The sequence below is a fragment of the Nocardioides secundeburneus genome, from assembly GCF_039939255.1.
Classification (GTDB): domain Bacteria; phylum Actinomycetota; class Actinomycetes; order Propionibacteriales; family Nocardioidaceae; genus Nocardioides.
In genome coordinates this window covers 283,985-341,655 of the sequence record NZ_JBDUUE010000007.1, presented here as the reverse complement: position 1 = coordinate 341,655, position 57,671 = coordinate 283,985, and the positions used below count along the sequence as shown (strand labels likewise).

Annotated in this window: 46 protein-coding genes and 1 riboswitch (2 of these 47 running past the window's edge); of the genes, 18 read left to right on the top strand and 28 right to left on the bottom strand. The window is 72.7% G+C overall.

Translation table 11 applies throughout. The annotated features are described in order from the left end of the window. A protein-coding gene (locus ABFT23_RS20270) for a GNAT family N-acetyltransferase (RefSeq protein ID WP_347898503.1) crosses the window boundary here: on the top strand, window positions 1-372 show its final stretch. It extends 735 nt beyond the left edge of the window; only the last 372 of its 1,107 coding nucleotides appear in the window; its start codon lies off the left edge, out of view; the stop codon is at window positions 370-372. On the opposite strand, the gene ABFT23_RS20265 is transcribed toward ABFT23_RS20270, so the two are convergent. From ABFT23_RS20265 to ABFT23_RS20240, 6 genes are all read right to left on the bottom strand, one after another. Next, a complete protein-coding gene (locus ABFT23_RS20265) occupies window positions 330-1,553 on the bottom strand; it encodes an MFS transporter (RefSeq protein WP_347898501.1) in 1,224 nt (407 codons plus the stop codon). The genes ABFT23_RS20270 and ABFT23_RS20265 overlap by 43 nt on opposite strands. A 102-nt stretch (window positions 1,554-1,655) precedes the next feature. After that, entirely contained in the window at window positions 1,656-2,120 is a 465-nt protein-coding gene (locus ABFT23_RS20260) for an SRPBCC family protein (protein WP_347898499.1), read from the bottom strand. A gap of 57 nt (window positions 2,121-2,177) precedes the next feature. Beyond that, window positions 2,178-2,636 (bottom strand): hypothetical protein, encoded by a 459-nt coding sequence (locus ABFT23_RS20255; RefSeq protein ID WP_347898497.1) that lies wholly within the window; start codon window positions 2,634-2,636, stop codon window positions 2,178-2,180. 80 nt (window positions 2,637-2,716) lie between these two features. Further along, on the bottom strand, window positions 2,717-6,265 hold the full coding sequence (locus ABFT23_RS20250; protein ID WP_347898495.1) for an ABC transporter ATP-binding protein: 3,549 nt from the start codon (window positions 6,263-6,265) through the stop codon (window positions 2,717-2,719). Window positions 6,266-6,379: 114 nt separating this feature from the next. Beyond that, window positions 6,380-8,404 (bottom strand): MSCRAMM family protein, encoded by a 2,025-nt coding sequence (locus ABFT23_RS20245; RefSeq protein ID WP_347898494.1) that lies wholly within the window; start codon window positions 8,402-8,404, stop codon window positions 6,380-6,382. Between the two features lie 152 nt (window positions 8,405-8,556). Then, a complete protein-coding gene (locus ABFT23_RS20240; RefSeq protein WP_347898492.1) occupies window positions 8,557-10,755 on the bottom strand; it encodes an NADP-dependent isocitrate dehydrogenase in 2,199 nt (732 codons plus the stop codon). A gap of 205 nt (window positions 10,756-10,960) precedes the next feature. Here ABFT23_RS20240 and ABFT23_RS20235 point away from each other — a divergent pair, with 205 nt between their 5' ends. Continuing rightward, complete coding sequence (locus ABFT23_RS20235) at window positions 10,961-11,998, top strand: MIP/aquaporin family protein (RefSeq protein ID WP_347898491.1); 1,038 nt, start codon at window positions 10,961-10,963, stop codon at window positions 11,996-11,998. A gap of 45 nt (window positions 11,999-12,043) precedes the next feature. Here the strand turns inward: ABFT23_RS20235 and ABFT23_RS20230 are convergent, their stop codons facing one another. Further along, window positions 12,044-12,631 (bottom strand): hypothetical protein, encoded by a 588-nt coding sequence (locus ABFT23_RS20230; RefSeq protein WP_347898489.1) that lies wholly within the window; start codon window positions 12,629-12,631, stop codon window positions 12,044-12,046. 77 nt (window positions 12,632-12,708) lie between these two features. On the opposite strand from ABFT23_RS20230, the gene ABFT23_RS20225 reads away from it, so the two are divergent. Then, window positions 12,709-13,695 (top strand): malate dehydrogenase, encoded by a 987-nt coding sequence (locus ABFT23_RS20225; RefSeq protein WP_347898488.1) that lies wholly within the window; start codon window positions 12,709-12,711, stop codon window positions 13,693-13,695. A gap of 219 nt (window positions 13,696-13,914) precedes the next feature. Here ABFT23_RS20225 and ABFT23_RS20220 read toward each other — a convergent pair whose 3' ends face one another. The 6 genes from ABFT23_RS20220 to ABFT23_RS20195 form a co-directional block, all read right to left on the bottom strand. Further along, window positions 13,915-14,298 carry a DUF3017 domain-containing protein gene (locus tag ABFT23_RS20220; protein ID WP_347898486.1) on the bottom strand — a complete coding sequence of 128 codons (384 nt, stop codon included), beginning with the start codon at window positions 14,296-14,298 and terminating at the stop codon, window positions 13,915-13,917. A 25-nt stretch (window positions 14,299-14,323) separates the two neighbouring features. Next, window positions 14,324-15,169 (bottom strand): bifunctional methylenetetrahydrofolate dehydrogenase/methenyltetrahydrofolate cyclohydrolase, encoded by an 846-nt coding sequence (locus ABFT23_RS20215; protein WP_347898485.1) that lies wholly within the window; start codon window positions 15,167-15,169, stop codon window positions 14,324-14,326. Window positions 15,170-15,197: 28 nt separating this feature from the next. Beyond that, window positions 15,198-16,436, bottom strand: a complete 1,239-nt coding sequence (locus ABFT23_RS20210) for an MFS transporter (protein ID WP_347898484.1) — start codon at window positions 16,434-16,436, stop codon at window positions 15,198-15,200. Between the two features lie 279 nt (window positions 16,437-16,715). Continuing rightward, window positions 16,716-18,287 carry a bifunctional phosphoribosylaminoimidazolecarboxamide formyltransferase/IMP cyclohydrolase gene (purH, locus tag ABFT23_RS20205; protein WP_347898482.1) on the bottom strand — a complete coding sequence of 524 codons (1,572 nt, stop codon included), beginning with the start codon at window positions 18,285-18,287 and terminating at the stop codon, window positions 16,716-16,718. Window positions 18,288-18,304: 17 nt separating this feature from the next. Continuing rightward, window positions 18,305-18,381: riboswitch (ZMP/ZTP riboswitch) on the bottom strand. Between the two features lie 5 nt (window positions 18,382-18,386). Next, complete coding sequence (gene purN / locus ABFT23_RS20200) at window positions 18,387-18,995, bottom strand: phosphoribosylglycinamide formyltransferase (RefSeq protein WP_347898480.1); 609 nt, start codon at window positions 18,993-18,995, stop codon at window positions 18,387-18,389. 34 nt (window positions 18,996-19,029) lie between these two features. After that, complete coding sequence (locus ABFT23_RS20195; protein WP_347898479.1) at window positions 19,030-20,298, bottom strand: cell division protein PerM; 1,269 nt, start codon at window positions 20,296-20,298, stop codon at window positions 19,030-19,032. 110 nt (window positions 20,299-20,408) lie between these two features. On the opposite strand from ABFT23_RS20195, the gene ABFT23_RS20190 reads away from it, so the two are divergent. Next, window positions 20,409-22,283 carry a hypothetical protein gene (locus tag ABFT23_RS20190; RefSeq protein ID WP_347898477.1) on the top strand — a complete coding sequence of 625 codons (1,875 nt, stop codon included), beginning with the start codon at window positions 20,409-20,411 and terminating at the stop codon, window positions 22,281-22,283. Between the two features lie 145 nt (window positions 22,284-22,428). Here ABFT23_RS20190 and sucD read toward each other — a convergent pair whose 3' ends face one another. Continuing rightward, on the bottom strand, window positions 22,429-23,322 hold the full coding sequence (sucD, locus tag ABFT23_RS20185) for a succinate--CoA ligase subunit alpha (RefSeq protein ID WP_347898476.1): 894 nt from the start codon (window positions 23,320-23,322) through the stop codon (window positions 22,429-22,431). A gap of 16 nt (window positions 23,323-23,338) precedes the next feature. Then, the gene (sucC, locus tag ABFT23_RS20180; RefSeq protein ID WP_347898474.1) at window positions 23,339-24,505 is read right to left on the bottom strand and encodes an ADP-forming succinate--CoA ligase subunit beta; all 1,167 of its coding nucleotides are present in this window, start codon (window positions 24,503-24,505) and stop codon (window positions 23,339-23,341) included. A 362-nt stretch (window positions 24,506-24,867) separates the two neighbouring features. On the opposite strand from sucC, the gene ABFT23_RS20175 reads away from it, so the two are divergent. After that, window positions 24,868-25,917, top strand: coding sequence for a M23 family metallopeptidase (locus ABFT23_RS20175; RefSeq protein WP_347898472.1), 1,050 nt, complete (start codon window positions 24,868-24,870; stop codon window positions 25,915-25,917). Window positions 25,918-26,213: 296 nt separating this feature from the next. On the opposite strand, the gene pcrA is transcribed toward ABFT23_RS20175, so the two are convergent. The 4 genes from pcrA to ABFT23_RS20155 all read right to left on the bottom strand — a co-directional run bounded on the left by pcrA (window position 26,214) and on the right by ABFT23_RS20155 (window position 31,536). Further along, window positions 26,214-28,640, bottom strand: coding sequence for a DNA helicase PcrA (gene pcrA / locus ABFT23_RS20170; RefSeq protein ID WP_347898470.1), 2,427 nt, complete (start codon window positions 28,638-28,640; stop codon window positions 26,214-26,216). Window positions 28,641-28,697: 57 nt separating this feature from the next. Further along, entirely contained in the window at window positions 28,698-29,447 is a 750-nt protein-coding gene (locus ABFT23_RS20165; RefSeq protein ID WP_347898468.1) for a M15 family metallopeptidase, read from the bottom strand. A 140-nt stretch (window positions 29,448-29,587) separates the two neighbouring features. Then, the gene (locus ABFT23_RS20160) at window positions 29,588-30,256 is read right to left on the bottom strand and encodes a response regulator transcription factor (protein WP_347898466.1); all 669 of its coding nucleotides are present in this window, start codon (window positions 30,254-30,256) and stop codon (window positions 29,588-29,590) included. Beyond that, the gene (locus ABFT23_RS20155; protein ID WP_347898465.1) at window positions 30,253-31,536 is read right to left on the bottom strand and encodes an ATP-binding protein; all 1,284 of its coding nucleotides are present in this window, start codon (window positions 31,534-31,536) and stop codon (window positions 30,253-30,255) included. Before ABFT23_RS20155 ends, ABFT23_RS20160 begins: the two co-directional genes overlap by 4 nt. 145 nt (window positions 31,537-31,681) lie before the next feature. On the opposite strand from ABFT23_RS20155, the gene ABFT23_RS20150 reads away from it, so the two are divergent. From ABFT23_RS20150 to ABFT23_RS20125, 6 genes are all read left to right on the top strand, one after another. After that, window positions 31,682-32,830 carry a PspC domain-containing protein gene (locus ABFT23_RS20150; protein WP_347898463.1) on the top strand — a complete coding sequence of 383 codons (1,149 nt, stop codon included), beginning with the start codon at window positions 31,682-31,684 and terminating at the stop codon, window positions 32,828-32,830. After that, a complete protein-coding gene (locus ABFT23_RS20145) occupies window positions 32,827-33,135 on the top strand; it encodes a hypothetical protein (protein WP_347898461.1) in 309 nt (102 codons plus the stop codon). Before ABFT23_RS20150 ends, ABFT23_RS20145 begins: the two co-directional genes overlap by 4 nt. A gap of 67 nt (window positions 33,136-33,202) precedes the next feature. After that, entirely contained in the window at window positions 33,203-33,745 is a 543-nt protein-coding gene (locus tag ABFT23_RS20140; RefSeq protein WP_347898460.1) for a YbaK/EbsC family protein, read from the top strand. 80 nt (window positions 33,746-33,825) lie between these two features. Next, on the top strand, window positions 33,826-35,544 hold the full coding sequence (locus ABFT23_RS20135; RefSeq protein WP_347898458.1) for an ABC transporter ATP-binding protein: 1,719 nt from the start codon (window positions 33,826-33,828) through the stop codon (window positions 35,542-35,544). Next, complete coding sequence (locus ABFT23_RS20130) at window positions 35,541-37,295, top strand: ABC transporter ATP-binding protein (protein ID WP_347898456.1); 1,755 nt, start codon at window positions 35,541-35,543, stop codon at window positions 37,293-37,295. Before ABFT23_RS20135 ends, ABFT23_RS20130 begins: the two co-directional genes overlap by 4 nt. A 75-nt stretch (window positions 37,296-37,370) precedes the next feature. Continuing rightward, the gene (locus tag ABFT23_RS20125) at window positions 37,371-39,653 is read left to right on the top strand and encodes an acyltransferase family protein (RefSeq protein WP_347898454.1); all 2,283 of its coding nucleotides are present in this window, start codon (window positions 37,371-37,373) and stop codon (window positions 39,651-39,653) included. Window positions 39,654-39,688: 35 nt separating this feature from the next. Here the strand turns inward: ABFT23_RS20125 and npdG are convergent, their stop codons facing one another. Further along, the gene (npdG, locus tag ABFT23_RS20120; protein WP_347898452.1) at window positions 39,689-40,378 is read right to left on the bottom strand and encodes an NADPH-dependent F420 reductase; all 690 of its coding nucleotides are present in this window, start codon (window positions 40,376-40,378) and stop codon (window positions 39,689-39,691) included. Window positions 40,379-40,488: 110 nt separating this feature from the next. On the opposite strand from npdG, the gene ABFT23_RS20115 reads away from it, so the two are divergent. Beyond that, window positions 40,489-41,517: an LLM class F420-dependent oxidoreductase gene (locus ABFT23_RS20115; protein WP_347898450.1), complete on the top strand. Its 1,029-nt coding sequence runs from the start codon at window positions 40,489-40,491 to the stop codon at window positions 41,515-41,517. Window positions 41,518-41,648: 131 nt separating this feature from the next. Here ABFT23_RS20115 and ABFT23_RS20110 read toward each other — a convergent pair whose 3' ends face one another. After that, window positions 41,649-42,695, bottom strand: coding sequence for a type IV toxin-antitoxin system AbiEi family antitoxin domain-containing protein (locus ABFT23_RS20110; RefSeq protein ID WP_347898448.1), 1,047 nt, complete (start codon window positions 42,693-42,695; stop codon window positions 41,649-41,651). Window positions 42,696-42,811: 116 nt separating this feature from the next. After that, a complete protein-coding gene (locus ABFT23_RS20105; RefSeq protein ID WP_347898447.1) occupies window positions 42,812-43,531 on the bottom strand; it encodes a MerR family transcriptional regulator in 720 nt (239 codons plus the stop codon). Window positions 43,532-43,603: 72 nt separating this feature from the next. On the opposite strand from ABFT23_RS20105, the gene ABFT23_RS20100 reads away from it, so the two are divergent. Beyond that, window positions 43,604-44,752: an acyl-CoA dehydrogenase family protein gene (locus tag ABFT23_RS20100; RefSeq protein WP_347898445.1), complete on the top strand. Its 1,149-nt coding sequence runs from the start codon at window positions 43,604-43,606 to the stop codon at window positions 44,750-44,752. 105 nt (window positions 44,753-44,857) lie between these two features. After that, on the top strand, window positions 44,858-46,717 hold the full coding sequence (locus ABFT23_RS20095; protein WP_347898443.1) for an AMP-dependent synthetase/ligase: 1,860 nt from the start codon (window positions 44,858-44,860) through the stop codon (window positions 46,715-46,717). Here the strand turns inward: ABFT23_RS20095 and ABFT23_RS20090 are convergent. Next, on the bottom strand, window positions 46,714-48,258 hold the full coding sequence (locus tag ABFT23_RS20090; protein ID WP_347898441.1) for an acyl-CoA synthetase: 1,545 nt from the start codon (window positions 48,256-48,258) through the stop codon (window positions 46,714-46,716). The genes ABFT23_RS20095 and ABFT23_RS20090 overlap by 4 nt on opposite strands. Window positions 48,259-48,352: 94 nt before the next feature. Between ABFT23_RS20090 and ABFT23_RS20085 the strand changes: the two genes are divergently transcribed. After that, window positions 48,353-50,893 carry a bifunctional FO biosynthesis protein CofGH gene (locus ABFT23_RS20085; protein ID WP_347898439.1) on the top strand — a complete coding sequence of 847 codons (2,541 nt, stop codon included), beginning with the start codon at window positions 48,353-48,355 and terminating at the stop codon, window positions 50,891-50,893. 6 nt (window positions 50,894-50,899) lie between these two features. On the opposite strand, the gene ABFT23_RS20080 is transcribed toward ABFT23_RS20085, so the two are convergent. After that, the gene (locus ABFT23_RS20080; RefSeq protein ID WP_347898437.1) at window positions 50,900-51,559 is read right to left on the bottom strand and encodes a UdgX family uracil-DNA binding protein; all 660 of its coding nucleotides are present in this window, start codon (window positions 51,557-51,559) and stop codon (window positions 50,900-50,902) included. A gap of 209 nt (window positions 51,560-51,768) precedes the next feature. Here ABFT23_RS20080 and ABFT23_RS20075 point away from each other — a divergent pair, with 209 nt between their 5' ends. Continuing rightward, window positions 51,769-51,927 carry a GPGG-motif small membrane protein gene (locus ABFT23_RS20075; protein ID WP_347898435.1) on the top strand — a complete coding sequence of 53 codons (159 nt, stop codon included), beginning with the start codon at window positions 51,769-51,771 and terminating at the stop codon, window positions 51,925-51,927. 130 nt (window positions 51,928-52,057) lie between these two features. Continuing rightward, the gene (locus tag ABFT23_RS20070; protein WP_347898434.1) at window positions 52,058-52,522 is read left to right on the top strand and encodes a DUF5709 domain-containing protein; all 465 of its coding nucleotides are present in this window, start codon (window positions 52,058-52,060) and stop codon (window positions 52,520-52,522) included. A gap of 25 nt (window positions 52,523-52,547) precedes the next feature. Here the strand turns inward: ABFT23_RS20070 and ABFT23_RS20065 are convergent, their stop codons facing one another. Together ABFT23_RS20065 and guaA are read right to left on the bottom strand one after the other, a co-directional pair. Next, window positions 52,548-53,438 (bottom strand): calcium-binding protein, encoded by an 891-nt coding sequence (locus tag ABFT23_RS20065; RefSeq protein ID WP_347898432.1) that lies wholly within the window; start codon window positions 53,436-53,438, stop codon window positions 52,548-52,550. 140 nt (window positions 53,439-53,578) lie between these two features. Beyond that, window positions 53,579-55,168: a glutamine-hydrolyzing GMP synthase gene (gene guaA / locus ABFT23_RS20060; protein WP_347898430.1), complete on the bottom strand. Its 1,590-nt coding sequence runs from the start codon at window positions 55,166-55,168 to the stop codon at window positions 53,579-53,581. Window positions 55,169-55,199: 31 nt separating this feature from the next. Between guaA and rraA the strand changes: the two genes are divergently transcribed. Then, window positions 55,200-55,676 carry a ribonuclease E activity regulator RraA gene (gene rraA / locus ABFT23_RS20055; protein ID WP_347898428.1) on the top strand — a complete coding sequence of 159 codons (477 nt, stop codon included), beginning with the start codon at window positions 55,200-55,202 and terminating at the stop codon, window positions 55,674-55,676. Between the two features lie 252 nt (window positions 55,677-55,928). Here the strand turns inward: rraA and ABFT23_RS20050 are convergent, their stop codons facing one another. Continuing rightward, a complete protein-coding gene (locus tag ABFT23_RS20050) occupies window positions 55,929-57,662 on the bottom strand; it encodes a GMC family oxidoreductase (protein ID WP_347898426.1) in 1,734 nt (577 codons plus the stop codon). Continuing rightward, window positions 57,662-57,671: the 3' portion of a succinic semialdehyde dehydrogenase gene (locus tag ABFT23_RS20045; protein WP_347898424.1), read on the bottom strand. The gene runs 1,616 nt beyond the window's last position; only the last 10 of its 1,626 coding nucleotides appear in the window; its start codon lies off the right edge, out of view; its stop codon occupies window positions 57,662-57,664. The genes ABFT23_RS20050 and ABFT23_RS20045 overlap by 1 nt, the downstream gene beginning before the upstream one ends.

Below are 57,671 nucleotides of genomic sequence, written 5' to 3'. Positions count from 1 at the left end.
CAGGCCAGCGGCAGCGGCACGGCCTGGGCGGTCACGGCCCGCGACGACGACCGGCTGGTCGCCTCGTTCGAGGTGTTCGACGTCTCCGCCCACGCGTGCGAGATCGGCTACTGGACCCACCCCGACGCCCGCGGTCGCGGGGTCATGACGACGGCCGCTCGACTGGCGACGTCGTACGCCTTCGACGAGCTCGGCGTGCGCCGGGTGCTGGCCCACACCGCGGTCGACAACACGGCGTCGCGCCACGTGCTCGAGGCCGCCGGGTTCCGCGACGCGGGCGTCGTCCGGCTCGGGACGACGACCCGCACCGGCCGCGCCGACGCGGCGGTCTACGACGTGCTGGTCGAGGAGTGGCGGTCGTCGCGCCGCTGAAGCGCGGCCGAGACGAGCACGACGACGAGGCCGGCCAGCGAGAGCGCCAGCCCGACGAGGGCGGGGGCGCGGTAGCCGTGGCCGGCGGCGATGACCAGGCCGCCGAGCCAGGCGCCGAGGGCGTTGGCGATGTTGAGGCTGGCGTGGTTCATCGCGGCGCCGAGCGTCTGGGCGTCGCCGGCGACGTCCATGAGCCGCAGCTGGAGGTTGACGACGAGCACCGAGCCGAGCGCGGTGATCGCGAAGGCGACCGGCAGCAGGCCCCAGCCGGTCGGGGCGAGCAGCCAGAAGAGCACCAGCGCGACGCCCATCCCGGCGCTGCCGAGGACGAGGGCGTGGAAGATCGAGCGATCGGCCAGCTCGCCGGCCACCGCGGTGCCGGCGACCATGCCGAGGCCGAAGACCAGCAGGAACACCGGCACGGCGCCGTCGCCGAGGCCGCCGACCTCGGTGACCGTGGGCGCGATGTAGGAGAACACCGCGAACATGCCGCCGAAGCCGATCGCGCCGACGAGCAGGGTGAGCCAGACCTGCGGCTTGGCGAAGGCGGCCAGCTCGCGTCGTCCGGTGGCCTCGGCGTTGCCGGGGACCGACGGCACGAAGGCCAGCACGAGCACGACCGTGACCAGGGAGAGCAGGGCCACCGCCCAGTACGCCGAGCGCCAGCCGAGGTGCTGGCCGAGCCATGTGGCCGCCGGGACGCCGATGACGTTGGCCACCGAGAGCCCGAGCATGACCGAGGCGACCGCGCGACCCTTGCGCCCCTCGGGCGCCAGGCTCGCCGCCACCAGCGAGGCGATGCCGAAGTAGGCGCCGTGCGGGAGACCGTCGAGGAAGCGGGCCGCAACCAGCCACCCGAAGCTCGTGGAGAGCGCACTGAGCGCGTTGAACAGCGCGAAGACGGCCATCAGCCCGACCAGCAGCGCCCGTCGCGGCCAGCGGGCACCGACGTAGGCGATCAACGGAGCGCCGACCACGACGCCGACGGCGTAGGCCGAGATCACGTGGCCCGTGCTCGGGATGGAGGCGTCGACACCGGCCGCGATCTCGCGGATCAGGCCCATCGTCACGAACTCGGTCGTGCCGATGGCGAACCCGCCCGTCGCGAGGGCAAAGATCGCGAGGGCGTAGCGGGTCACGCGGGGCGGCGTGGTGACGCTGCGGTCGGCGGTGGTGGTCATCGCTGCTTCCGGTCGGGGGCGAACCCAGTCTCCAACCGGACGCGAGCCTCGGCCTATTCCTGGTCGGTGTGATCCCGGGCGCTCCGCGACCTCACCCGGACGTCAGCCCGAGACGGCCTCGGCGAGGTTGCCGAGGGAGTCCTCCAGTGCTTGCTGGGGCACCAGCGGGAACGAGACCTTGGACAGGATGTCGGGGTCCGTGACGTTGCTCCAGTCGTAGACGAGCGTGACGCGGGTGGCGTCGGGGCCCTCGGCGTCGAGCTGCCACACCCACTCCCAGCCGGGCGGCTCGACGCCCGCGGGCGCCGTCTGCCAGGCGAGCAGGTGGTTCTCGTCGTAGCCGGTGACGACGTTGTCGGTCTGGTAGTCGCCGCCCATGTGGTCGCCCGACATGTTCATCCGGAACGTCTGCCCGGTGCCGGTGATCCGGTCGGAGCGGTCGTCGCTGATCACGAAGCCCGAGCCGTCGAGCTCGGCGTGTCGCTGCGGGTTGGAGAGCACGTCGAACACCGTCGTGGTCGGCGCGTCGATGGTGCGGGTGACCTCGATCCTCTTCTCATCTGCCATGCCTCCACTGTGCTCGTGTCGCGGTGCGCCGTTCACACCCGACGGGGTGCCGGCCTCTCAGCAGACGTCCTTGATGTCGGCGACGGCCCGGTCGAGCTCGTCCTTGGCGTCGTCGACGGCACTGGTGTCGACGTTGGCGCCCTCGGCGGCGTCGCGGGCCTGGCCGAGCATCTTCTCGACGGCGTCCTCGGCCTCCCCGACCTTCGCCTTCACGTCGCCGTCGACGGCGCTCTCGGCGGCGCCGAGCGCGTCGCGGATGTTCTCCAGGTCGGACTCGGCACCCTGGGGGTCGTCGCGGATCCGGTCCACCGCCCGGCGTGCCTCCTGGGCGGCCCGGTCGATCGCGGCGTTGCCGACCGAGCAGGCGGCGTTGCTGGCGGCGTCGCTCACCTGCTGCTTGGCGTCGTCACGGGCCTGCTCGGCCTCGGAGCAGGCGGTGGCGGTGAGCGCGAGCGCACCGGCGACGGCGGCGAGCCGGACGGCGAGGGCGTGGTTGCGGGACGTGGTGCGGGCCATGCCGAAAAGTGTGCCGGGTGCGACCAGCCGGCGCGTCATACGTTGCGCTGGTCGGGTCCCGACCTTCGGTCGACGCCCCCTCAGCCCGCGAGGTGACCCCACCCGGCGGCGAGCTCGGACCACGGCCCGACGGCGGCGACCTCGCCGTCGACGAGGACGACGACCCGGTCGGCCTGCTCGAGCGCGGCCCGCTTGGAGGTGGCGCCCACGACGGCGGCGCCGCGCTCGCGGAGCGCGGCCCAGAGCTCGACCTCGGTGGCGGCGTCGAGGGCGCTGGAGACGTCGTCGGCCAGCAGCAGCTCGGTGTCAGCGGCGAGGGCGCGCGCGAGCGCGAGGCGCTGCACCTGCCCGCCCGACAGCCGGACGCCACGGTGCCCGACGACGGCGTCGGCACCGCCGGCGTCGGCGAGGTCGCGCTCCAGCCGGGCGGCGGCGAAAGCCCGGTCGAGGTCGCGCTCGTGACCGAGGCTGACGTTGTCGGCGAAGGTGCCCGAGAGCACCCGCGGCACCTGCGCCACGTGGGCGACCTGCGCCGGACGGAGGAACGTCTGGGCGTCGGCGATCTCGGCACCGTTCCACCGGATCGACCCGGTGTGCTCGACCAGCCCGGCCAGCGCGGCGAGCAGGCTGGACTTGCCCGAGCCGACCTGTCCGAGCAGCAGCACCAGCTCGCCGGCTCGTAGGTCGAGGTCGACCCCGACGACGCCGCGGGTGCCGTCGTCGTGCACGGCGGCGACGTCGCGCAGCGACAGCTCGGTCAACGGCGTGCGCGGCGGCGCCGTCGGCGCGGGGGCCGTGCCGGCCACGAGGTCGACGCCGGGGCGCTGGGCGACCAGGTCGACGCCGCCGGCCAACCGGCTCGAGGCCTGCTGCCAGGCTCGCGTGCCCGGAGCCTCGGTGACGACGGAGCCGGCGACGCGACCGAACCAGTCGAAGCCGTTGACCGCACCGGAGACCAGGATCGCGGTGGCGAGGTCCCAGCCGCCGAGGAAGTAGGTGGCCCAGGCGGCGACGACGCCGGCTTGCACCATCACGACGGGGACACCGTCGAGGACGGCCTGCACGCGGTGCTCGAACACGGCGGCCTCGACGCGGCCGTGGTCGACGCATCGCAGGTGGGCGTGCACGGCCGGCGTGGCCGCGGCGAGCTTGACCGTGCGCGCGGAGTCGAGCGCCGAGACCAGGGAGCGTCCGAAGCGCGCGCGGGCGTCGGAGGACTCGGCGGCCGAGCGGCCGGCGATGGGGCGTCCGAGCGACGACGCCGCGGCCGAGCCGACCATCACGGCCAGCAGGACGCCGCCGGCGAGCAGGCTGCCACCGACGATCGTGGTGACCACCACGATGGCGAGACCGTTGACGAAGTCGACCCAGCGGTCGGCGTAGCGGGCGTAGCGGTCGGCGTCCATCGAGCGGGCCACGACCTCGCCCGGCGGGGTGCGGGCGAGCCGGTGCTGCTCGGTCTGGCCGACGAGCATCGACATGCGCACCCGCAGCATGACCTCGACCCACCAGCGCGGGTAGCGCCGGATGGCCTCGGTGATCACGACCGGGGCCGCGAGGATCGCCAGCGCCAGGACGCCGCCGAGCAGCCACGTGGTGGTGCGGTCGGGGGCGCCCTGCTGCAGGTCTTGCACGAGCGTGCCCCACACCCAGCCGGTGAGCGCCCCGAAGGCCCCGAGCAGGGCCTGCAGCAGGAAGAGCGAGGCGGCGAAGGCACCCCACCACGGTCGGACGAGCAGGGCGCTGACCATGCCGCGGGCCAGGCTGGGCCCGGTGCCGACGTCGCCCAGGTCGGGCGGCGGCCCGCTGCGCCGCGCACCGCCGACCGACGCCGCGAGGTCGTGCTCGCTCAGGTCGGGACCGGCGGGACCGGTGTGCTCGAGGTCGTCGCCGTGGCTCGCCTCGAGCAAGCGACGGAACGGCCCCGGGCGCATGGCCAGCTCGTCGCGTGCGCCGGCCTGCACGACCCGCCCGGCCTCGAGCACCGCGACCAGCTCGGCGCGGGCCGTCGTGGAGAGACGGTGGGCGACCAGGAGACCGGTGCGGCCGCGCAGCAGCCGGTCGGAGGCCCGGACGACGAGCGCCTCGGTGAGGGGGTCCATCCGGGCGGTGGCCTCGTCGAGGACGACGACCTGCACGTCGCGCACGAGCAGCCGCGCGAACGCGACCAGCTGCTCCTCCCCCGCCGACAAGGTGGTGCCGCCCGGCCCGAGCAAGGTGTCGAGCCCGGCGTCGAGCCCGGCGACCCAGGCTCCGAGGCCGAGCTCGTCGACGGCGGCCGCGATGCGGGCCCGTGGGACGTCGGTGAACAGCGCGATGTTGTCGGCCAGCGTGCCGGTGAGGATCTCGGTGCGCTGGGTGAACACGCCGACGGTGGCCCGCAACCGCTGCAGGTCGAGGTCGAGGACGTCGACGCCGCCGAGCAGCAACGAGCCGGGCGGCGGGTCGACGGCGCGCGAGACGAGCGCGGCGAGCGTCGACTTGCCCGAGCCGGTGCGACCGACCAGGGCGATGGTCTGACCGGCCGGCACCCGCAGGTCGATGCCGCTGAGCGCGAACGTGCCCTCGTCGTAGGCGAAGTGGAGGTCGCGCAGCTCGACGTCGAGCGCCCCGTCGGGCACCGGCCGGCCGCCGCGCGGCTCGGGCTCGGTGGCGAGCAGCTGGCGCAGCCGGATGACGGCGCCGAGCCCGGCCTGCAGGTCGGGCAGGTGCCGCGCCATACGGTCGACCTGACCGACGAAGGTGCTGGTGACCAGGAACAGGGTGACGAGCCCGCCGACGCTCAGCTCGGCGTCGAGCGTGAGCGCGACGCCGGCGAGGGCGATGCCGGTGAGCAGCGCGTGCAGGAGCAGCCCGGTGCGGAGCGTGATCGTGGTCTGCACCCGCAGCAGTGCGTGGAAGCGCCGGTGGACGACGCCCGACAGCGCCGCGACCCGCCGGACGACGTGCGCCTGACCGAGGCTGGTGCGCAGGTCGTCGCGACCGCTGATGCCCTCCTCCATTGCCGCGGCGTGGTCGGTCCAGGCCATCTCCTCCTGCACCGTGAGCTCCTTGACCCGCGGCAGGAACGGCTTCATCACCCGGTAGGCGGCGAAGCCGAACAGCGGGAACAACAACCACGCCGGCCACCACGTGAGCCCGGCCACGACCCACATCGGCACCGCCGCGAAGAGCGTGCCGAGCGCGTCCCAGACCTGACGGCGCAGCAGGGCTCCGACCTCGTGGGTGTCGTCGTCGACGCGGTCGAGCACCTCGCCGACCGCCTGCTCGTGCAGGGCCGCGAGCGGCTGGTGCAGGGCCGCGGCCAGGAGGTCGCCGCGCAGGCGCCCCTCGGCGCGGTCGACGACCCCGGCCCACACGGTGCGCCCGACGGTGTCGAGCACGGCACCGCCGACGACGCACAGCGCCAGCAGCCACACCAGCCTCTGCGTCGGCCCGTCGGCCAGCCGGCCGGCCAGCACGGTGCCCAGCGTCGCCCCGAGCGCGCCGAGGAAGGCGGCGAGCATGGCCCAGGCCACCGCCGGACGCCGCAGCCGCCGCCAGTCGACGGTGCGCACCGGGTCGACCGCGGAGCCCGCCGGGTCGGCGGGTGGCGTGGTGGGCCGCTCGGCGGTCGTGGTCTCGGTCATCGCGGGACGACGCTACGCCGACCCACCGACACTCCTCACCCGGGTTTCGGCCCGGGCCAGCGGGTCGCCCCGCGGCCGGTCGAACCGCCCGGACGAGACCGAGCGGCGTCGGCGTCAGCGGCGGGCGCGTCCGAGGCGCCGGGAGTGCACGATCAACCCGGTGCCGCCGGCCAGGGCGGCACCGGCGAGCAGCAGCCAGAGTGACGACGGGCCGCCGGTGGAGGGCAGCGCCGTGCCCGTGGCGGGGTCTTCGGAGGCCCCACCGCCCGCGTCGGTGCCTGGGCCGGACGCGTCGTCGGTCCCGCCCGTGGGCTCCTCGGTGGCTCCGGTGGGCTTGTCGGTGGGCTCGTCGGTGGGCTCGTCGGTGGGGGGCGGGCTCGAGGCGTCGTCGACCAGGGCGAAGTCGAGCCCGCCGACCACCTCGCCGGCCGACGTCACGGACGCGTCGAGGTCGCCGGCGCCGTCGACCCGCGTTCCGGGCGGAGCCTCGACGGTCACGGTGTAGGAGCCTGCCCCGAGGTCGCCGAGGTAGTAGCCACCCGCCTCGTCGGTGGTCAGCCGGACCGGGCCGCCGGGACCGTCGACCTCCACGACCACGCCGGCCACCGGGCCGTCGTCGTCGCTCACGGTGCCCGCGAGGGCACCGGGGCGGCCCAGCGCGAAGTCCTGGTCAACGAGGTCGGCGTCGGAGATCGTGACGGGGCGCGAGGTGGCCCCGGTGTAGCCGTCGGGCGGATCGACGGCGAGGGTGTAGTCGCCGGCGGCGAGGCCGGTGAGGTCGTAGGTGCCGTCACCGCGGGTGACCACCGCCAACGGGGTGCCGCCGCCGGCCGGGGTGAGGGTGACGCGCACGCCGCCGAGCCCCCCGCCGCCGCCGGTGACGGTGCCGCTCACGGCGGCGAGCTGCAGGACGACGAAGTCCTGGCCGGTCACCGGAACGTCGTCGACCTCGATGCCCGCGATCTCGGTGCCCGCGGGCCCGGGCCGGTAGCCGTCGGGCACGGAGATGCTCACGGCGTAGCCGGTGCCCACCGCGTTGCCGTCGACGAGGTAGGTGCCGTCGGGACCGGTGGTGGTCGAGACCGTCCCGCCGGGTCCGGCGATGCTCACCTCGACCCCGGCCACCGGCTGCCCGGCGCCGTCGCGCACGGTGCCGCTGACGGGCTGCGGGACGACGGCGCGCACGGAGAAGTCGGCCACCGAGCGGGGGTCGCCGTCGTCGAAGCGGGTGTCGACCGGTCGCTCGGCGGGGCCGACCACGGCGCAGGACGGCGGCACCGAGACCCGCACGACGTAGCCGTCCTGGGTGGCGACCTCGCCGAGGCTGTAGCGGCCCGTGGCGTCGGGCGTGGCGGTCGCGATGGTCTCGCCCCACGGTGCGACGAGGTCGACGGTGGCCGCGGTCGGTGCGCAGCCGCCGGCGGAGACGTCGGTCACCGTGCCCGTGACCGGCCGGGCCCGACTGACGAACCAGGTCTGGTAGACCGGGAACCCGGCGCGCCGGGTGAAGACGAGGGTCAGGCTGGTCAGGCGCTGGGTGGGTTCGAACCAGCCGGAGGCGCCGTCGGTGTCGAGGGCTGCCGCGTTGCCGACGAGGGTGGCGGTCGCGGGCTGCCAGCGGGGCACGTCGGCGCCGCCGGCGTGGTTGAACGTGCCGCGGAACCAGGAGTCGATCGTCGCCGCCGGGACGGGCGTGCCGTCGACGCCCGTGGCCTCGACCTGGACCTGGTCGGCGTCGACGTCGCCGAGCACGAACGCCCACCCGGTCTGCGGGCTGGGGTGCTCGAAGGTGTAGGTGGTGCGCGACGGCGCGCCGGCGTTGTCGGCCCGCGGGCGCAGCACCAGGTAGGGCCGGCCGGCGCTGGAGCCGTACTTGGCGCCCGGCGGCGTGCCGGGGCCGAGGAAGGTCGAGGCGCCGGAGGCGATCTGCACGGCACCGCGCGAGTCACTGGCCACGGCCACGGCCGGGAAGCCCACCGCGGCCTGTCGCAGCGTGGTCGCGTAGTCGTTCGACCGGCCGGTGAGGGGATCCCAGTCGGACCACCGGTCGGTGAGCGCGTGTGCGGCCCCCGCCGTGAGGACGACGAGTGCGAGCGCCGGCGCGGCGAGGGCGGCAAGGGTCCTGACGCGTGGCGTCATCTGTGCTCCCGAGATCGAGGTGGCCCCCACGTCCGCGGACACCGTACCCGACAGGGTCCCCCGTGCCCCGGGGTGACGACACCGCCCCCGCCCCGGTGTGAGCCGGAGCGGGGGCGGTCGGGTCCTGTAGGGCCGAGGCCCGGGCGGTCTCGTCAGAGCGCGGCGAGCGCCTCGTTGAGCGTGGCCGACGGGCGCATCACGGTGTCGGCCTTCGCGTCGTCGGGGCGGTAGTAGCCGCCGATGTCGGCCGGGCTGCCCTGCACGCCGTTGAGCTCGGCGACGATCGTGTCCTCCTCGGCGGTGAGCTTCTCGGCGAGGGGCTTGAAGGCGGCGGCGAGGTCGGCGTCGTCGGTCTGGGCGGCGAGCTCCTGGGCCCAGTAGAGGCCGAGGTAGAAGTGCGAGCCGCGGTTGTCGATGCCACCGATCTTGCGGGTGGGCGACTTGTCGTTCTCGAGGAAGGTGCCGGTGGCCTTGTCGAGGGTGTCGGCGAGCACCTGCGCGCCCTGGTTGCCGGCGTAGCCGGCGAGGTGCTCGAACGAGGCGGCCAGGGCGAAGAACTCACCGAGGCTGTCCCAGCGCAGGTAGTTCTCCTTGACGAGCTGCTGCACGTGCTTCGGGGCCGAACCACCGGCGCCGGTCTCGAACAGGCCGCCGCCGTTCATGAGCGGCACGATCGAGAGCATCTTGGCCGACGTGCCGAGCTCGAGGATCGGGAACAGGTCGGTGTTGTAGTCGCGCAGCACGTTGCCGGTGACCGAGATGGTGTCCTCGCCGCGGCGGATGCGCTCGATCGAGTAGGCGCACGCCTCGGCCGGAGCCATGATCTCGATGGTCAGGCCGTCGGTGTCGTGGTCCTTCAGGTACTCGCGCACCAGGCCGATGAGGTTGGCGTCGTGGGCGCGGGTCTCGTCGAGCCAGAACACCGCCGGCGTCTCGGACGCCCGGGCACGGGTGACGGCGAGCTTGACCCAGTCACGGATCGGGGCGTCCTTGGTCTGGCACGCGCGCCAGATGTCGCCCGGCTGCACGTCGTGCGAGATGAGCACCTCGCCGGCGCTGTTGACGACCTGCATGGTGCCGGCGGACGGCGCCTCGAAGGTCTTGTTGTGCGAGCCGTACTCCTCGGCCGCCTTGGCCATGAGCCCGACGTTGGGCACCGAGCCCATCGTGGCGGGGTCGTAGGCACCGTTGGCGCGGCAGTCGTCGATGACGGTCTGGTAGACGCCGGCGTAGGAGGAGTCGGGGATGACGGCCAGGCAGTCGGCCTCCTGGCCGTTCGGGTCCCACATGTGGCCCGAGGTGCGGATCATGGCCGGCATCGAGGCGTCGATGATGACGTCGCTCGGCACGTGCAGGTTGGTGATGCCGGCGCGGTCGTCGACCATCGCCATGGCGGGGCCGTCGGCCAGGCCCTGCGCGACGGCGGCCTTGATGGCCTCGCCCTCGGGCAGCGACTCGACGCCGGAGAGCAGCGCCCCGAGGCCGTCGTTGGGGCTGATGCCGGCGGCGGCGAGCACCTCGCCGTACTGCTCGAACAACGTGGGGAAGAAGGCCTGCACGACGTGGCCGAAGATGATCGGGTCGGAGACCTTCATCATCGTGGCCTTGAGGTGCACCGAGAACAGGATGTCCTCGGCCTTGGCGCGGGCGATCTGCTCGGTCAGGAAGCGACGCAGCGCGGCGACGTCCATGAACGTGGCGTCGACGACCTCGCCCTCGAGCACGGCGACGTCGTCCTTGAGGACGGTCTCGGTGCCGTCGGCGGCGACGTGCTTGATGCTCAGCGTGTCGGCGGCGGGGATGACGACCGACTTCTCGTTGCTCCGGAAGTCGTGCTCGCCCATCGTGGCGACGTTGGTCTTGGAGTCGGCGCTCCAGGCGCCCATGCGGTGCGGGTACTTCTTGGCGTAGTTCTTCACCGACAGCGGCGCGCGGCGGTCGGAGTTGCCCTCGCGCAGCACGGGGTTGACCGCGGAGCCCTTGACCTTGTCGTACTTGGCCGCGATCTCCCGCTCCTCGTCGGTCGACGGTGACTCGGGGTAGTCGGGCAGGTCGAAGCCCTGCTCCTGCAGCTCCTTGATCGCGGCCTTGAGCTGCGGCACGGAGGCGGAGATGTTGGGCAGCTTGATGATGTTGGCCTCGGGCTTCGTGGCCAGCTCGCCGAGCTCGGCGAGCGCGTCGTCGGCGAGGCCGAACTGGGCGAGGATGCGGGCGGCGACGGAGATGTCGCGCGTCTCGACGTCGACGCCGGCCTTGGCGGCGTAGGCGGCGATGATCGGCAGGAAGGAGTACGTCGCCAGCAGCGGCGCCTCGTCGGTGTGGGTGTAGATGATCTTCGAGGTCTCGGCCATGGGGTGGTGGTCAGCTCCTGCGATGACGACGGTGACGGTCAGGGTTTCTTGACGTCAAGATACCTGACCTCGACGTCCAGCGGCAGCCTGGCACCCGAGTGGGCTGCCGACCAGCCCGGCCCACACCCCCCGGGGTGGTCGATGACTTCACTACAGTGCACCCTCCCGACGTTTCAGAATCCCTCGAAGGGGAAGGTCCGCGCTTATGTCCTCCACCGACGCCGACGCCCAGGCACCCGCCAGTCCTCCCACCCTCGCCCAACGACTCTCCGCCGAGGCCCTCGGCACGCTCGTCATCGTCGTGGCCGCCGTCGGCGGGAGCGCCGGGTTCGGCATCGACGCGTTCTCCACGGGCGTCGCCACCCTCGCGGCGATGTTCGCCCTGGGTCGGTGGTCGGGCGGCCACTTCAACCCGGCGGTCACCGTCGGCTCCGCCCTCGGGGGCCGCACGTCGTGGGGCGACGCGCTGCCGATGATCGGCGCGCAGCTCGCCGGCGGCATCGTGGCTGGCCTCCTCGCCGTGATCTACGCCTTCGGCTTCGAGGGCTTCGAGTTCTGGGACTCCAACCTCGGCGGCAACGCCCTCGGCGACTCGCTCAGCGACCTGCCGGGCGGTGAGTCCTACGCCCTGTGGGCCGGCCTCCTGGTCACCCTCGTCGTGAGCGTCCTGTTCGTGCTGCTGTTCCTCGGCCTGACCGACGAGCGCAACGAGCAGCGGTCCTTCGCCCCGATCGGCGTCGGCTTCGCCGCGGTCGTCGCGGTGGCCACCACCGCCTCGGCCACCGGCGGCAGCGTCAACCTGGCCCAGTCGTTCGGTCTGGGCCTGGTCTCCGGCGGCGAGCCGCTGTGGCAGGGCCTCGTCATCGGCATCGTCACCGTCATCGGCGGTGCGGCCGCCGGGTTCCTCTACCCCGCGCTGTTCGGCGCCGACCGCGCCCCGGTCCCGGGCTCCGGGCTCAACTTCGGCAGCAGCTCGCCCGCCCAGGGCGGCTACCCGCAGGGCGGCTACGACCAGCAGCAGTGGGGCCAGCCCGGCGGCTACCAGCAGCCCCAGCAGGGTGGCTACGCCGCCCCCGGTGCCGCACAGCCGACGCCGCAGGCCGAGCAGCCGATCATCCAGGACGGCTGGCAGTGGGACCCGCAGGCCCAGCAGTGGATCCCCGCCCAGCAGCAGCCCCCTCAGGGCTGGCCTTCGCAGGGCGGCGGCGAGCAGACCCAGGTGCGGCCCCAGGACGGCAGCTGACCTGATCCGCAGCGGCCACGACGGCCGCCTCGATCATCGAGACCGTCACCGCGCGAGCAGCAGCTCGCCGGTGGCGGTCTCGAGGTCTTCCAGGCCGGTGCCGTCGACGTAGGCCGCCTCGGCCACGACGTCGTCGTCGACCAGCTCGAGCACGACCTGGTCGTCGTCGACCGCGAGGACCGTTGCCCGCAGGTCGGCACCCGGCACCTGCGCGCGCCGCCAGCCGTCGCCCACGCGCGGCTCGGCCGGCATCGCCAGGCCCGCGAGGGCGCCGTCCTCGCCCGCCGTCCACTCCCCCACGCGGGCGAGCCACCACACGTTGCCGGCATCGTCCTGGGCGTAGAGGTCGGTGACGTCGCCCAGGGTGACCGCGGTCGTCGGCACGCCCGCGACGTCGGGGCCGTCGTCGACGGTCTGCTCGACGACGCCGTCGGGCCCGGCGAAGCTCACGTCGTCGAGCACGAACCAGCGGTTGTCGACGCTGTCGACGAAGTCGTCGGGGTCGAGGGCGGGCGCCGGGATGACGAGCTCGTCGATCCCCGTGCTCGGCGCCGGGTCGGAGAACGTCGAGCAGCCCGCGAGCACCGCGGCGAGACCCGCGAGGGCGGGCAGGGCACGGAAGGCAGGGCTCACGGACCCATCGTCGCGCAGCGTCGCGCCGCTGCTAGCGTCGGGAGGAGTCAGCCCTCTCCCTCTTCCAGGAGTTCTACGTGAGCACTGCCCCGCTGAAGGTAGCCGTCACCGGCGCCGCCGGCCAGATCGGCTACAGCCTGCTGTTCCGCCTCGCGAGCGGGTCGCTCACCGGCGACCGCCCGATCGAGCTGCGCCTGCTCGAGATCACCCCGGCCCTCAAGACCCTCGAGGGCGTCGTCATGGAGCTCGACGACTGCGCGTTCCCGGGCCTGGCCGGCATCGAGATCGGTGACGACGCCGAGAAGATCTTCGACGGCGTCAACCTCGCCCTGCTCGTCGGCGCCCGCCCGCGCGGCCCCGGCATGGAGCGTGGCGACCTGCTCTCGGCCAACGGCGCGATCTTCACCGCGCAGGGCAAGGCGCTCAACAAGGTCGCCGCCGACGACGTCCGCATCGGCGTCACGGGCAACCCGGCCAACACCAACGCGCTCATCGCGCACAAGAACGCCCCCGACATCCCGGCCGAGCGCTTCTCGGCGCTCACGCGCCTCGACCACAACCGGGCGATCTCGCAGCTGGCCGCGAAGACCGGTGCCCCGGTCACCGACATCACGAAGATGACGATCTGGGGCAACCACTCGGCCACCCAGTACCCCGACCTCTTCCACGCCGAGGTCGCCGGCCAGAACGCCGCGCAGGCGGTCAACGACCAGGAGTGGCTCGAGAACACCTTCATCCCCACCGTCGCCAAGCGCGGCGCCGCGATCATCGAGGCGCGCGGCTCCTCGTCGGCCGCCTCGGCTGCCTCGGCCACCGTCGACGCCGCCCGCGACTGGCTCTACGGCTCCGCCGCGAACGACTGGGTCTCGATGGCGGTCGTCTCCGACGGCTCCTACGGCGTGCCCGAGGGCCTCGTCTCCTCGTTCCCGGTCACGACGAAGGACGGCGACTGGGAGATCGTCCAGGGCCTCGACATCGACGACTTCTCGCGCTCGCGGATCGACGCCTCGGTCGCCGAGCTCGACGACGAGCGCAGCGCGGTCACCGAGCTCGGGCTCATCTGAGGCAGGTCGACACACGCTCACCAACGCCACCACGGTCGGCTGACCGTGGTGGCGTTGTCGTGTCGCTGCGGTGGTCTCGACGCGCGCGTTGCTGACCGTGGTGGCGTCGTCGTGTCGCTGCGGTGGTCTCGACGCGCTTCGCGGCTTCGTTCCTCAGCCGCTGCGCTTGCTCGACCTGCGCCCGTGACGTGACGTCGGGCGCTCGTTCCTCGCGCTCGACTACGGGCTTGGCTGGTCGGGGATCGAGCCGGCCAGCCACCACAGCAGCGCCGCGATGCCGGCGAGCAGGACCGCGTCGAAGAACCGGCCGCGGACGGCGAGCATGCCGGCGTCGCGGCGGGGCAGCACCAGCCGGAACGTGGCGCCGGCGGCGAGCGCCCCGGCGAGCACCCGGACGCCGACGCGCCAGTCGCCTGTCGCGACGATGCCGATGGCCGTCACCGCCGTCAGCAGCACGGCGATGTAGAGCGCGCCGCCCACGGTCGAGGGGTAGCGCCGCGGGCCGTCGGGGTCATCGACCAGGGGGTCGGCGTCGCGGGGGTCGTCGACCGGCTCGCCCGGTTGGACCGGGTCGAGCGGGTCGATCGGTTCGGGGTCGGTCACCTGGTCGTCGACTCGCTCGCGGGGCTCAGGAGGCCGCGAGCTCGGCACGGCTGACGATGTTCGACAGCAGCATCGCGCGCGTCATCGGTCCGACACCGCCGGGGTTGGGCGAGACCCAGCCGGCGACGTCCCAGACGTCGTCGGCGAGGTCGCCGGCGATCTTGCCGTCGACGCGCGAGACGCCGACGTCGAGCAGGGCGGCGCCGGGCTTGACCATCTCGGCGGTGATGAGGCCGGGCACGCCCGCCGCGGCGACGACGACGTCGGCCCGGCGCACGTGGGCGGCGAGGTCGCGGGTGCCGGTGTGGCACAGCGTCGTCGTCGCGTTCTCGGAGCGGCGGGTCAGCAGCAGCCCGAGCGGGCGGCCGACGGTGAGGCCACGGCCGACGACGACGACCTCGGCCCCCTTCAGCTCGATGCCGTGGCGGCGGAGCAGCTCGATGCAGCCGATCGGCGTGCACGGCAGCGGGCCGGTCTCGCCGAGCACCAGCTTGCCGAGGTTGACCGGGTGCAGGCCGTCGACGTCCTTGTCGGGGTCGACGCGCGACAGCAGCCGGAACTCGTCGAGGCCGGTCGGCTGCTGGACGAGGAAGCCGGTCACGGCGGGGTCGTCGTTGAGCCGGTCGATCTCCGCCTCCACCTCGGCCTGCGTGGCGGTGGCGGGCAGGTCGACGCGGAACGACTCGATGCCGATCTCGGCGCAGTCCTTGTGCTTGGCGCCGACGTACCAGTGCGACCCGGGGTCGTCGCCGACGAGCACGGTGCCGAGGCCGGGGACGACGCCCCGCTCGCGCAGCCGGGCGACGCGCTCGGTGAGCTCGGCCTTGATGGTCTTGAGGGTGGCCGATCCGTCGAGTCGCTGCGCAGTCACAGGGGCCGAGTCTAGAGCCTGGCGCGACTCAGGCGCCGACGGGCGCCCCCACCCTGTCGAGGTGGCGCTCGGCGGCGCGGGCGGCGGGGTGCGAGATCACCGCGGCGGCCACGGCGATGGCCGCGATGACGGCCCAGCCGGTCGCGCCCCACTCGAGCGCGAGGTAGGTGAACAGCGCTGGGAACACGATCGACTCGACCTGGTGGCCCATGCCCCACACGCCCTGGTAGTCGCCGAGGCGCCGGTGGTCGGAGAGCTCGGCGACCAGGCCCCAGCCGGCCGCCGACTGCCACAGCTCGGCACCGGTGATCGTGACGTGCCCGATCCAGATCAGCACGATCGAGACCCAGCCGATCGTCTCGTGGGTGACCGCCAGGACGGCGCACGAGACCACGAACGCCCACCCCGACCACCGGACGGCGCGCAGCGCACCCGGCACGGTCTCGGAGCCGCGCGAGGCCTTCACCTGCAGCGCCACCGCGAGCACGGTGTTGGTGCCGAACAGCCACGCCAGGAGCACGTGCGGCACGTCGGTGCGCTCGACCAGCCACAACGGCACGACGACGTTGAGCAGCACCTGGTTGGAGCCGAGCACGCCGTTGCAGGCCGACAGGACGACGAAGCCGGGGTTGCGCAGTGCGGCCGGCCCGGTCTCCTCCGTCCGTCCGCTCGACCTGGCCGGCCGGTCGACGGCCGGCAGGAACGAGATCATCGCCGCGTTGAGCACCAGCAGCCCGCCGGTCAGCAGCGGGACGGCGATGATCGCCTCGCGTGAGCCGATGCCCAGCGCGACGCCGCCGGCACCCGCGCCGAGCGTGTAGCCGACGTTGCGGGCTGCACGCATGTAGGCCATCGCCCGCACCCGGACCTCGCGCGGGAACACCGCGATGCGGTAGACCTCGCGAGCGCTGCGGGCCGCGGTCTCGACCGAGGCGAGCACGGCGAGCATCAGCACGAACGTGCCGAACGTGCCGATCAAGGGCCACAGGAAGTAGAGCGCCGCCTCGATCAGCGACGTCACCACCCACAGCGGCTTGGCGCCCACGACGTCGGCGAGGCGCCCCAGCGGGATCGACAGCGCCAGGCTCACCCCCGCCGCCACCGACATGCCGAGACCGACCTGCGCGCCGCTCAACCCGACGACCTGCGTGAAGAACACCGCCGTCCCGGTGAGGAACGACCCGGTCGCGAACGCCGACAGCACGCACTGGATCGCCAGGTCGCGCTCGAGCCGGGTGGGCGGGAGGATCCGGGTCAGCACAGCCACTGGTGGATCATGTCAACGACCTGCGGCCTCCGGCGACCGGGTTACCCCCTCGCCGGTCGAGCCGGGCGCCATCGCTGGTCGAGCCGGGCGAGCTCCCGGCGAGCCCGAGTCGAGACCCCCCGCGACCGACCTCTCGACCTGCTCGCCGACGGCGGTGGCGTCGACCTGACGCTGCGGTGGTCTCGACGCGCTTCGCGGGTTCGTTCCTCACCCGCTGCGCTGGGCTCGACCTTCGCTCGCGACGGCACTCTGCTCCTTCGTCGCAGGGTGCCTGCTCGCTCAGTGCGCGAAGTGCCTGGTGCCGGTGAAGTACATCGTCACGCCGGCTGCCGCGCAGGCCTCGATGGTGAGGTTGTCGCGCATCGAGCCGCCGGGCTGGACGATCGCGGTGACGCCGGCGTCGAGGAGGATCTGCGGTCCGTCCTCGAACGGGAAGAAGGCGTCGGAGGCGGCGACGGAGCCCGCGGCCCGTTCGCCGGCCCGGGTGACGGCGAGCCGGCACGAGTCGACGCGGTTCACCTGACCCATGCCGACGCCGACCGAGGCGCCGTCCTTGGCCAGCAGGATCGCGTTCGACTTGGCGGCCCGGACGGCGCGCCAGGCGAAGGCGAGGTCGGCGAGCACCTCGGGCGAGGCGGCCTCGCCCGTGGCGAGGGTCCACGTCGACGGGTCGTCGCCGCCGCCGTCGACCGTGGCGTCGATGGCGTCGCGGTGCTGCATGAGCAGCCCACCCGAGATCGGGCGGGTCTCGACACCACCGCGGGTGAGCGGCTCGGCGACGAGGATGCGGATGTTCTTCTTGCCCTGGAGCACCTCGACGGCGCCGTCGTCGTAGCCGGGGGCGACGATCACCTCGGTGAAGACCTCGGCGACCTGCTCGGCCATCGCCCGCGTGACCGGGCGGTTGGCCGCGATCACGCCGCCGAAGGCCGAGGTCGGGTCGCACTCGTGCGCGCGGCGATGGGCCTCGGCCACGTCGGCGCCGACGGCGATGCCGCAGGGGTTGGCGTGCTTGATGATCGCGACGGCGGGCTCGTCGAAGTCGTAGGCGGCGCGGCGGGCGGCGTCGGTGTCGAGGTAGTTGTTGTAGCTCATCTCCTTGCCGTGCAGCTGCTCGGCACGGGCGAGACCGGCCGGGCCCTCGCCCGTGACGTAGAGCGCGGCCGGCTGGTGCGGGTTCTCGCCGTAGCGCAGGGTGGCCGACTTGGTCCAGGTCGCGCCGGCCCACGCCGGGAAGCCGTCGCCGCCGGAGGAGTCGGTGAGCACCGAGCCCATCCACGAGGCGACGGCGACGTCGTAGGTCGCGGTGTGCACGAAGGCGTCGGCGGCGAGCTGCTGGCGCTGGGCGAGCGTGAACCCGCCGCCGCGCACGGCCTCGAGCACCGAGTCGTAGGTGGCCGGCGAGGTGACGACGGCGACCGACGGGTGGTTCTTGGCGGCGGCGCGCACCATCGACGGGCCGCCGATGTCGATCTGCTCGACGCACTCGTCGGGCGTCGCGCCGGAGGCGACGGTCTGGGTGAACGGGTAGAGGTTGACCACGACGAGGTCGAAGGGCTCGACCTCGAGGTCGGCGAGCTGCTGCACGTGGGTCTCGAGGCGGCGGTCGGCGAGGATGCCGGCGTGCACGCGCGGGTGCAGCGTCTTCACCCGGCCGTCGAGGCACTCGGGGAAGCCCGTGAGGTCCTCCACCTTGGTCACCGGCAGGCCGAGGCCCTCGATGAGCGCGGCCGAGCCGCCGGTGGAGACGAGCGCGACGCCGGCGTCGTGCAGGCCGCGGACGAGGGGCTCGAGGCCGGCCTTGTCGTAGACGGAGACGAGGGCACGCTTGACGGGGATCTGGTCGGGCATCAGCACTCCTGCTGGTGGGGCAGCACCCAGGCGGTCGATGCTGCCGACGTCACTCCCCGGTGGTCACCCACCCGCGCCAGTCGTGTCGGTGCCCGCAGACTAGCGGCCCAGCCGGACCCGACGCCCATCGACGGTGAAGCCCTCGCGCGCCATCCGGCCGACCGACTCGACGAGCATCGTCCGCTCGGCGACCTTGATCCGCTCGTGGAGCGTGTCGACGTCGTCGTCGTCCTCGACCGGCACCGTAGTCTGGGCCACGATCTGCCCGGTGTCGACGCCGGCGTCGACGACGAACAGCGTGGCCCCGGTGACCTTGACGCCGTAGGCGAGGGCGTCGGCAGGGCCGTGCATGCCCGGGAACGACGGCGACAGGGCCGGGTGGGTGTTGACGACGCGGCCGCCGTGCCGGGCCAGGAACGACTCCCCCACCAGCTTCATGAACCCGGCCAGGACGACGAGGTCGGGCTCGTGCTCGGCGACGAGGCGGCTGAGCTCGGCGTCCCACGCCGCGCGGCTCTCGCAGTCGGCGACCCGGAGCACGAAGGTCGGCACGCCGGCCCGCTCGGCGCGGGCCAGGCCCTCGATGCCGGGACGGTCGGCACCGACGGCCACGACCTCGGCGCCGTAGCCGGGGTCGGCGGCGGCGTCGAGCAGGGCCTGCAGGTTGGTCCCGGAACCGGAGACGAGGACGACGAGACGCGCGGGCACGGCCCGGACACTACTGCGACCGGAGCCCTGCTGATCAGGCCAGGTCGTCGTCGAGGGTGATCTCGACCGGCATGGTGCGCTGCTGCCACCAGCACACCGCGAGCCCGCCCACCAGCGCGCCGAGGCCGAACGCGGCGACGGCGTGCAGGAGCACCTCGCCGGCGAGCGGGGCGACGTCGCGCATGCGTCCGGGGCCGACGGCGCCGCCGGCCAGCGAGGCGGCGAGTCCCCACAGCACGCCGGCCGCCACGCCACCGCCGGCGGCTCGGACGGCGGCCTCGACGTAGGACGTCGTGGGCCAGGTCCACTGCGACCACGCCGCGACGACCAGGCCCACGAGGGGCGGCAGGAGCACGAGCCACGCCGTCCAACCAGGGGTGGCGCCGTCGTCGGGCAGCGCGGCGAGCATCGGGAACGCCGGGAGCGGGCCGAGCACGACGGCACCGGGGGTCACGAGCGTGCCGGTGCCCACGCTGAAGCCGGGCCCGAGCAGGTAGGAGCCCGAGAACGCGACCGCGTTGGGCAGCAGCACGATGCTCAGCACCACCATCAGCACGACGGGGCCGGTGCCGCCGCCGACCTGGCCCATCACGTTGGCCGCGGTGGAGAAGTCGACGGCCAGCGCGATCGCGAGGGCGAGCACCGACAGCAGCAGCCACACGACGGCGATGCGGCGGGCGACCAGCAGCGCCGCCCGAGCGGTCGTGGGCACCTGCGCGGCCCAGATGGCGGCGCGGCCGGAGCCGACGGCGATGGCCGGGAGCGCGGCGAGGAGGCAGATCGCGAGCGAGAACAGCACCACCCGTGGCGTGCTCGGCGCGGTGGACGGCGTGGCCGCGACCGTGGCGGTGAGGACGGCGGTGACGGTGTAGCCGGCCGCGAAGAGCGCCGCCGCGCAGGGCACCACGAGGTCGCGCTGGCCGTCGTCGACGCCGCTGGCGTCGGGACCGTGCCCGGAGACCGACGCGCCGACCCGGTGGCCGAGACGCCACGACGTCCAGGCGCACAGCAGGGTGAGGCCGAGCGGAACGGCGGTGACCGGCGTGCCCTCGACCCGGACCCCGGACCCGTGGCCCATCAGCCAGCCGAGCGCGCCCACGCGCAGCGCGTCGCGCGGCGCCCCGTGGGCGCCGCCGTCGCTGAGGTACCAGCCGACCACCCCGAGCGCCACGCACACCAGCAGGGTCGAGGCCGCCGCGACGACACCGCCGAGGGTGGCGACGAGCACGAGCGGACGGCGCGTCGCGAGGTCGTGGCGCACCTGCTCGGCGGAGCGGCCGGGCGACGGCAGGAGGGAGGTCATGGCCCTCCCATGGTGACCCGCGGCGACGCCGTCCGGGTGCTCCCACGCCGGGCCCGGGTGGGTCCGGCGAGTCCGGCTCCTGCCCGGGTGTCCTCTACCGTTGACCCGCCATGCGACAGCCCGAGGACTTCGACGCGTTCTACAAGGACGCCCGCGAGCGACTCCTGGCCCAGACCTACGCGGTCACCGGCGACGTCGGCGCCTCGCGGCGGGCGGTGCGCGACGCGTTCATCGTGGCCTGGCACCGCTGGCGCAAGATCTCCCGCCTCGACGACCCCGAGGCCGTCGTCCGCCCGCACGCCTGGCGGCTCGCGCAGCGCAACCACTCCGCGCGGGTCTGGCACCGCGAGAAGGACATCAGCGACGAGGTGCGCGACATCCTCGACGCCCTCGGCACCCTCACGACCGCCCAGCGGCGGGTGGTCGTGCTGCGCCACCTCTCCACCGTGCCGATGGCGCAGCTGGCCCGCGAGGTCGGGCTGCCGCTCGAGCAGGCCGAGCGCGAGCTCGCGTCGGGCGACGCGCTGCTGGCCCTCGAGCTCGACGTCGAGACCTCCGACCTCGACCAGGTGCTCGACATCCTCGCCTCGTCGGTCGCTGGCCGGGGCCGATGGCCGCGGGCGACGATCGTGCGTCGCTCGGGGGCGGCCCGGCGCCGCACCCACACCGTGATCGGCGTCGTCGCCGCGGTCGCCGCCGTCGTCGTCACCGGCACCCTGGTCACCGAGTCCGGCGGCGTCCGCCCCACGCTCGCCGGGCCGACCGGCTCGAGCCCGGCCGCGCCGTCCACGGCCCCCGACGACGAGGAGGAGGTGCCCGTCACGCTGCCGCAGGACTCCCTGCTGACCACGGCCGACCTCGCGGGTGCCTACGACGGCCGCACCTGGACCCTGACGCGCACCGCCGACAACAGCGCAGGCAACGGCATCGCGATCCCCTGCCAGCGCGAGCGCTACGCCGACCCGCGCGGCAAGGCCACCCTGGTCCGCTACTTCAAGGCCTCACCCGTCGGCGGCGGCAGCGCCGACGGTCCGACCACCACGGTCACCCAGCTCACCGAGGAGTCGGCCAACGCCAGGGCGGCCCAGCGCACGATGCGCACCACCGCCGGCTGGGTGGCGGGGTGCACCGAGCCGCGGGTGCAGCTGCTCGCCACCCGCACCCCGCGCGAGGTCGGCGACGAGGCGGTGCAGCTGGTGCTGCGCCGCTGGACGGCGCCCGTGCAGACCTGGGTCGTCGGCATCGCCCGCAGCGGCCGCTACACGACCACCGCCGCGACCGTGATCCCCGGCGACGTCGTGCCCGACCGCGAGGCCGCGGCCGTCGTCCTCGGCGCCGCCGCTCGCGGCGTGTGCCGCCTGCCGGGCGCCGGCGGCTGCGCCCCCGGCGAACCGGTCCTGGTCGACCGTGACCCGCTCCCCGCCGAGAAGCGCGCCGCGCTGCTCTCCGAGGTCGACCTGCCGCCCGTCAACGGCGTCGACGAGCCCTGGGTGGGCACCGACCCGGTCCGCCCGGCGACCAACCCGGCGGCCACGGGCTGTGACCGCACGTCGTTCACCGATGCCGTCGACGGCGTCGCCCCGAGCCGGGGCGCCACCCGCACGTTCGTGGTGCCGGGGGCCGAGCTGCCCCAGGAGTTCGGGCTCACCGAGACCGTCGCCGCCCTGCCGCGTGCGCGGGCCGAGGCCTTCGTCGCCGGCGTCCGCGACCGGCTGGCCAGCTGCCCCGAGCGCGACCTCAACACCGAGGTCGACGAGGTCGCCCGCACCGACGACGGGCCGCGCTCGCTCACCGCGTGGCGTCTCGACGTCAAGGTGACCGACGACCGCTCGGTGGTCTTCTTCATGGCCGTCATCCGCAACGGCACCTCGATCGCCCAGCTCGGGTTCGTGCCCACCGACGACGCCACCCTCGCCGACGGCGCGTTCGTCGCGCTCGCCGAGCGCGCCCAGCAACGGCTCGGGGCGCTCCCCCGGCCCAGCTGAGGCCCAGCCACGCGGGTGGCCGGCTCGGCCGGCCCTGGCGCGTCCCCAACTCCACGATTGTGCGGTTCGGGTCCTGCTCCCGACTCACCACAGCAGACCGGCCCGCCGTCCTGGCGGACGACGGGCCGGAAGCAGAGCGAGCGGATCAGAGGTTCTGCATGATCTCCCGCATCAGGGCGGCGGTCTCGGACGGCGTCTTGCCGACCTTCACGCCGACGGCCTCGAGGGCCTCCTTCTTCGCGGCGGCGGTGCCCGCGGAGCCGGAGACGATGGCGCCGGCGTGGCCCATCGTCTTGCCCTCGGGGGCGGTGAAGCCGGCGACGTAGCCCACGACGGGCTTGGTCACGTTGTCCTTGATGTAGGCCGCGGCGCGCTCCTCGGCGTCGCCGCCGATCTCGCCGATCATCACGATCGCCTTGGTCTCGGGGTCGGCCTCGAAGGCCGCGAGGGCGTCGATGTGGGTGGTGCCCACGATCGGGTCGCCGCCGATGCCGATGGCGGTCGAGAAGCCGAAGTCCTTCAGCTCGTACATCATCTGGTAGGTCAGCGTGCCCGACTTCGAGACCAGGCCGATGGGGCCCTTGCCCGCGATCGTGTGCGGCGTGATGCCGGCCAGCGACTCCTCGGGCGTGATGATGCCCGGGCAGTTGGGACCGATCATCCGGGTGCCGGCCTTGTTGGCCTCGCTGCTCAGGTAGGACCACACCTCGGCGGTGTCCTGCACGGGCACGCCCTCGGTGATGACCACGAGCAGGCCGATGCCGGCGTCGATGGCCTCGAGGCAGGCGGCCTTGGTGAAGGCCGGCGGCACGAAGGCGACCGACACGTCGGCGCCGGTGGCCTCCATCGCCTCGGCGACCGTGCCGAAGACCGGCAGCTCGGTGTCGTTGAGGTTGACCGTGGTCCCGGCCTTGCGGGCGTTGACGCCGCCGACGATGTTGCTGCCGGCCTGGAGCATCAAGGTGGTGTGCTTGGAGCCCATCCCGCCCGTGATGCCCTGGACGATGATCTTGGAGTCCTTGTTCAGGTAGATCGACATTGCTTCGCTTTCCTTCTCAGGCGTTCGCCAGCTCGGCGGCCTTGTCGGCCGCGCCGTCCATCGTGCCGACCTGCGTGACGAGCGGGTGGTTCAGCTCGTCGAGGATCGCCCGACCCTGCTCGACGTTGTTGCCGTCGAGTCGGACGACGAGCGGCTTGGTGGCCGCGTCGCCCAGGATCTCCAGGGCACCCTTGATGCCGTTGGCGACCTCGTCGCAGGCGGTGATGCCGCCGAAGACGTTGACGAACACGCTCTTGACCTGCTCGTCGTTGAGGATCACGTCGAGGCCGTCCGCCATCACCTGGGCGTTGGCACCGCCGCCGATGTCGAGGAAGTTGGCGGGCTTCACGCCGCCGTGCGCCTCGCCGGCATAGGCGACGACGTCGAGGGTCGACATGACCAGGCCCGCGCCGTTGCCGATGATGCCGACCTCGCCGTCGAGCTTGACGTAGTTGAGGCCCTTGGCCTTGGCCTTGGCCTCGAGCGGGTCGGCCTCGTCCTTGATCTCGAACGCCTCGTGCTCGTGGTGACGCACCTCGGAGGCGTTGTCGTCGAGCGAGACCTTGCCGTCGAGCGCCTCGAGCTTGTCGCCCTCGAGCCGCGCCAGCGGGTTGACCTCGACGAGCGTCGCGTCCTCCTCGACGAAGACCTTGTAGAGGTTCTCGATCATCGTCACGGCCTGCTCGAAGACGGCCTCGGGGAAGGCGGCCTCGGTGGCGATCTCGCGCGCCTTGGCGGCGTCGACGCCCGTGCCGGGGTCGATCGCGATCTGCTTGACCGCGTCGGGGTTGGTCTTCGCGACCTCCTCGATCTCGACACCACCCTCGACCGAGGCGATGCAGAGGTACTGCCGGTTGGAGCGGTCGAGCAGGAACGAGAAGTAGTACTCCTCCTGCGGCGGCGTCGCCGGCGTGACGAGCACGCGGTTGACCGGCAGGGCCTTGATCTCGAGCGCGAGGATGTCGTTGGCGTGCGCGAAGGCCTCGTCGGGCGTCTTGGCGAGCTTGACGCCGCCGGCCTTGCCGCGACCACCGGCCTTGACCTGAGCCTTGACGACGGTGACGCCGCCCAGCTCCTCGGCTGCCGCCCTCGCGGCGTCGGCGGTCTCGACGACGACTCCGAGGGTCGTCGTCACACCGTGCTTGGCGAAGAGCTCCTTCGCCTGGTACTCCATCAGGTCCACTGGTCCACCAGTCTCTCGAGGTGTCTGGATGTCTGTGCTGTCGGGACGTCGCGCGGCACACGCGGGCGCGCCGGCGCAACAGGATTCCCCCGCCGCACCCTAGACCCGCTGGCCGGTGGGTGGCAGGTGAGGTCCGACACCCTCCCGGCCGCACGGACGCGAGCCCGAGGCGTTCTTCGCCGTTCCTCCACCTCCGCCCGGCGGCTGGTCCACCATGGACGTCGGGGTCGATTACCAGCGCGGCCGTCCATCCGTTAGTGTCGGGGCCGCGTTGCGGCACCCGGAAGGGTGGAGACATCCCCGCAACCCGGCCGACAAGCAAGCGCACCTACCCGCCCACCAACGTCCGGAGTCGTCTGTCCATGGGAAACCACCGAGCGGATCGAACCCACCGACCCTCGGGCACCCCTCGTGACTCCTCCTACGCCGGCAAGCGCGTCGCCCGTCCCGCGGCTCAGCCCGCGCCGGCGGTCGAGACCGCCGTCGAGGCCGTGGCCACTCCGGCTCCCGCGCTGACGATCGAGCCCACGGTCCCGCTGGTCACCTCGACCGCGACCGCGCCCACCACCGGCACGCACTACTTCGGCGGCCTCGACCACACCTCCGAGCTGCCGCTCCTGCGCGACCGCACCCCCGGCAAGCGCAAGGCGGTCAAGCACGCCGGCTCCCGGGGCCCGCTGTTCCGTGGCCTCCCGTCGGTGCCCGTCCTCCTCGGCACCGCCACGATGGCGATCGCCGTCGGCGGCGTGCTGACCTCCGGCACCGGCAGCCCCGCCCTCGCCGGCTCCGTCACCAACGACGTCCGCCCGGCCAGCGCGCTCAGCGGCAGCGCCGGCATCGGCGCGGTCGACCCCTCCCGCGCCGCCCTGAGCCGCAGCGGCCCCCGCGAGACCATCGGGCAGGCCGAGGGCACCGACCAGCTCAAGCAGGCGGCCGAGGCCCAGGCCGAGGAGCGCAACGCCGCTCTCGGCGAGCTCGCCGCCCAGGCGGAGGAGCAGGCGGCCAAGATCAAGGAGAACCGCTGGTTCCTCCCGCTCAACCCGGTCGTGATCACCGCCACCTTCGGCCAGTACGGCCTGTGGGCGAACTACCACACCGGTCTCGACTTCAACGGCGAGAACGGCGACCCGATCCACGCCATCGCCAACGGCACCGTGACCTTCACCGGCTACGACGGCTCCTACGGCAACAAGACCGTGGTCACCCTCGACGACGGCACCGAGCTCTGGTACTGCCACCAGACCGACATCTACGTCTCCGTCGGCGACGTCGTCACCGGTAACGAGGTCATCGGCACCGTCGGCTCCACCGGCAACGTCACCGGCTCGCACCTCCACGTCGAGGTCCGCCCCGGCGGCGGCGACCCGGTCGACCCGTACAACGCCTTCGTCGCCCACGGCGTCACGCCGTAACATTTGCGCCGCCGCTCCTTCGTCGCTTTGGCGCGTGCTCGGCGCCCCTGAGTGGCCGCCTTCCTCCCTGCGCGCGAAGGTCCTCCGCTCGTTCCTGGCTCCGGACCGACGTGCTCGTCCGTCCAGGCGCCCGCGGGCGCCGAGCGGTCCGCCTGGCACTCCCCGCGCAATCGCGCTCCTAGAGCCATCCTGTCGGCCCAGGCCTGGCACTCCCCGCGCGATCGCGCTCCTGGAACCACGCCCTCGAGCCGGGCGCCAGCACGCTCCTCAACGCACCGGCGTACCGGGACGGCCGGCTAGAGCTTCTGGATGGGGGCGACCCGGAGGAGCAGACGCTTGACCGGGCCGTTGCCGAAGTCGATGGAGGCGATCGCCTTGTCGGCCACGCCGTCGACGGCGACGACCGTGCCCATGCCGAAGGAGTCGTGGGTGACCCGGTCGCCGGGCTCGAGGCTCGGGATCTCGCGGTTGACGGTCGACTTGGCGCGGGCGTCGGCGCGGGCGGCCGCGGCGGAGAAGTTGCGGCGTCCGGCCGCGGTGGGCTGGCCGAGGCCGGTGTAGGCCGGGGACGACGAGGCGACGTCGGGGCGGCCCCAACGCGTCTGGGCGGCCTCGGTGCGACGCCAGTCGACGAGGTCGACGGGCAGCTCGTCGAGGAACCGGCTGGCCGGGTTGTGCGCGGGCGCGCCCCACGACGACCGGACGACGGCGCGTGAGATGTACAGCCGCTCGCGCGCCCGGGTGATGCCGACGTAGGCGAGCCGGCGCTCCTCCTCGAGCTCGGGCCGGTCGCCGAGGGAGCGGGAGTGCGGGAACACGCCGTCCTCGAGGCCGGTGAGGAAGACCGTCGGGAACTCCAGCCCCTTCGCGGTGTGGAGCGTCATCAGCGTGACGACGCCCTGGCCGCCGTCGTCATCGGGGATCTGGTCGGTGTCGGCCACGAGCGCGACCCGCTCGAGGAAGTCGGCGAGGCCGGGCGCAACCAGCTCGGCGTCGACGTCGGCCGGGTCGGCCGAGGGGCCGGCAACGGGGTCGTCGGCGAACTCGCGGGCGACCGCGACGAGCTCACCGAGGTTGTCGACGCGGGTCGCGTCCTGGGGGTCGTCGGAGGCCTCGAGCTCGGCGAGGTAGCCCGAGCGGTCGAGCACGGTGTTGAGGACGACGTCGGCCCGCTCGCCCGCCTCGACCATGGCCTGGAGCTCCTCGACGAGGGCGACGAAGCCGCGGATGTTGGTCAGGGACCGGGTGGCGAGCCCGGGTGCCTCGTCGGCGCGCTGCAGGGCCTGCCAGAACGTGATGCGCTCGCGCTCGGACAGCGCGTTGACGCAGGCGACCGCACGGTCGCCGATGCCGCGCTTGGGCACGTTGAGGATGCGGCGCAGCGATACGGAGTCGTCGGCGTTGACGAGCATGCGGAGGTAGGCGAGCGCGTCGCGGACCTCGCGGCGCTCGTAGAAGCGCACCCCGCCGACGACCTTGTAGGGCAGGCCCGTGCGGATGAACACCTCCTCGAAGACGCGCGACTGGGCGTTGGTGCGGTAGAACACCGCGACGTCGCCCGCCCGGTTGCCGGCGTCGGTGAGCTTGTCGATCTCGTCGCTGACGAACCGCGCCTCGTCGCGCTCGTCGTCGGCGACGTAGCCCACGATGCGGTCGCCGTCGCCGGCGTCGGACCACAGCCGCTTCTCCTTGCGGCCCTCGTTGTGACCGATGACGGCGTTGGCCGCGGTGAGGATGGTCTGCGTCGAGCGGTAGTTCTGCTCGAGCAGGATCGAGGTCGCGTCGGGGAAGTCCTGCTCGAAGTCGAGGATGTTGCGGATGTTGGCGCCGCGGAAGGCGTAGATCGACTGGTCGGCGTCGCCGACGACCATCAGCTCGGCCGGCGCGACGCGCTCGCCCTCGGTGAGCTCGGGATCTTCGGCGCACAGCTGGTGGATGAGCGCGTACTGGGCGTGGTTGGTGTCTTGGTACTCGTCGACGAGCACGTGCCGGAACCGCCGTCGGTAGGTCTCGCGCACGTCAGGGAAAGCCTGCATGAGGTGCACCGTGGTCATGATCAGGTCGTCGAAGTCGAGGGCGTTGGCCTCGCGCAGGCGCCGCTGGTAGAGCGCGTAGGCGGAGGCGTAGACCTCCTCGATGCCGTTCTTGGCGTCGGCGGTGACCTGCTCGTGGTCGCGCAGCTCGTTCTTGTGGTTGCTGACCCAGTGCAGGATCGGGCCGGGCTGGTAGCGCCGCGGGTCGAGGTCGAGGTCGTTGACCACGAGCGACATCAGGCGCTTCTGGTCCTGCGCGTCGTAGATGGAGAAGCTCGACTTGTAGCCCAGCTTGTCGATCTCCTTGCGCAGGATGCGCACGCACGCCGAGTGGAACGTGCTCACCCACATGAGGCGGGCCCGCTTGCCGACGAGGTCCTCGACGCGCTCCTTCATCTCGGCCGCGGCCTTGTTGGTGAAGGTGATCGCGAGGATCGACCCGGGGTGGGCCTTGCGCTCGGAGATGAGCCAGGCGATGCGACGGGTGAGCACCCGGGTCTTGCCCGAGCCGGCCCCGGCGACGACGAGCAGCGGGTGACCGGCGTGGCGGACGGCGGCCGCCTGCGGCTCGTTGAGGCCGGCCAGCAGCTCGTCGGGCGACGGGCCACGGCGGGCCTGACGGGCCTCGTCGGGGACGGCGGGCACGGCCAGGTCGAGGCCGAGGTCGAGGGAGAGGTCGGAGCTGCTCATCGTGGGGTCGAGCCTACGCGCGGGCACCGACAGTCCCGGCGCGAGGCGACGTGGGGTTCACCGCCCGGTCTCGCTGACGTGCTGGTAGTCCAGCAGCGTGCGCCAGGCCCCGCCCCACGACCACCCGATGCGGGCGAACTCCCTGACGACGAGGCCGTCGGGCTGCAGCATGCCGGGGCGCTCACGGGCCCGGTCGAGGTAGCTGCCGGCCAGCTCGGGCAGCACCAGGTCATCCTTCTCGTAGGGGTTCTGGAACGGGTTGACGTCGATGGCGAGACCGTAGGCGTGCGCCGACCAGCCCGACGTCTGGCCGGTCGTGGGACGGCACACGTAAGCGCTGGTGTTGTTGCCGTCGCCGGTGGGCGGCAGGTCGAGCTCGGACGGCGCCGTCAGTCGCATCTCCTCGATCGGGAAGCCGGCCTCGAAGAGCGACCGGAACACCGACACGACGTCCTCGGCCTCCGACGCCGCCACCACGAGCTCGCCGGTGTGCGCAGCCCCGTCGAAGCCGCGGAACGCGACCGTCAGATAGCGCAGGTCGGAGAGGGCGACCGGGCACCCGGGCTGCCACGCGAGACGAGCGGCGAGGTCGGGTGTGACCGCGGTGATGCTCGACGTCCAGCGGCCACCGGGCGGCGGCGGGAGGACGTCGGCGGTCGGGTAGCGCCGCTCGCGCAGCGTGGGCGGGGTCGGGCGGACCTCGCCGTAGCCGTCGGGGCGCAGCGGCAGCACCCGCTCCCCCAGCGGCCAGGTCGAGTACGCCGGGACGTCGGGCGAGGGCGGGGTCGTCGGGGACGGCGGCGGCATCGTCGCTCGTGACGGCGTCGGCGTCGGTCTCGCGCTCGGTGCGCTGGACGGAGCCGGCGCGGCCTCGGGCCCGCCGCCGCACGCCGCGAGACCCATGACCGCCGCGCAGGCCGCGACGCAGGCCGCCAGCGCCCGCCGCACTACAGCAGCCGCCGGTCGGAGGCCCATCGGGTGAGCTCGTGGCGCGAGGACAGCTGCAGCTTGCGCAACACCGACGACATGTGGGTCTCGACGGTCTTGATCGAGATGAACAGCTCCTTGGCGACCTCCTTGTAGGCGTAGCCGCGGGCGATGAGCCGCATCACCTCCCGCTCGCGCTCGGTGAGGCGGTCGAGGTCCTCGTCGACGGCGGCGACGTCGATCGAGCCGGCGAAGGCGTCGAGCACAAAGCCGGCCAGGCGCGGCGAGAAGACGGCGTCGCCCTCGGAGACCCGGGCGATTGCGGCCACGAGCTCGGGCCCGGTGATGGTCTTGGTGACGTAGCCGCGGGCACCGCCGCGGACGGTGCCGATGACGTCCTCGGCCGCGTCGCTCACCGAGAGGGCGAGGAAGCGCGTGTCGACCGAGTGCGAGCGGCGCATCACCTCGACGCCGCCACCGCCGGGCAGGTGCACGTCGAGCAGGACGACGGCCGGCCGGTGCTGATCGACGGCGCGCACGGCCTCGTCGACGTCGGCGGCCTCGGCGAGCACCTCGACGACGCCCGCACCGGCGGCCTCGAGCTCGGCGCGCACGCCGCGACGGAACATGGCGTGGTCGTCGACGACGACGACGCCGATGAGCTGGGACCGGCCCGTTTGATCGGTCATGACTCGTCTCCTCGGGAGGTTCGGGGCAGGTGGAGCCGCACCTCGGTGCCGTCGCCGGCCCCGGAGCGGATCTCGCCGGTGCCGCCGTGGCGGTGCATCCGGTCGAGGATGCTGTGCCGGACGCCGTGGCGGTCGGCGGCGACGGCATCGGGGTCGAACCCGACGCCGCGGTCGCGCACGAACACGTCGACCGCAGCGTCGGTGATCTCGGCGTAGACGTCGACGCGCGGCACCCCGGCGTGCTTGGCCGCGTTGACCAGCGACTCACGGGCCGCGGCGACGATCGGACGCAGTGACTCGTCGAATAGCGCGTCACCGACGGTGACGACGTCGACGGTGATGCCGCGGGAGTCCTCGACCTCGGCGGCGACGCCGCGCAGCGCGCTGGCCACCGTGGACTCGTCGGTCGACTCGTCGGCGAACAGCCACGAGCGCAGGTCGCGCTCTTGGGCCCGGGCCAACCGGGCCACGGTGACCTGGTCGCCGGCGTTCTTCTGGATCAGGGCCAGGGTCTGCAGCACCGAGTCGTGCAGGTGCGCGGCGACGTCGGCGCGCTCCTGGGTGCGCACGCGCTCGGCGCGCTCGTCGCCCAGCTCGGAGGCGAGGCGCCACACCCACGGTCCGATGACGACGGCGAACGCGACGAGCACCAAGGCGCCGGCGATCGCGGCGCCGCTGGCCTCGCGCAGCGAGCCGCCGTCGAGGCCGACGATGAACACGGCCGACAGCAGGAGGCCCAGCCCGGCGGCCACTCGGGCGTAGGCGGCCCAGCCTCCGCGACCGAAGACGATGCGCACCGGGTGGAGACGTCCTTCGGCATCGAACCATCGCTCGCGCTGCGCCTCGTCGGCCTGGCGCCACAGCAGGGCGACGCCGGCGACGGCGACCGTCACGGGCCAGAACACGGCGCCGCTGCCGAAGACGGCCTGCACGGTGAAGACCGCCGCGAGCCCGAGCATCCCGAGCACGAGCACCGGGCCGGCGTCGCTCAGCCGCCGACGGGCTCCGGGGCGCCGACCGCCGCGGGTCGCGCTCTCGAGGCCGGGCGCGGCGTGCACGAAGGCGCTGCCGGCCGGCAGCAGCACCCACAAGGCGGCGTAGACGACCAGACCGAAGCCGCTGAGCGCTGTGGCGACCACGAACCCGACCCGTACCCACAGGCGGGGCCAGCCGAGGTGCTCGGCGAGGCCGGACGCCACGCCGCCGACCATCGACTCCTGGAGGTCGCGGTGGGCACGGCGCACGGGCGGGCCGGATGCGGCGGTGGGCACGGTCGTCATCTCGTCGTCCATCGTCACACAGCGCGGGCCGCCGCCCCATGAGGTGCGACCCCGAGACGACCCTGAGCCGCACCCGGCGCGCATGCGCCAGGATCAGGGGCGTCCCCGATGGTCCGGGACGCCGACCACGACCACGCTGGATGCCATGACGAACTCCCCTCCCGAGGCACCGCCCGAGGCGCCCGACGGCTCCACCGGGCCCCGTGTCTCCCGCGACGAGGTCCGCGACCTCGCCCGCCTGCGTCGGACGCGCACCGACCGCAAGATCGCCGGCGTCGCCGGCGGCCTCGCCCGCCACCTCGACATCGATCCGATCATCCCGCGGGTGCTGCTCGCCGTGCTCGTCTTCTTCGGCGGCGCCGGCATCCTCATCTACGCCGTGGCCTGGCTCGTCGTCCCGGTCGAGGGCACCGAGGAGGCGACGATCCGCCTCGACGACCGCAGCCGCACCGTCGCGCTGCTCGTCGTCGGCGCCCTGGCGCTGCTCGCGCTGCTGGGCGACAGCCTCGGCAGCTGGGGCCTGCCGTGGCCGGTCGGCGCCGCCGGCGTGATCGTGCTCATCCTGCTGCTGGCGCGCGGTGGCGAGCCGAGGCTGCACCCCTTCCTCCGGCAGCCGGCCCCGGCCCATCACGAGCAGGGCGGCCTGGTCGCGCCGCCGTCGGCTCCCCCGGTGGCTCCGCTGCCGAGCCGTCGCCGCGGTCCCGTGCTGTTCTGGTACGCCCTCGCCCTCATCGCACTCGCCCTCGGCAGCCTCGGCGTCGCCGACCTCGCCGGCGCCCCCGTGGCCGGCTCGGCCTACCCCGCGCTGGCCCTCGGCATCACCGCCGTGCTGCTGCTCGTCGGCGCCTTCTGGGGGCGGGCCGGCGGGCTCATCCTGCTCGGCCTGGTCGCTGCCGTCGCCACCGCCGGCGCGACCGTCGTCGACGAGGTCGACGCCGGCAACATCCGGACGACGCCGACCACCGCGTCCGCCGTCCAGGACCGCTACGACCTCGCCTTCGGCGAGATCGACGTCGACCTCACCGACGTCGCCGACCCCGAGAACCTCGACGGGCGCACGATCGAGGTCGAGCTCGACGTCGCGGGCCGCATCGAGGTCACGGTGCCCGACGACGTCGACGTCACCGTGCGCACCCGCCTCGACGTCGGCGAGCGCCGCGTCTTCGGCGACCGGATCGGTGACGGCGACGACACCACCACCGTCGACGGCGGACCCGGCGCACCCGAGCTCACGCTCGACGTCCGCGCGGCGTTCGGCGAGATCGTCATCGACCGCGAGGGAGTCACCCGATGAACGACACCACCACCGACCACCCCCGCGGCCCGCTCACGTCGAGCCGGCACCCCGTCAACATCGGCCACCTCGTCATGGGCGTCGCTTTCGTCGGACTCACTGTCGTGTGGGCCCTCGTCGCCGGCGACGTCGTCGAGGGCGACGACATCCGCTGGCTCCTCCCGGTGCCGTGGGTGCTCGCCGGGGTCGCCGGCCTTGTCGGGCTCGTCGCCCGCGACCGCCGCTCGGTCGGCGAGCACCAGGTGGGCTGGCAGGGCGAGACCGCCACCCCCGACGAGACCCGACCCATCACACTGGAGAAGTGAACACCCCACGACGAACTCCACCTCCCCCGCTCCGCTCCTCCGGCGGACTTCGCCGCGGGGACCCCGCGTGAGCACACCCACCCTCGGCCGCATCACCACCGTCCCGGCCCTCGACCGCCCCGACCTGCTCGCCCCGACCGTCGCCACCGCGCTGGCCGGCTGGGAGCACGCCGGGGCGGTCGGCGTCGTCGAGATCGACCCCGACGTCGCCGACACCGCCGCGATGGCGGAGGCCTACGAGATCGGCATGGACACCGGCGCCAACTGCGTCGTCGTCGCCGGCAGGCGCGACGGCGAGGAGCGCGTGGCCGCCTGCCTCGTGCGGGCCGACACCCGGGCCGACGTCAACACCGTGGTCAAGCGGATGCTCGACGTGCGCAAGTGCTCGTTCCTGCCGATGGAGCGCGCCACCGAGGAGTCCGGCATGGAGCACGGCGGCATCACCCCGGTCGGGCTGCCCGGCGCGTGGCGGCTGCTGGTCGACGCGCGCGTGGGCGAGATGCCGGTCGCGGTGATCGGCTCCGGCGTCCGGCGCTCGAAGCTGCTGGTGCCGGGCGCGCTCGTCGCGCAGCTGCCGGGCGCCGAGGTCGTGGAGGGCCTGGCCGGCTGAGCCCGACGATGGTCGAGGTGCACTCGATCGGCGTCGATAACGGTTGGATCAACCCGGTCCGTCGTCCGTAGCCTCGACCGGTGCGCCACCTTCCCTTCGACGATCCCGGGACCGCGGACAGCCGCACCCCGCTGCGCTTCCTGTGGTGGCTGGCGAAGGGACAGCGCTGGACGCTGCTGGGAGGCATGGCCTTCGGCATCGTCTGGATGAGCTGCCAGGCGGTGATGCCCGCGGTGATCGGGCGGGCGATCGACCGTGGCGTGTCGCAGCGCGACGGCGACGCGCTGCTCGCGTTCGCCGGGCTGATGCTGGCCATCGGGCTGCTGCAGGCGTTCACGGGCATCATGCGGCACCGGTTCGCGGTCACCAACTGGCTCACCGCGGCCTACCGCACGGTGCAGCTCACCGGCCGGCAGAGCGTCCGTCTCGGCGGCAGCCTGCCGCGCCAGGTCTCCACCGGCGAGGTCGTGGCGATCGGCAACAGCGACATCTCCCACCTCGGTCAGGTGATGGACGTGAGCGCCCGGTTCTCCGGCGCGATCGTCTCGTTCGTGCTGGTCGCGGTGATCCTGCTGCAGACCTCGACGACGCTCGGCCTGCTCGTGCTGCTGGGCATCCCGGGGCTGATGCTGCTCATCGGCCCGCTCCTGTCACCGCTGCAGCGGCGCAGCGCGGCCCAGCGCGAGCTCATGGGCGAGCTGTCCAACACCGCCACCGACATCGTCGGCGGCCTGCGGGTGCTGCGCGGCGTCGGCGGCGAGGACGTCTTCCTGGCCCGCTACCGCCGCGAGTCCCAGGCCACGCGCCGGGCCGGCGTCGAGGTGGCGCGCCTGCAGTCGGTGCTCGACGCACTGCAGGTCTTCCTTCCGGGCCTGTTCGTCGTCGTGGTGGTGTGGCTCGGCGCGCGCTACGCCGTCGAGGGGCGCATCACGCCCGGCGAGCTCGTCGCCTTCTACGGCTACTCGGCGTTCTTGATGATCCCGTTGCGCACGGCCACCGAGTACGCCAACAAGTTCATCAGGGCCCGGGTCTCGGCCGCACGCGTGTGTCGCCTGCTGTCCCTCGAGCCCGGCACGGCCGACCCGCACGACCCGGCCGCCGAGCCGGCGTCCGGGGCCGTGCTCGCCGACGCCCGGTCGGGCCTGACGGTGCGTCCCTGCGCGCTCACCGCGGTGGTCTGCGAGCCGTCCGACGACGCCGCCCTCCTCGCCGACCGGCTCGGGCTGTGCGCCGCCGAGCCCGACGACGACGTCACGCTCGGCGGCGTCGCGCTCACCGCGCTGCCCATCGACGTCGTCCGGCGCCGCGTCGTCGTCTCCGACACCGGGGCGCAGCTGTTCTCGGGCCGCCTCGGCGACCGCCTCGACACCACCGGGCGCGGCGACGCCGAGCTGGCCCCGGCCCTCGAGACGGCGAGCGCGACCGACATCGTCGAGGCGCTGCCCGACGGGCTCGACACCGTCGTCGCCGAGCGCGGCCGCACGTTCTCCGGCGGCCAGCGCCAGCGGCTGGTGCTGGCGCGCGCCCTCGCCGCCGACCCCGAGGTGCTGGTGCTCGTCGAGCCGACCTCGGCCGTCGACGCCCACACCGAGGCCCGCATCGCCGCGCGCCTGCGCGAGCAGCGCTCGGGTCGCACGACCGTCGTCACGACGAGCAGCCCGCTGCTGCTCGACGCCGCCGACGAGGTGGCGTTCGTGCGCGACGGCGTCGTCGTCGCGACGGGCCGCCACGCCGACCTGCTGCGCGACGTCGCTGCCTACCGGTGGCTCGTGACGCGCGAGGACGAGGTGACGGCGTGAGCACGTCCACGACCAGGCTGCCGGTGGCCGACGGCCCGTCGCTGCGCCGCTACGCCGTCGCCGTCGCGCGACGTCACCCCCGGCTGCTGTGGAGCGCGCTGGCGTTGCACGTGGTCGCCGCCGTCGCCGGGCTCGCGGCCCCGCGCCTGCTCGGCGAGCTCGTCGAGGCCGTCGAGACCGGCACCACGGCGTCCCACGTCGACCGGGTGGTCCTGGCGCTGGCCGGGTTCCTGGTGCTGCAGACCGTCGTCACCCGCTACGCCCGGCTGGTGAGCCAGGTGCTGGGCGAGCAGGTGCTCGCCGAGCTGCGCGAGGACTTCGTGGCCAGCTCGCTCGCGCTGCCGGTCGGGGTCGTCGAGTCGGCGGGGTCGGGCGACCTGCTCACCCGCACCGGCCGCGACGTCGACCAGCTCGGCTGGTCGGTGCGATGGGCGCTGCCCGAGTGGACGATCGCCGTCGTCACCGCGGTGCTGACGTTCGCGGCCGCGCTCAGCGTGGGCTGGTGGGTGGCGCTGCCGTGCGTGCTCGGCGTGCCCCCGCTCGTGATCGGTCTGCGGTGGTACCTCGCCCGGGCCAAGGACGGCTACCTGCGTGAGTCGGCGACCTACTCGCAGATCAGTGCGACGCTCACCGAGACGGTCGAGGGCGCCCGTACCGTTGAGGCCCTCGGGCTCGGTCGCGAGCGGGTGCGCGCGATCGACGACGACGTGCGCGGGTCCTACGCCGCCGAGCGCTACACCCTGCACCTGCGCACGGTGTTCTTCCCGAGCATGGAGATCAGCTACCTGATCCCCACCGTCTCGACGCTGCTGCTCGGCGGCTGGCTCTACACGCAGGGCTCGGTCACCCTCGGCGAGGTCACGGCCGCGACGCTCTACGTGCAGATGCTCATCGACCCCGTCGACCGCATCGTCGCCATCCTCGACGAGCTGCAGGTCGGCGCGGCCTCGCTCGCCCGGCTCCTGGGCGTGTCGCAGGTGCCCGACGACCGCACGGTCTCGGGCCGCATGCCCGCCGGCGAGCAGCTCGAGGTCGACGACGTCCGCTTCGCCTACGTCGAGGGCCGCGACGTGCTCCACGGCATCGACCTCGACGTCGCCCCGGGCGAGCGGGTCGCGATGGTCGGCCCCTCGGGCGCCGGCAAGTCGACGCTGGGGCGCCTGCTCGCCGGCATCCACCCGCCACGCACCGGATCGGTCACGGTGGGCGGCGTGCGGCTCGTCGAGCTGCCCCTCGGCGAGCTGCGCGGCCATGTCGCGCTGGTCACCCAGGAGCACCACGTCTTCGTCGGCACGCTGCGTGACAACGTGGTGCTCGCGGCGCCGGGGTCCGGGGACGACGCCGTCCGGGCCGCGCTGGACGCCGTCGACGCGCTCGAGTGGGTCGAGGCGCTGCCCGAGGGCCTCGACACCGTGGTCGGCTCGGGCGGGCGGGCGCTCGGTGCCGCCGAGGCCCAGCAGGTGGCCCTGGCCCGGCTCGTGCTGGCCGACCCGCACACGCTGGTGCTCGACGAGGCGACGTCGCTGATCGACCCGCGCGCCGCCCGTCACCTCGAGCGCTCCCTCGCCGCCGTGCTCGAGGGGCGCACCGTGATCGCGATAGCGCACCGCCTGTTCTCCGCCCACGACGCCGACCGGGTCGCCGTCGTCGACGGCGGCGTCATCACCGAGCTCGGCACCCACGACGAGCTGGTCGCCGCCGACGGGTCGTACGCCGACCTGTGGCGCTCGTGGCACGGTGAGTCGCGGTAGCCCTTCGCGGCCGGAGCCCGAACCACCGCTGAGGAATGCTCCTTCTGGGTGGGTCCTTGATATTTTGCGCACACCATGACGCAGGAGACCGGCGAGGCACCTCCCACATTCCGGCGCGACGTGCAGGGGATGCGGGCGGTCGCCGTCCTCGCGGTGATCGCCGCTCACTCCTCGATCGCAGGCTTCGGCGGCGGTTTCGTCGGGGTCGACGTCTTCTTCGTCATCTCCGGCTACCTCATCACCCGGCTGATCCTCGGCAGCATCGAGACCGACGGCCGGTTCAGGGTCGGCGCGTTCTACGCCCGCCGCGCCCGGCGCATCGTGCCGGCCGCCACCGTCGTGCTGGCCGTCACCATGGTCGCCTCGGTCGTCTACCTCAACTTCCTCGAGGTCATCGACGCCACCCGCGACGCCGTCTGGGCGGCGTTCTTCGTCGCCAACCTGCGCTTCGCCACCGAGGGCGTCGACTACTTCGCGCTCGAGGACGCCCCGTCGCCCTTCCAGCACTACTGGTCGCTGGCGGTCGAGGAGCAGTTCTACATCGTCTGGCCGGTCCTGGTGGCGCTCGCCCTCGTGCTCACGCGTGGCTTCCGCCGGCGTCGCGACGACGACGGCCAGCGCGTGCGCCGCACGGCACCGGTGCGCACGATGGCCTTCTTCGCCCTGGTGCTCGGCGGCGCCAGCCTGGCGTGGTCGGTGCACCGCACGGTGACCGAGCCGACGTCGGCCTACTTCTCCACGTTCACGCGGGCGTGGGAGCTCGCCGCCGGCGTGCTGGTCGCCCTGGTGCTGCACAAGCGCGCGGGCCTCCGGTTCCGGTGGCTCACCGAGCCCCTGGCCCTCGCCGGCATCACCGGCATCGTCATCGCGATCACCGCCTACGACACCACCATGGCGTTCCCGGGCTACGAGGCCCTGCTGCCCGTGCTGTCCACGGCGGCGTTGATCCTCGCCGGCTCGCACCCCGAGCACGTGCCGTTTGTCTCCCGGGCGCTGGCCCTCAAGCCGTTCCGGGTGATCGGCGACTGGTCCTACTCGCTCTACCTGTGGCACTGGCCGGTCATCGTGATCCCGCAGGTGCACATGCAGCGCCCGCTGGGCGTCACCGAGACCGTCATCGCCGTCGCCCTCATCTTCCAGTTCGGCTACCTCACGCACCGCTTCGTCGAGCAGCCGTTCCGCACCGGGCAGTTCTGGAGGAGGCGCACCTGGCGCGGCCTGCTGCTCTACCCGGCCTCGCTCGTGCTCGTGCTGCCCACCGTCGCCGTCAGCTACCAGGTCGGCGAGTACCTCGGCGGCGAGCGCGGCAACAACCCGGCGATCGAGGTCGCCGACTTCAGCGACATCGACGACGACGCGATCATCGAGCTGGTCGAGAAGTCGGTCGACGCCGGCCAGACCTCGACCCCGATCCCCAGCGACCTCACCCCCGACCTGCTCGACCTCGCCGACGACATCGCCGACGTCGGCGAGTGCAACTACCAGCTCCAGCCCCGCCCGCTGTGCAAGCGCGGCGCCCCCGACGCCGACAAGACCCTCGTCGTCACCGGTGACTCCCACGCCCGTGCCTGGATCCCGGCGTTCGAGAAGATCGCCGCCGAGGCCGGCTACGCGACCTACTACCTGGTCAAGCAGCAGTGCACGGCGTCCTTCGTCGACCCCGGTCGCCTCGGCACCGGGGATCCCTGGCCCGAGTGCGCGGAGTTCCACGACTGGGTCGTCGAGCAGGTCACCGACATCCAGCCCGACCTGATGATCGTGGCCACCTCGCCGCCGCCCGCGGGCATCTACGTCGACGGCGAGCTGGTCAACTCCCGCGAGGGCGTGCACCAGGGGCTCGCCGAGGGCTTCGACGACATGTTCGCGACCTACGAGCCGCTCGTCGGCAAGCTGATGCTGCTCGAGGACGTGCCCCGCCTGCCGGAGGAGCCGGGCGCGTGCCTGGCCGCCAACGACCTGATGCGCGAGTGCATCTTCGAGCCCACGGCCTACAACGAGGAGATGCGCCTGGTCTCCGTCGAGGCGGCCGAGCGTGCCTCGATCGAGCACATCGACCCCACGCCGTGGCTGTGCTCCGAGGGCCTGTGCCCGGTCGTCATCGGCTCGACCATCGCCTACCGCGACCGCTCGCACATCACCGCGGTGCGGGCCGGCGAGTTGTGGTTCCCGCTCGGCGTCGAGCTCGGCCTGCTCGAGGACCCCAACGGCCGCGCCCAGGACAAGCCGCGCCCGTCACGACGCAACCGGTCGTCGTCGCCGCCCGTGTCGCCGTCGCTCGAGACCTCGGCGCCGTCGAGCCCCGAGACCGACCCGACGACCGTCGGTCCGGGTCTCGAGGCGCCGACGGGTGGCGGCTGACCGGCCGACCGTCTGGCCTGCCGACCGGCCGGCTGTCAGTGGTCGAGGCCGCTGATCCGCACGCCCGAGTGCGTCTTGTAGCGCTTGTTGATCGAGATCAGGACGGCGGTCAGCGGCTCGAGCTGACGCGCCAGGCGCAGGCGGCCGGCGTCGACGCCGTCGCGCCCGGTGACCGACGCGGCGAGCTCGATGACCTTCGCCTTGGCATCGGCGTCGTCGCCGCAGACCAGGACGTCCTCGTCGCCGAGGTGGTCGGCCTCGCCCCACAGCGTCACCGCCGAGACGTGGTGGAAGGCGCCGACGACGGCGGCGCCCGGCACCAGTCGCTGGGCCGACTCGGCGGCCGATCCCTCGCCGGCGTCGACGACGCGGCCGTGGGGGCCCTGCTTGTCGAAGGCGAGCGGGTTGACGCAGGAGACGATGGTCTTGCCGTCGAGCGCGCCACCCTCGGCGAGGGAGGCGACGAGCTCGTCGTGGCCGTCGTAGGGGATCGCCAGGAGGACGAGGTCGGCCCCGGCGACCGCGTCGGCGTTGCTGGCGCCGGTGACCTCGCCGGCGCCGTCGACCCCGGCGAGGCGGTCGGTGACCTCGGCGGCGACCGGGACGGCCTTCTCGGCGGCGCGTGAACCCAGGACGACGGTGTGGCCGTGGCGGGCGAACCGGTAGCCGAGACCCTTGCCCTGCGGTCCGGTTCCTCCGATGACGGCGATGCGGAAGCTGCTCATGGCCGTGATCGTGCCAGTCGCCTCACACTCGCTCGGACGGTGGTCGCAGGCTGGGCTATTGTGACAGCGCCACTGTCACAGTCGCCAGAGACCCGACCGCAGGAGAACCCATGAAGCTGTCCACGATGCTGATGTACGACGGCAACCCGCGCAGCGCCGCCGACCAGGTCGCCGCCCTCGAGAAGGCCGGCCTCGACCTGGTGTGGGTGGCCGAGGCCTACGGCTTCGACTCCCCCACGCTCATGGGCTACCTGGCCGCCAAGACCGAGACGGTGCAGATCGGCTCCGGCATCATGAACGTCTACTCGCGCACGCCCGGCGCGCTGCTGCAGACCGCGGCGGGGCTCGACAACGTCTCGGCCGGGCGCGCCGTCCTCGGCCTCGGCGCCTCGGGCCCCCAGGTCATCGAGGGCTTCCACGGCCTGCCCTACCACCGCCCGCTCGGCCGCACCCGCGAGGTCATCCAGGTCGTGCGCCAGGGCATGCGCCGCGAACCGCTGCAGCACGAGGGCCGCGACTTCACCCTGCCCCTGCCGGCCGACCAGGGCCTCGGCCTCGGCAAGCCCCTCAAGCTGCTCACCCGGCCCGAGCGGTCCTCGGTGCCCATCTGGGTCGCCGCCCTGGGCGACAAGAACGTCGAGATGACCGCCGAGCTCGCCGACGGCTGGATGCCGCACCTGGTCTACCCCGAGAAGGTCGCCGAGACGTGGGGCGCGCCGCTGGCGGCCGGCAAGGCCAAGCGCTCGGCCGACCTCGGCGAGCTGCAGATGACCGGCGGCGGCGTCCTCGCCATCGGCGAGGGCCCCGAGACCAAGGCCGTGCTCGACCTCGCCCGCCCGATGTTCGCCCTCTACATCGGCGGCATGGGCGCCCGCGGCAAGAACTTCTACAACGACCTCGCCTGCCAGTACGGCTACGAGAAGGAGGCCACGGAGATCCAGGACCTCTACCTTGACGGCAAGAAGGACGAGGCCGCCGCCCTGGTGCCCACCGAGTGGCTCGAGGCGGCGAACCTGGTCGGCCCGGCGTCCTACGTCAAGGAGCGCGTCGAGGCGTTCCGCGAGGCCGGCATCACCCACCTCAACGTCTACGGCCCCACCCCCGAGTCGTTGACCCAGCTCAAGGAGCTCGTGGGCTAGCGCTGACCGGCTGGACGGCGTCGAGTTTCACCGGTTAACCGGTGAAACTCGACCTTCTTCTACAAACCTTCGCACCAGAACCGTGAGTTTCGTATCAGCACACTGAAGCCGACTTCAACTGCGGAGCTGGTTCAGGCGGCGGCCATCGCGAAGGCGGCGCGGATGCGGTTGGCGACGCTCACCGGCCGCGCCAGGTCTGCCCAGGTGATCCGGACCACGGTCCATCCAGTCAGGCCCCGGACGACGTCCTCGCGCGCCTTCTCGCGCATCACCGTCTGCTCGATCGTCTCGCCGTCCTTGCGGAAGCGGTGGTACTTCTCCAACCCGTCGAACTCGACGATCACGCGGCGCTCCGGCCAGGCGAAGTCGCAGCGCGCAGCGACGGTGCCATCGGGGTGGAGCACCTCGAACTGGGGAATGGGAGCCGGAAGCCCCTGGGAGAAGAAGCAGTAGACGCAGCGCGACTCGCCGGGAGACTCCGGCCGTGGGTCAGCGAGGTGCATCACGGGATGGTGAGTGAGCGACCCCGGCCAGAACGTCTGGGCCTCGGCGCAGGCGACGAGGTCCTCGCGGTACATCTCTCGACGGTGCAAGAAGTGGTTCGCCTGCACGAGCGCCGCCTCGACGCCGTCGGTGATCGCCACCTCGAGGACCGCGCGCGGAGGCGTCGTGATCCAGTGACCCTGATGGCGGCGTACGTCACCGACCCGCAGCTCCCCGAGATGGTGCCGCACGCGACTCGTGGCCCGACCCCCACCCGAGAGATGCGTGAGGTGCGCCTTGTTGAGGTCGAGACCGACGTCCGGGCCGCCTTGCATCAGGCACGAGCTGCCGTGAGACAACGCCACATGACTGCCGTAGAGCTTCATGACCGCTCGGCACAGCAGACGGTGTCTCTCATCCCGGCTCGCCGCCAGGTACACCGACCGCAGGCAGTAGCAGCCGTGGCGCAGCTTGATGAGCACACCGTTGTCCACGAGACGTGCCAGGGCAACATCACTGACGCCCGTCGCCACCGCATCCCTCCGGAGCAGGATGCCGTGGGAGTCGACGACGTGGCCGACCGCGGCACGCGGTTCGATCTTCATGGCATCCGGATGCCCGACGAGACCCGACGCCCAACCCACGACTCGGCCGGCTGTGGACAACTCGGCCGAGGACACGACGGCACGCAGCACGGAGCCGACCTCCGCGAGAACGTTCTGGGACGAAGCTATGGGTTCAGGCACGAAGGTTCGCACGAGAACGTCGAGTTTCACCGGTTAACCGGTGAAACTCGACAGCCAGGCATGGGTCACTCGCGCGGGCCGAGCGAGCGCGTGATGACCGAGTTCGCGGCCCGCTGGAACCCGTGGACGACGGCCTCGAGCGTCAGCCGGCGCAGGTCGGCCATGGTCTGCTCGAGGCGGCGGGCGTCGGCCGGCGAGGAGGCCTCGCGGCGGTGCGGCTCGAGCACCTGCTCGTGCAGGATCGTGGTCAGCTCGTCGGCGAGGGCCTCCATGTGGCGCCGGATGGCAGCCTCGGCCAACCCGAGGCTCTCGCGCGGCACGTCGACGTCGAGCAGGCCGAGCCCGACGGGCAGGGCCGCCGTGACGCGGAAGGCGCCGTCGACCGGCTCGACCGCGCCGAGCGCCGTCAGGAGCGTCACGTCGTCGTCGGTGAGGCGGCGTCCGGCCTTCTTCTCCAGGGCGCGGCGCCCCAGCAGCTCGGGCGGCTCCGCCGTCCACGACGTGAGCATGGCGCGCTGGAGCGCGAGGTCCTCGACCGTGGCGTCGTCGGGGATCGAGCCGAGCACGCGCTCGGCGGCCTGGAGCGTGAAGCCGTGGTCCTGCAGCGCCCGCACGAGCTCGAGCCGGGCGCGGTGAACGGGCCCGTAGTAGGCCACCCGGCCGATGCGCTCGGGCGGCGGCACCAGGCCGAGGCTGGCGTAGTAGCGCGTCGTGCGCACGGTGGTGCCGACGGCCGCGGCGAGCTCGTCGATCGTGAGCAGACCGACCTCAGGGGCTTCGCTCATAACGATGACAGTAGTACTGTCACACTAGGACTGGCACAACGACACTGACGTCTGCGACTCACGGAGGACAGCATGCCCGAGACCCCGTCGATCTACGAGCAGGAGCACGAGGACTTCCGCGCCACCGTGCGGGCCTTCATGGACAAGGAGGTCGTCCCCCACCACGACCAGTGGGAGAAGGACGGCCAGGTCTCCCGCGAGGTGTGGCTCAAGGCCGGCGAGACCGGGCTGCTCTGCTTCGACGTCGAGGAGGAGTACGGCGGCGCCGGCATCAAGGACTTCCGCTACAACGCGATCGTGGCCGAGGAGATCAGCAAGGTCGGGGCGAGCGGCCTCGGCTTCCCGGTGCACACCGACATCATCGTGCCCTACATCAGCAGCCTGGGCACCGAGGAGCAGAAGCGCCGCTGGCTGCCGGGCCTGGTGAGCGGCGAGCTGATCAGCTCGATCGCCATGACCGAGCCCGGGGCGGGCTCCGACCTGCAGGGCATCCGCACGAGCGCCGTCGACAAGGGCGACCACTACGTGCTCAACGGCTCGAAGACCTTCATCTCCAACGGCATCATGAGCGACCTGGTCATCGTGGTGTGCCGCACCGACCCCGACGCCGGCCACCAGGGCATCAGCCTCGTGGTCGTCGAGCGTGGCATGGAGGGCTTCGAGCGGGGCCGCAACCTCGACAAGATGGGCCTCAAGGCGCAGGACACCGCCGAGCTGTTCTTCGACAACGTGGTCGTGCCGAAGGAGAACCTCCTCGGCGAGGAGGGCTCGGGCTTCGTGAACCTCATGGTCAACCTGCCGCAGGAGCGCATCTCGATCGCCGCCATCGCCGTCGCCGCGATGGAGCACATCATGGCGCTGTGCCTCGACTACGCGAAGGAGCGCGAGGCCTTCGGCAAGCCGATCGGCAAGTTCCAGCACAACCGGTTCATGCTCGCCGAGATGGCCACCGAGCTCTACATCGCCCGGTTGTTCGTCAACGACTGCATCCTCAAGCTCAACGAGGGCCAGGTCGACACCGCACTCGCCTCGATGGCCAAGTGGTGGACCACCGAACTGCAGAAGAAGTTCGCCGACCAGGGCGTGCAGCTGCACGGCGGCTACGGCTACATGAGCGAGTACCCGATCTCGAAGGCCTACACCGACAGCCGCATCCAGACGATCTACGGCGGCACGACCGAGATCCAGAAGGAGATCATCGGCCGGATGCTCGGCATCTAGTGGCCCGACCGGACGCCGGGTCGTGGCTCTTGAGGAACCTCCGGCGTTCGGCCATCGTTCTCCCCACGACGTGACCGGCACCACACCCGATCGACAGGACCCCGCATGCCCGACGTGTTGACCGAACGCTCTCGCATCCAGGCCGCGGTGGAGGGACGCACCCTCCCGATCGCGCTCGCCGACACCGTGGCCTCCGCCGGCGACGATCCGGCCTACTCCGACAAGCACCACGTGCCCGACGGCGGGTCGTGGCGCACGCTCACCTGGAGCCAGGTGCGCGAGCAGGCCCTCGACGTCGCCGCCGCGCTCGTCGAGGCCGGCGTCCAGCCCGGCGACGCGGTGGCGATCATGGCCGCCAACCGCATCGAGCACTTCGTCGCCGACATCGGCGGCTGCCACGCCGCGGCCACGCCCATGTCGATCTACAACACGCTCTCGCCCGAGCAGGTCGCCTACGTGGCCGGCGAGTCCGAGCCGAGGGTCGCCGTCCTCGAGACGGCCGACCACCTCTCGCGATGGGGCAAGGCGCTGGCCCAGACGTCGAGCGTGACCACCGTCGTCCTGATCGACGCCGAGCCGCCCGCCGAGACCGGCGGCACCACCTTCGTCACCTGGGACGACTTCGTCGCCGCCGGCGCCGCCTACCGGGCCGCGCACGCCGCGGAGGTCGAGTCGCGAGCGGGCGTGCTGACCCCCGACTCGCCGGCCACGATCCTCTACACCTCGGGCACCACCGGCAACCCTAAGGGCGTCGTCCTCACGCACGGCAACGTGCTCTACGAGGCCCTGTCGACCCTCGAGGCCGCCGGGCTGCACGAGCCGCAGGTCGGCGTCAGCTACCTGCCGCTGGCCCACATCGCCGAGCGGGTGCTCGGCCTCTACGGCCCCCAGATCCAGGGCAGCCACATGCACGCCATCGGCGACCCCTCCCAGCTGCTCGCCGCCCTCGGCGAGGTGCACCCCACCGCGTTCTTCGGCGTCCCGCGGGTGTGGGAGAAGATCAAGACCGGCCTCACCGTCAAGCTCGCCAGCGATCCCGACCCCGCCAACCGCAAGCTGGTCGAGGACTCCATGGCCGCCGCCCTCGCCTGGGTGCAGGCGCAGGAGGTCGGCGGCGTGATGACACCGGAGATCGAGCAGGCCTACGCCGAGGCCGACGCCGCGATCCTCGGCTTCCTCCGGTTGCTCCTCGGCCTCGACCAGGTCACCTGGGCCGGCTCCGCCGCGGCCCCCATGCCGATCGAGGTCGCCAAGTTCATGGCCGGCCTCGGCCTCAAGGTCTTCGACGTCTACGGGATGACCGAGACCTGCGGCGCCATCACCGCCAACGGTCCCGACGCCTTCCGGCTGGGCACGGTCGGGCGCGCCACGCCCGGCATGGAGGTCCGCCTCGGCGACGACGACGAGATCCTCGTCCGCGGCCCGGTCGTCACCCCCGGCTACCACCGTCAGGAGGAGGCCACGCGCGCGCTCATCGACGACGACGGCTGGGTGCACACCGGCGACATCGGCACCCTCGACGACGACGGCTTCTTCGCCGTCGTCGACCGCAAGAAGGAACTCATCATCACCTCGGCCGGCAAGAACATCGCGCCGTCCAACATCGAGAACTACCTCAAGGAGTCGCCGATCATCGGCCACGCAATGGCCATCGGCGACCGGCGCGCTTACGTCGTCGCCGTGCTCACCCTCGACGGCGAGGTCGCACCCGCCATCGCTCAGGCCCAGGGCATCGAGTTCACCGACCTCGCCGACCTCGCGCAGAAGCCCGAGATCCTGGCCATGGCCCAGGCGGCCGTCGACGCCGCCAACGAGCGGCTCTCGCGGCCGGAGCAGGTCAAGGCCTTCGAGCTGCTGCCCACCGAGTGGACGGCCGAGTCGGAGGAGCTGACGCCCACCCTGAAGCTCAAGCGGCGCGTGGTCAACACCAAGTACAGCGACGTCATCGACCGCCTGTACGGCTAGGGCGCGGTCGTGCCGACGTACTCCTCACGCAGCCTGCCCTTGACCATCTTGCCGGTGGGCGTGCGGGGCAGCTCGTCGCGGAAGTGGATCTCGCGCGGCACCTTGAAGTGCGCGATGCGCTCGCGGGCGTAGGCCGTGAGCTCGGCGGCGAGCACGTCGTCGCCCTCGACGTCGGGGGCCGGCTGCACGAAGGCGACGACCCGCTCCCCCATCTCGTCGTCGGGCACGCCGAGCACGGCGATGTCGAGCACCGCCGGGTGCAGGGAGAACAGGTCCTCGATCTCCTGCGGGTAGATGTTCACACCACCGCTGATGATCATGAACGCCTGGCGGTCGGTGAGGTAGAGGTAGCCCTCGTCGTCGAGGTAGCCGAGGTCGCCGACCGTCGTCCAGCTGGGGTGGTCGGGGTGCTGCGTCGCCGCCGTGCGGTCGGGGTCGTTGTGGTACTCGAACGGCGCACCTTCGAACTCCTCGCGCTCGAAGTAGAGGGTGCCGACCTCGCCGGTCGGCAGGTCGGTGCCGTCGTCGCCGACGATGTGCGGCACCCCGATGAGGGGCACCCCGACCGAGCCGGGGTGGGTCAGCCACTGCTCGGCGGAGATCATGGTGGCGCCGTTGGCCTCGGTCGAGGCGTAGTACTCCTGGACGATCGGGCCGAGCCACTCGATCATCCGGTGCTTCACCTCGACCGGGCACGGGGCGGCCGCGTGCACCACGCACCGCAGCGACGAGACGTCGTACGACGCCCGCACGGTGTCGTCGAGCTTCAGCAGCCGCACGAACATCGTCGGCACCATCTGCGTGTGCGTGACCCGGTGCTCCTGCACCGCGGCGAGGAAGCCCTCGGCGTCGAACTTCTCCATCATCACCAGCGTGCCGCCGAGCGCGTGGACGACGCCACCGAACCGCAGCGGTGCCGCGTGGTAGACCGGCGCGGGCGAGAGGTAGACCGTCGACTCGTCGAAGCCGTAGAGCCCCCCGAAGATCGAAACGTACTGGTAGCCGGGCTCGTCGACGGCGAAGTCGGGCAGCGGCAGCTTGATGCCCTTCGGCCGGCCGGTGGTGCCGCTGGAGTAGAGCAGGTCGTCGCCGTGGGGCTGCTCGGGCAGCGGCTCGGCGCCGGCGTCGGCGAGCGCCGTCTCGTAGTCGCCGTAGCCCTCGACGGCGCCGCCGAAGGCCAGCCGGTGCGTCACCTCCACGTCGAGCTCGGCGACCAGGGCGGCCTTCGCGGCCGAGACCACCAGCGCCCTCGCCCCGCAGTCGCGCACGATGTACGAAGTCTCGTCGGCACTGAGGTTGTGGTTGACCGCGGTGACGTACAGCCCGGAGCGCAGCGCGGCCCAGTAGACCTCGTAGGTCTCGGGCCGGTTGTCACTCACCAGCGCGACGACGTCGCCCCGGCGCAGCCCGGCGGCCCGCAGCCAGTTGGCCACCCGCAGGCTGCGCTCGTCGAGCTCGGCGTAGGTGAGGGTGCGACCGGACCCGGCCATCACCAGCGCCGGCTTGTCGGGGTGCGTCCGGGCCCAGGTTCCGGGGTACATGCCAGCACTGTGGCAGCCGTCACCCACCGGCGCCAGGGGATCATCAGGTGGGCCGGGGAATCGCCTCACCCACGGGGGGATTACCGTTTTCGTGATGACGGATTCGCCGACGCCCCAACAGGTACGCCGAGCGCTCGCGCGAGCGGAGCGGGGCGCCGCGCTCGACGTCGCCGAGGCGACCGCCCTGCTGGCGGCCACCGGCGACGACCTCGACCGGTTGACGACGGCCGCGGCGCGGGTGCGCGACGCAGGCCTGGTCGCCGCCGGGCGACCCGCGGTGGTCACCTACTCCCCCAAGGTGTTCATCCCGATCACCAAGCTGTGCCGCGACCGCTGCCACTACTGCACGTTCGTCGAGACGCCGGGCCAGGCGCGACGCGAGGGCCGCGAGCCGTTCCTCTCACCCGACGAGATCCTCGAGATCGCCGCCGAGGGGGCGAGGCTCGGCTGCCTCGAGGCGCTGTTCACCCTGGGCGACCGCCCCGAGGACCGCTGGCCCGAGGCGCAGGAGTGGCTCGAGTCGAAGGGCTACGACTCCACTCTGGCCTACGTGCGGGCCATGGCGATCCGGGTGCTCGAGGAGACCGGCCTGCTACCGCACCTCAACCCCGGCGTCATGTCGTGGGAGGAGATGAACCGGCTCAAGCCGGTCTCCCCCTCGATGGGCATGATGCTCGAGACGACGTCGACGCGACTGTTCGAGACCAAGGGCGAGGCCCACCACGGCTCTCCCGACAAGGACCCCGCCGTCCGGCTGCGGGTGCTCGAGGACGCCGGACGCCTGTCGATCCCCTTCACGACCGGTCTGCTCGTCGGCATCGGCGAGACGCTCCTCGAGCGTTCCGAGACGATCTTCGCCCTGCGCAAGGTCTCGACGCAGTACGGCTCGGTGCAGGAGGTGATCGTCCAGAACTTCCGGGCCAAGCCCGACACCGCGATGCGGCACACCGACGACCTCGACCTCGACGAGTACCGCGCCGCGATCGCCGTCACCCGGCTCGTGCTCGGGCCCAAGGCCCGCGTGCAGGCCCCGCCCAACCTGGTCGACCTCGCCGAGTGCCGCGCCTTGCTCGACGCCGGCGTCGACGACTGGGGCGGCGTCTCGCCGCTCACCCCCGACCACGTCAACCCCGAGCGCCCGTGGCCCTCGCTGGAGCGGCTCCGCTCGATCACCGCCGAGTGCGGCTTCGACCTGCAGGCCCGGCTCACCGTGCACCCCGAGTACGTGCGCCAGGCCCTCGTCGACGGCAGCCCGTGGCTCGACCCGCGCATCTCGGGCCACGTGGCCGCGCTCGCCACCGACTCCGGTCTGGCGGTCCCCGACGTCCGACCCGCGGGGCTGCCGTGGCAGGAGCCCGACGGCGGGTTCGCCAGTGTGGGCGGGGTCGGACGCGTCGACCTCCACACCGAGGTCGACATCGAGGGCCGCACCGACGACCGCCGCTCCGACTTCGCCGACGTCTACGGCGACTGGGACGAGGTCAAGGACGCCGCGTCCCGCACGGGTCCCGAGGCCCGCTCCGCCCGCACCTCGACCGGCGTCGACCACGAGGGCCTGGCGGCGCTACGGGCCGCCGAGGCCGACCCCGGCAACCTGTCCGACGAGCACGCACTCACGCTGATGACGGCCGAGGGCGACCTGCTCGACCAGGTCTGCCGCCTCGCCGACGACCTGCGCCGCGAGGCCGTCGGCGACGACGTGACCTACGTCGTCAACCGGAACATCAACTTCACCAACGTCTGCTACGTCGGGTGCCGCTTCTGCGCGTTCGCGCAGCGGCGCACCGACGCCGACGCGTTCTCCCTCTCCCTCGACCAGGTCGCCGACCGCGCCCAGGAGGCCTGGGACCTCGGCGCGACCGAGGTCTGCATGCAGGGCGGCATCGACCCCGAGCTGCCGGCCACCGCCTACTTCGATCTCGTATCAGCGGTGAAGCAGCGCGTGCCCGACATGCACGTGCACGCCTTCAGCCCCATGGAGATCGTCAACGGCACCGCCCGCACCGGCCTGTCGATCGAGGACTTCCTCATCAAGGCCCGCGAGGCCGGGCTCGGCTCGCTCCCGGGCACGGCCGCGGAGATCCTCGACGACGACGTCCGCTGGGTGCTCACCAAGGGCAAGCTGCCTGCCCGCACCTGGATCGAGATCGTCTCGACCGCGCACCGCGTCGGCGTTCCGACGACCTCGACCATGATGTACGGCCACGTCGACAACCCCCGCCACTGGGTCGGCCACCTCCGGGTCCTGTCGCGCATCCAGGACGAGACCGGGGGCTTCACCGAGTTCGTGCCGCTGCCGTTCGTGCACACCTCAGCACCGATCTACCTCGCCGGTGTCGCCCGCCCGGGGCCGACCCTGCGCGACAACCTCGCCGTCCACGCGATGGCACGCATCCTGCTCCACGGCCGCATCCGCAACATCCAGACCTCGTGGGTCAAGCTCGGCGTCGAGGGCACCCGGGCGATGCTCCGTGCGGGCGCCAACGACCTCGGCGGCACCCTCATGGAGGAGACGATCTCCCGCATGGCCGGCTCCGAGCACGGCTCGGCCAAGACCGTCGCCGAGCTGGTCGAGATCGGTGCCGGCATCCACCGGCCCGTCGTCGAGCGCACGACGCTCTACGGGGAACGCTGAGCGACGTCAGCCCGGGGGCGGCGGCAGGCTCTCGCGAGCCATGCGGAGGTCGGAGACCAGGCCGTCGTAGGCCTCCTGCCGGTCGCCGGCGTCGGCCCGCAGCACGGCCGCGGGGTGGATCGTGGCGAGCACCCACCCCGGCGGGTGGCTGACCGGGTACCTCTCCGGCCAGTCGCGCAGCACGCTGCGCGCCTCGCCGACCCGGAAGGTCGAGCCGTAGAGCGCCTTGCCGGCCGTGCCGCCGAGCAGGACGGCGCCCGCGGGCCGCAGCAGGGCCAGCTCGGCGTCGAGCCACGGCTTGCAGGCCTCGACGTGCCCGCGCCCGGGCGACTGGTGGATCCGGCGCTTGCCTCCGCCGGAGCGCCAGCGGAAGTGCTTGACGGTGTTGGTGACGAACACGTCGGAGCGATCGATGCCGGCCTCGTCGAGCGCATCCACCAGCACCCGGCCCGCGGGCCCTACGAACGGCGCGCCCTGCCGGTCCTCCTGGTCACCGGGCTGCTCGCCCAGGAGCAGCAGCCGGGCGTCGAACGAGCCGCGCCAGGGCACGGCCTGGGTGGCGTCCTCGAACAGCTCGCACCCCCGGCACGCCTGCAGCGCCTCGCGGAGGCTGTCGGGGGTGGGGTCGTCGGGCACCCAGGCCCGGGCGTCGCTCGGTGTCGTCATGACACGACGGTGCCCGGACGGCGGCGGTCGGCCAGGCTCCTCAAGGGTGAACGCGACACCACCGAGGGGTGAACCCGCGGGGGTGAGGCAGCGAGGGTGACGCAGCGGCATGGTCGTCCCAGCGGCCCGAGATCCGGGCCCTGGCCCACCCCCATCGTGCCGCCCCTCCCGGCGCACGGGCCGCGTCAAAAGTCAGGAGCAAGACAGCCATGGGCTTCCTGTTGTGGATCCTTGCCGTCATCCTCGTGGTGTTCGGTGTCGTGCAGCTCATCCAGGGCCAGATCATCCTGGGCATCGTGTGCATCGTCGTCGGTCTGGCCATCGGCCCCGGCGGCTACAGCATCTTCAGCAGGCGCAGCAACGCCTGACCCGACTCATCGGCACCGACGGCCCCGCATCCGCACGGATGACGGGGCCGTCGGCCGTCCGGGCCGCCGCCGGTGCGACCTCACCTCTCGGGGTCCTGCGCCCGCAGGTGCGGCGTGCCACGGTGAGGTCATGAGTCAGACAGACGACCCCACGACCGACGCCGAGAGCTACGGCGACTACAGCGTCGACGACGAGGACCAGCCCGTCGGCGGCGACGACCTGGTCACCGGCGACAGCGACGTGACCGACGAGCTCGACCGCGGCTACTCCCCGCCCGAGAAGTGGTCGGCCGGGCAGGGCTTCGGCAACACCCCCTACGAGGAGGCGGTCGGCGAGACCCTCGAGCAGCGGCTCGCCCAGGAGGAGCCGGACGTCGACCCGGCGCAGCCCGACGAGCAGCCCGACGAGCAGTACGACGCCACGATCGACGACGAGGTGGGCGACCTGCGGGCGGGTCGTCTCGTCGCGTCCGACGAGGGCGTGCGCGACGACGGCGAGTCGGACGTGCTCGCCACCGACGTCGGGATCGACGGTGCGGCCGCCTCGGCCGAGGAGGCCGCGATGCACGTCGTCGACGACGAGGACCCCAGGTAGCCGGCTGCCCCGCGCGGGGGCGAGGTCAGGGCCGGTAGGCCGTCGTCGGCAGCGGCAGGCCGGGGTAGGCGCGGCGGAACGCCGCCTCCGACATGGTGCGGCGCTTGCACTTGCGGATCTCGTCGCGGCGATCGATGCCGCCGACGTAGACCACGGTGCCGCCGACCCCCTTCTTGCCGGGCTCGGAAGCGGTGTCACGGCAGCTGAGCCGGTCGTAGGCCCCGTCGTTGCGGACGACGATCAGGTCGTCGCCCTCCTCGCCGAAGACGTTGTCGATGCCGTCGCCCGGGTAGATGACGTCGTCGCCCGCGTCGCCGGTGATGTCGACCCGACCGCCCACGGCCGGGAAGCCCTGGCACAGGTTGATGACGCCGGCGCCGAACCCGGGGCACGAGTCGTCGCCCGGGCCGGCGTCGATGAAGTCGTCGCCCTCGTCGCCGTCGAGCTGGTCGCGCCCGGGTCCGCCGTAGACCCGGTCGTTGCCGGGGCCACCTTGCACGTGGTCGTCGCCGACGCCACCGTAGACGCGGTCGCGTCCGGTCGAGCCGTGCAGCGAGTCGTTGCCGGCACCGCCGTCGAGGTAGTCGTTGCCCCCGCCGCCGTTGATGCGGTCGTTGCCGGCCCCGCCGCCGACGAGGTCGCCACCGCCCCCGCCGGTGACGACGTCGTTGCCGTTGCCCCCGCGGAGCCGGTCGTTGCCGAGGTAGCCGTCGATACGGTCGTTGCCGTCGCCCCCGTCGACGACGTCGCGACCGGCGCCGGCGCTGATCCGGTCGTTCCCGCCGAGCCCGCCGATGCGGTCGTTGCCGGACAGGCCGCGGATGACGTCGTCGCCCGCGGTGCCGCGGAGGACGTCGTTGCGCAACGTGCCCTTGATCGTGGCGGCGTCGGCGACCACCGGGGTCGCGATCAGCACCGCGGCAGCGAGCGCGAGAGCCCGACGAGAGGTCGAGCGACTTCTGGGACGGCGTACCGAGATCATGCCCGTCACGCTACGTCAGGCCGAGCCGACACGCGAGCGAACCGCTCAGCCGCAGGCACCCTTCGCCGGCCGCGTCACTCCCACTCGATGGTGCCCGGCGGCTTGGACGTGATGTCGACGGTGACCCGGTTGACCTCGGCGACCTCGTTGGTGATGCGGGTCGAGATCCGCTCCATGAGGTCGTAGGGCAGGCGGGCCCAGTCGGCGGTCATGGCGTCCTCGCTCGTGACCGGCCGCAGGACGACGGGGTGGCCGTAGGTGCGGCCGTCACCCTGCACGCCGACCGAGCGGACGTCGGCCAGCAGGACGACGGGCATCTGCCAGATGTCGCGGTCGAGGCCGGCGCGGGTCAGCTCCTCGCGCGCGATGGCGTCGGCCTTGCGGAGCGTGTCGAGACGGTCGCGGGTGACCTCGCCGATGATCCGGATGCCGAGGCCGGGGCCGGGGAACGGCTGACGCCACACCATCGTGGACGGGAGGCCGAGCTGCTCGCCGACGGCCCGGACCTCGTCCTTGAACAGGGTGCGGAGCGGCTCGATGAGCTCGAACTGCAGGTCGTCGGGCAGGCCACCGACATTGTGGTGGCTCTTGATGTTGGAGGTGCCCGCGCCACCGCCCGACTCGACGACGTCGGGGTAGAGCGTGCCCTGCACCAGGAACGCGGTCTCGCCGGCCGCCGGGTCGGCCTCGCCGAAGACGCGCACCTGCGCGGCCTCGAAGGTGCGGATGAACTCGCGGCCGATGATCTTGCGCTTCTCCTCGGGGTCGCGCACGCCCTGGAGTGCGCCGAGGAACTGGTCGGCGGCGTCGACGACGTCGAGGACGTCGAAGACCTCCTCGAAGTCGTGGCGCACCTGGTCGGTCTCGCCCTGCCGCATCATCCCGTGGTCGACGTAGACGCACGTGAGCCGGTCGCCGATGGCGCGCTGCACGATGGCCGCCGCGACCGCGGAGTCGACGCCGCCCGAGAGCGCGCAGATGGCGCGCCCCTCCCCGACCTGATCGCGGATGTGGGCGACCTGCTCCTCGACGATGTTGAGCATCGTCCAGGTCTGGCGACAGCCGGCGATGTCGTGGAGGAAGTGCTCGAGCACCGCCTGGCCGTGCTCGGTGTGCAGCACCTCGGGGTGCCACTGGACGCCGGCCATGCGGCGCTCGAGCGACTCGAACGCTGCCACGGGGGTGCCCGACGTCGCGGCGAGCACCTCGAACCCGGACGGCGCCGCCGTGACCGAGTCGCCGTGCGACATCCAGACGGTGTGGGACGCCGGGAGGCCGTCGAGCAAGGTGCCGGGCGCGCCCACCTCGACCGCGGTGCGGCCGTACTCGCGCGCGCCGGTGGCCGCGACGGTGCCGCCGAGACGCTGCGCCATGAGCTGGAAGCCGTAGCACATGCCGAACACGGGCACGCCGGCCTCGAAGACCGCCTCGTCGATGCCCGGTGCGCCGTCGGCGTAGACCGAGCTCGGCCCGCCGGACAGGATGATGGCCTTCGGGTTGCGCGCCAGCATCTCCTCGATCGGCACGTGGTGGCCGACGATCTCGGAGTAGACCCGGGCCTCGCGCACCCGGCGGGCGATGAGCTGGGCGTACTGGGCGCCGAAGTCGACGACGAGGACCAGGTCGTGCTCGGTGGCCGGGGTGGAGCTGTCGGGCGCCGTCATGGGCCGCAGCCTAGCGAGGCACCATGGAGTCGTGAGCGCCGACTTCGTCCCGACCGCCGACCTGCACGACAAGCACGGCGACGCCCTGCTGTCCTGCTACCTCCAGCTGCGCCAGTTCGGCGCACGCACGCGGTTCCGCGGGACCATCGCCACCGTGCGGTGCCACGAGGACAATGTGCTGGTCAAGCAGGCCCTCTCCGAGGCCGGGCACGGCAAGGTGCTCGTCGTCGACGGCGACGGTTCGCTGCACCGCGCACTGCTCGGCGACGTCATCGGCGAGCTCGCCGTCGGCAACGGGTGGGAGGGCGTGGTGATCAACGGCGTCGTGCGCGACTCGGCGGCCTTGGCCACCCTCGACCTCGGGATCAAGGCCCTGGGCACCAACCCGCGCAAGACGCCCAAGCTCGGCCTCGGCGAGCGCGACGTCCCGGTCGCCTTCGGCGGCGTCGTCTTCGTCCCGGGGGCCACGCTCGTCAGCGACGAGGACGGCGTCGTCGTCCTCCCGTAGCCGCTGCGGAAAAACTTCGGAGCGGGGCGTAACCCGCCCGCCGGGCCCTCGTTGAGCCTGTGAACTCGGTGTACACATGCTCCCTCCCGAAGGGCCGAGTTCACGGTCCGTGCGTCTCGCGTGGACGCGCAAGGCCCCGCCACCCTCCCTCCCCGGCGGGGCCTTGCTGCATCTGCGCGCACCCGGCCGGACAGACCACGACGGCCGCCCCCGAGGGGGCGGCCGTCGGGCCGGTCGTCGGGTGGTCGGGTCTCAGCTGACTCCCACGATCGGCAGCCGCAGCGCCCCCGACGCGGTGGGCGGGACGGCGGGCGAGCGCGGGGCAACGGGCTCGACGCGGCGGTACTGCTCGCCCAGGGCCGGGCGCGGGTCTGCCTCGCCCTTGTTGGGCCACAGCGACATGGCCCGCTCGGCCTGCGCGGTGATCGTGAGCGAGGGGTTGACGCCGAGGTTGGCCGAGATGGCCGAGCCGTCGGCGACGTGCAGCCCGGGGTGGCCGAAGACCCGCTGGTAGGGGTCGACGACCCCGGTCTCGGGCGAGGTGCCGATGGCGCAGCCACCGATGAAGTGCGCGGTGAGCGGCATGTTGAAGGGCTCGCCGATGTTGCCGCCGGGGGTGCCGCCGAGGACGCCGGCGATGCGTCGCACAGCCTCGTTGGCCACCGGGATCCAGGTCGGGTTCGGGGCCCCGTGACCCTGACGCGAGGTCATCCGCCACCCGAGCAGCGTCTTCTTGCCGTAGGTGGTGATGGAGTTGTCGAGGCTCTGCATCACCAGGGCGATGACCGCACGCTCCGACCAGTGCTGGAGGTCGTAGAGCGTGAAGAGGTCCTTCTTGGACCGCCACATCTCCTTGGCCCAGGTCTGCCAGCGCGGCACCGGGCCGTCGCCGTCGGTGAGCACGGTCTGCAGCATCGCCATCGTGTTGAAGCCGCGGCCGTAGCGGCACGGCTCGATGTGCGTGTGCTCGTCGGGGTGGAAGCTCGAGGTGATCGCGACGCCGTAGGAGTAGTCGGTCGTGTCGCTCTTGGGGGCGATCGCGCCGAGGATCGACTCGGAGTTCGTGCGCGAGAGGTAGCCGAGCCGCTCGGAGAGCCGCGGCAGGTGGCCCTCGTCCTTCATCCGGTGCAGCAGCTTCTGGGTGCCGAGCGAGGCCGCCGCCATGACGACGTGCTCGGCGGTGAGCGTGCGGGTGTTCTTCGCCGTCGTCCGCTTGGCCTTGGTGTACTTGACCCGGACGTCGTAGCCGCCGCCCGCCCGCGGCTCGATGCGCGTCACGGTGGTCAGCGGCAGCACCGTGGCGCCACGCTTCTCGGCCAGGTAGAGGTAGTTCTTCACCAGGGTGTTCTTGGCGTTGTGGCGGCAGCCCGACATGCACTCGCCGCAGTTGAGGCAGGCGTTGCGGGCCGGGCCCTCGCCGCCGAAGAACGGGTCGGCGACCTCCTCCCCCGGCTTGGCCTCGGGTCCGCCGAAGAAGACGCCGACCGGGGTCGGGTGGAACGTGTCGGCGACCCCCATGTCGGTGGCGACCTGCTCCATCACGTCGTCGGCGGGCGTGCGCACGGGGTTCTCGGTGACGCCGAGCATCCGCTTCGCCTGGTCGTAGAACGGGGCGAGCTCGTCCTTCCAGTCGGTGATGCCGGCCCACTGCGGGTCGTTGTAGAACCCCTCGAGCGGCTCGTAGAGCGTGTTGGCGTAGACCAGCGAGCCACCGCCCACGCCGGCCCCCGCCACGATGAGGGTGTCGCGGAGGGCATCGATGCGCTGGATGCCGTAGCAGCCCAGCGCCGGTGCCCACAGGTAGCTCTTCACGTCGAGCGTGCCGGAGGAGAAGTCGTGGTCCTCGAAGCGCGGACCCGCCTCGAGCACGCCCACCCGGTAGCCCTTCTCGGTCAGCCGCAGCGCCGAGACGGAGCCGCCGAAGCCGGAGCCGATGACGAGGACGTCGAAGTCGAACTGGTCGCTGGTCGAGCTGGTCGCGGCCATCAGGCCCTC

Coding starts and splice junctions, on each gene's coding strand:
- ABFT23_RS20260 (WP_347898499.1), bottom strand. CDS start 2,120: ATGGCAGATGAGAAGAGGATCGAGGTCACCCGCACCATCGACGCGCCG.
- ABFT23_RS20070 (WP_347898434.1), top strand. CDS start 52,058: ATGAGTCAGACAGACGACCCCACGACCGACGCCGAGAGCTACGGCGAC.
- pcrA (WP_347898470.1), bottom strand. CDS start 28,640: ATGAGCAGCTCCGACCTCTCCCTCGACCTCGGCCTCGACCTGGCCGTG.
- ABFT23_RS20115 (WP_347898450.1), top strand. CDS start 40,489: ATGAAGCTGTCCACGATGCTGATGTACGACGGCAACCCGCGCAGCGCC.
- ABFT23_RS20080 (WP_347898437.1), bottom strand. CDS start 51,559: ATGACGACACCGAGCGACGCCCGGGCCTGGGTGCCCGACGACCCCACC.
- ABFT23_RS20250 (WP_347898495.1), bottom strand. CDS start 6,265: ATGACCGAGACCACGACCGCCGAGCGGCCCACCACGCCACCCGCCGAC.
- ABFT23_RS20175 (WP_347898472.1), top strand. CDS start 24,868: ATGGGAAACCACCGAGCGGATCGAACCCACCGACCCTCGGGCACCCCT.
- ABFT23_RS20245 (WP_347898494.1), bottom strand. CDS start 8,404: ATGACGCCACGCGTCAGGACCCTTGCCGCCCTCGCCGCGCCGGCGCTC.
- npdG (WP_347898452.1), bottom strand. CDS start 40,378: ATGAGCAGCTTCCGCATCGCCGTCATCGGAGGAACCGGACCGCAGGGC.
- ABFT23_RS20155 (WP_347898465.1), bottom strand. CDS start 31,536: ATGACGACCGTGCCCACCGCCGCATCCGGCCCGCCCGTGCGCCGTGCC.
- guaA (WP_347898430.1), bottom strand. CDS start 55,168: ATGACGGCGCCCGACAGCTCCACCCCGGCCACCGAGCACGACCTGGTC.
- ABFT23_RS20105 (WP_347898447.1), bottom strand. CDS start 43,531: ATGAGCGAAGCCCCTGAGGTCGGTCTGCTCACGATCGACGAGCTCGCC.
- ABFT23_RS20240 (WP_347898492.1), bottom strand. CDS start 10,755: ATGGCCGAGACCTCGAAGATCATCTACACCCACACCGACGAGGCGCCG.
- ABFT23_RS20145 (WP_347898461.1), top strand. CDS start 32,827: ATGAACGACACCACCACCGACCACCCCCGCGGCCCGCTCACGTCGAGC.
- ABFT23_RS20165 (WP_347898468.1), bottom strand. CDS start 29,447: ATGCCGCCGCCGTCCCCGACGACCCCGCCCTCGCCCGACGTCCCGGCG.
- ABFT23_RS20125 (WP_347898454.1), top strand. CDS start 37,371: ATGACGCAGGAGACCGGCGAGGCACCTCCCACATTCCGGCGCGACGTG.
- sucD (WP_347898476.1), bottom strand. CDS start 23,322: ATGTCGATCTACCTGAACAAGGACTCCAAGATCATCGTCCAGGGCATC.
- ABFT23_RS20075 (WP_347898435.1), top strand. CDS start 51,769: ATGGGCTTCCTGTTGTGGATCCTTGCCGTCATCCTCGTGGTGTTCGGT.
- ABFT23_RS20195 (WP_347898479.1), bottom strand. CDS start 20,298: ATGACCTCCCTCCTGCCGTCGCCCGGCCGCTCCGCCGAGCAGGTGCGC.
- ABFT23_RS20095 (WP_347898443.1), top strand. CDS start 44,858: ATGCCCGACGTGTTGACCGAACGCTCTCGCATCCAGGCCGCGGTGGAG.
- ABFT23_RS20085 (WP_347898439.1), top strand. CDS start 48,353: ATGACGGATTCGCCGACGCCCCAACAGGTACGCCGAGCGCTCGCGCGA.
- ABFT23_RS20235 (WP_347898491.1), top strand. CDS start 10,961: ATGTCCTCCACCGACGCCGACGCCCAGGCACCCGCCAGTCCTCCCACC.
- ABFT23_RS20100 (WP_347898445.1), top strand. CDS start 43,604: ATGCCCGAGACCCCGTCGATCTACGAGCAGGAGCACGAGGACTTCCGC.
- ABFT23_RS20265 (WP_347898501.1), bottom strand. CDS start 1,553: ATGACCACCACCGCCGACCGCAGCGTCACCACGCCGCCCCGCGTGACC.
- ABFT23_RS20090 (WP_347898441.1), bottom strand. CDS start 48,258: ATGTACCCCGGAACCTGGGCCCGGACGCACCCCGACAAGCCGGCGCTG.
- ABFT23_RS20190 (WP_347898477.1), top strand. CDS start 20,409: ATGCGACAGCCCGAGGACTTCGACGCGTTCTACAAGGACGCCCGCGAG.
- purH (WP_347898482.1), bottom strand. CDS start 18,287: ATGCCCGACCAGATCCCCGTCAAGCGTGCCCTCGTCTCCGTCTACGAC.
- ABFT23_RS20050 (WP_347898426.1), bottom strand. CDS start 57,662: ATGGCCGCGACCAGCTCGACCAGCGACCAGTTCGACTTCGACGTCCTC.
- ABFT23_RS20150 (WP_347898463.1), top strand. CDS start 31,682: ATGACGAACTCCCCTCCCGAGGCACCGCCCGAGGCGCCCGACGGCTCC.
- ABFT23_RS20255 (WP_347898497.1), bottom strand. CDS start 2,636: ATGGCCCGCACCACGTCCCGCAACCACGCCCTCGCCGTCCGGCTCGCC.
- ABFT23_RS20160 (WP_347898466.1), bottom strand. CDS start 30,256: ATGACCGATCAAACGGGCCGGTCCCAGCTCATCGGCGTCGTCGTCGTC.